This is a genomic window from Streptomyces sp. NPDC005566 (genome assembly GCF_040605575.1).
In the GTDB taxonomy this organism is placed as follows: Bacteria; Actinomycetota; Actinomycetes; order Streptomycetales; family Streptomycetaceae; genus Streptomyces.
Map to the genome: position 1 here is coordinate 113,376 of NZ_JBEXDB010000014.1, position 56,814 is coordinate 170,189.

A 56,814-nucleotide genomic window follows, 5' to 3' on the forward strand; every position below is an offset into this window, starting at 1 on the left:
GCTGCGCGGCCCAGCTGCGGCCCGTGTGCCCCAGCGCGGTGACGGCGTCGAAGGCCGTACGCAGACCCGGTACGTAGGGCACGAGTGCCGGGACCGCCTGCGCGGCGGCCTCCAGCCGCTCGACCATCCCGGCCACCAGGTGCCTGGTCTGCGCGTGGGCGAGAGCGGGCGTCGGCAGAGCGGCGGCGAGCGCCGTGTGCACCTCCGCCGTGGCCCGGCCGAGCGCATGCGCCTCGGGCACGAAGTCGCACCCCGCGCCGAGCGACGCGAGGGCGAGCTGCCAGCCGTCCTGCGCACCGCGCAGGAACGGCTGCAGCACCCCGAGAGTCAGCGGCTCCCCGGTGGCCGTGTCGGCCGTCGACGCCTCGAACCAGGCGACCGGCGCCGGCACCCGCCCGCAGCCCTCACGGCTGAGCGCGAGCGGCAGCTCCAGATCAGGGTTCGCACCGGGGAAGACCCGGCGGAAGATCTTCAGGATGTAGGCGTCTCCGTAGACGAGCGAGGAATTGGACTGCTCGGTGTCCAGGAAACGGGGAGCGAGCCCCGAGGGGATCGGCGCCGCCCGGTCGAAGCGGAGCGGGCCGAGGGTCCCGGGGCGACGGAGCCGCTCCAGGAGAAGATCGGCGACGCGCGGGTCGTGCAGCCCCTCGTACAGGGTGCGGCCGGCCAGCGGGCCGTCCGTGACCTGGCCGATCCGGGCCGCGGCCAGCCGTGTGGGCAGGGCGGTGCGTACGCCGAGCAGGAGCTGGTAGCAGTCGCCGTGCGCCTGGGCGGCCGTGTCCGGCTGATGGGCCCGGACGAGCAGATGCAGCAGTCCGGGGCCCGCACCGGCGGTGTCCAGAGGCAGTATCTCGGTCGCCGCCACGAGGGAGAAGCCGGTGACCGGCCGTCCCTTGCCCGCGAACCACCGCTGCCGGGGGAGCCATTCGTGGAGCAGGGGAGTGAGCGACGGGAGGAGCGCCGTCGTCCGTGTGTTCGTTCTTCTCTTTGCGATTCTCGCTGTGCTCTTGGCCAGGGCGACTCGAGTGGATGCAGCCTCCGACATGGCATCGCGTCCTTTCCCCGGGCACACCACAGGATGCGAAGAGTGTCCCGGATTGCGGCAATGGCTGTCCGGCTGTGCGGGACGTGTCGGGTGAGGAAAGTCCGTACGGACTCGACATAAGGGCCCGAAGGGCTCCAGGAGCCCTGAAGAGCTCGATATGTGGGGAGAGTGCCCCGTGCGGGGCGGCGGAAACCGCCCCGCGGGTGGCGCCGGAAAGTGAGACGCCGTCAACTGTCCGTCAGCGCCGGTCAGCCGACCGGAGCTTCCTTCCGCAGCCGGAACCAGTAGAAACCGTGCCCCGCGAGTGTCAGCAGGTAGGGCCACTGACCGACGGCCGGGAAGCGCACCCCGCCGATCAGCTCCACCGGATGACGCCCGTTGAACGCCCGCAGATCGAGCTCCGTGGGCTGCGCGAACCGCGAGAAGTTGTGGACGCACAGCACGAGATCGTCCTTGTACTCGCGGGTGAACGCGAGCACGGCGGGATTGGACGACGGCAGTTCGCTGTACGAGCCGAGGCCGAAGGCCGGATTCTGCTTGCGGATCTCGATCATCCGCCGCGTCCAGTGCAGCAGCGACGAGGGCGAGGCCATCGCCGCCTCGACGTTGGTGACCTGGTAGCCGTAGACCGGGTCCATGATCGTGGGGAGGTAGAGCCGCCCCGGGTCGCTCGAGGAGAAGCCGGCGTTGCGGTCGGGCGTCCACTGCATCGGGGTGCGTACGGCGTCGCGGTCGCCCAGCCAGATGTTGTCGCCCATGCCGATCTCGTCCCCGTAGTAGAGGATCGGGGAGCCGGGCAGGGACAGGAGCAGCGCCGTGAACAGCTCGATCTGGTTGCGGTCGTTGTCCAGGAGGGGAGCGAGGCGGCGGCGGATGCCGATGTTGGCCCGCATCCGCGGATCCTTGGCGTACTCCGCGTACATGTAGTCGCGCTCTTCGTCCGTGACCATCTCGAGCGTGAGCTCGTCGTGGTTGCGCAGGAAGATGCCCCACTGGCAGCCGGACGGGATCGCCGGGGTCTTCGCCAGGATTTCCGAGACCGGGTAGCGGCTCTCGCGCCGTACGGCCATGAAGATCCGGGGCATGACCGGGAAGTGGAACGCCATGTGGCACTCGTCGCCGCCGGCCGGGAAGTCGCCGAAGTAGTCGACGACGTCCTCGGGCCACTGGTTTGCCTCGGCCAGCAGCACCGTGTCCGGGTAGTTGGCGTCGATCTCCTTGCGGACCCGCTTGAGGAAGCCGTGGGTCTCGGGGAGGTTCTCGCAGTTGGTGCCCTCGCGCTGGTAGAGGTACGGCACCGCGTCGACGCGGAAGCCGTCGATGCCGAGGTCCAGCCAGAAGCGGAGAGCCGAGATGATCTCTTCCTGCACGGCCGGGTTCTCGTAGTTGAGATCGGGCTGGTGCGAGAAGAACCGGTGCCAGTAGTACTGCTTGCGCACGGGGTCGAAGGTCCAGTTGGACGTCTCGGTGTCGACGAAGATGATCCGGGCGTCGGGGAACTGCTTGTCGTCGTCGGCCCAGACGTAGTAGTCGCCGTACGGTCCGTCCGGGTCCGTGCGGGACTGCTGGAACCAGTCGTGCTGGTCGCTCGTGTGGTTCATGACGAAGTCGATGATCACGCGCATGCCTCGCTGGTGCGAGGCGTCGACGAATTCCACGAAGTCGGCGAGGTCGCCGAACTCCGGCAGCACGGCGGTGTAGTCGGAGACGTCGTAACCGCCGTCGCGCAGCGGTGACTTGAAGAACGGCGGCAGCCAGAGGCAGTCGACACCGAGCCACTGCAGGTAGTCCAGCTTGGCGGTGAGACCTTTCAGGTCGCCGACGCCGTCGCCGTTGGAGTCCTGGAAGGACCGGACGAGTACCTCGTAGAAGACGGCGCGTTTGAACCAGTCGGGATCGCGGTCCTTGGCGGGAGTGTCCTCGAACAGGTCGTGGACAGGCTCATTGACGATCATGGCGTGGGTGACCCTCCGGTCGGCGGGGACGGTCGCAGAACGACGACGTGCGCGGGTGTCACACCCGGTTCCAGACGCACATAGAAAGTCCTGCCCCAGTGATAGGTGGCGCCGGTGAGCTCGTCGCGCACCGGCACGCTCTCGTGCCGGTCGAGGCCGAGACGCTGCATGTCCAACGAGACCGTGGCCTCCTGGGTGTGGTGAGGGTCGAGGTTGACGACCGTGAGAACGATGTTCGAACCGCAGCGCTTGCTGTAGGCGATCAGCGCCTCGTTGTCGACGGAGTGGAAGTGCACGTCGCGCAGTTGCTGGAGCGCCGGGTGGCGACGCCGGATCCGGTTGAGGGAAGTGATCAGGGGTGCCAGCGAGCGGCCCTCACGTTCCGCCGACTCCCAGTCCCTGACCTTGAGTTGGTACTTCTCCGAATCCTGGTACTCCTCGCTCCCGGGATGCACCGGAGTGTTCTCGCACAGCTCGAAGCCCGCGTACACGCCCCAGGAGGGGGACAGCGTCGCGGCGAGCACGGCCCTCGCCTCGAAGGCCGGACGGCCGCCGTCCTGGAGGTAACCGGGAAGAATGTCGGGGGTGTTCACGAAGAAGTTGGGCCGCATGTACGAGGAACTTTCGCCCGAAAGCTCCTGGACGTACTCGGTGAGTTCCTGCTTGCTGTTACGCCAGGTGAAGTACGTGTACGACTGCTGGAAGCCCACCGCGGCCAGCGTGCGCATCATCGCGGGGCGGGTGAAGGCCTCGGCCAGGAAGATCACGTCGGGGTCGGTGCGGTTGATGTCGGCGATCACCTTCTCCCAGAAGATCACCGGCTTGGTGTGCGGGTTGTCCACGCGGAAGATCCGGACGCCGTGGTCCATCCAGAAGCGCAGGATGCGCACGGTCTCCGCGACGATGCCGCGCAGGTCCGTGTCGAAGGCGATCGGATAGATGTCCTGGTACTTCTTCGGCGGGTTCTCGGCGTAGGCGATGGACCCGTCGGGCCGGTGGTGGAACCACTCGGGGTGTTCCGTCACCCAGGGGTGGTCGGGGGAGCACTGGAGCGCGAAGTCCAGCGCGATCTCCATCCGCAGGGTGCGGGCCGTCTCGACGAAGTGGTCGAAGTCGTCGAGTGTGCCGAGTTCGGGGTGCACGGCGTCGTGGCCGCCCTCGGCCGAACCGATGGCCCAGGGCACGCCCGGGTCGTCGGCTCCGGGGGAGAGGCTGTTGTTGGGGCCCTTGCGGTGAGAGGTGCCGATGGGGTGGATCGGGGGGAGGTAGACGACGTCGAACCCCATGGCGGCGACGGCCGGAAGCCGCTCTGCGGCGGTACGGAAGGTGCCGCTGACGATCCGGAGAGGCTGCGGGGGCAACTCCGCCGTCACTGCCGCGCGCTTCTTCGCAGCCGCAGAGGTCGCGGAGGCGGGAGAGCCTGCGGCGGCCTTGGAGGCCTTCGTGGCACGTGGTTTGCGTGCGGGCTTCGCGGGGGCGGCCGGCTCCGGCCTCGCGCCCTCGGACCGTGGGAACAGCTCGTACCAGGAGCCGTACAGGGCGCGCCTGCGCTCCACGGTCAGGGGCATCGGACGGGAGGCGGTGACCAGCTCACGCAGGGGATGACGGCCGAGCGCCTCGTTCACCTCGGGGGCCAGCGCGGCGGCGAGCCGGGATGCCGACGGCCGCTTCGTGTCGCGCAGGGCATCGACGGCGGCCAGCACCGCTTCGCGCCCGTCCCGCTTCGGTACGCCGGAGGCGGCCCGTTCGTACAGCTCGGCCCCCTCCGCGAGGACCAGCTCGGTGTCGATGCCGGCGGGAATCTTGATCTGCGCGTTCCCACGCCAGGTGGTGACCGGATCGCTCCACGCCTCGACGGTGTAGGTCCAGTGGCCCTCGGCGGGCGGGGTGACATCGGCACCCCATCGGTCCGTGCCCGGAGCGAGCTCGCGCATCGGCGTCCAGGGGCCGGGCCGTCCGCTCGGATCGGCGAGGACGACGTTGGCGGCCACCGCGTCATGGCCTTCTCGGAAGACGGTGGCGCTGACCTGGAAGGTCTCACCTGCGACGGCTTTGGCCGGCCGTCTGCCGCAGTCGACGAGAGGACGGACGTCCAGGACGGGAATGCGACCGATCATGAAATCACCTGGGGGCTGGAGCTCGGCATGCGCGGACCGCGGCGTGGGCGTGGAGGGCTGACCGCGCGCGCCGCGATGGTGGGGTTGCGTCCTTTGTAGCTGCTCAGTTGTCGGCTGGCGGGCTGTGTGCATGGCCGCTCCTGTCCGCGTTCACTCGAATGGCACTCGAATGGCAGGTGCGCGGGGGGTTCGTGCTCGGATCGGGGCACCTGGGATGTGCAGCGCGAGCCGTGGTCGGGCTGAGTACGGGGGAAGCCTTCCCACCGTTTTCGGGCGGCCAACCCGACGGCGTGTTAACTCCTGGGTGCACTCGGTGCACGCGCTGTGCGCCGCGCGCCGGTCCCCGGCCGGCGCGTGGACGCACCACCGCAGCCTTCCTTGTGGTGCGAAGCGCCACAAGGTCGCGCGACGAGGGGAAATCAGCCATATCGCCCGTGACGGATGTGTGCGCATCTGGCCCATGCGCCCACCGGGGCCGATGAGATGCCCGGGGCCCGCGGGACAGGTGTGGCTCCCGAGGGCTCGGAGGAGGGCGCACACGGTGCAACAGCCGGGCCGGGGGCGGTCGTGCCGATCGGCGCCGGACCCACTGAGCCGGTCGCGCGCCGTGGTTGCGTACGGCGGCGCGCCGCTACCGTCGAGGGTGACGGAGAGGACGCACACCGTGGTGCGTCCCCTCGGATCCGTACGTCCCCTGTAAAGGTGGGATACGTGAAGGCCATTCGTCGATTCACCGTGCGTCCCGTCCTCCCCGAACCCCTGCAACCGCTCAGCGACCTCGCCCGCAACCTGCGCTGGTCCTGGCACACCGAGACTCAGAACCTGTTCCAGGCCGCCGACCCGGAGGGCTGGCGGCCCGCGGACGCCGACCCCGTGCGCCTGCTGGGTGCCGTGTCCGCCGGACGCCTCGCCGAGCTGGCCGGGGACCAGCAGTTCCTGCGGCGGCTCACCGAGGTGTCCGAGGACCTCCGGGAGTACCTCGCCGGTCCGAGGTGGTATCAGAACCAGCTCTCCCAGGGCGCGGAGCTCCCCGCCGCCATCGCCTACTTCTCACCCGAGTTCGGGGTCACCGCGGCTCTGCCCCAGTACTCGGGCGGTCTCGGCATCCTGGCCGGGGACCATCTCAAGGCCGCCAGCGACCTGGGCGTCCCGCTCATCGGAGTCGGGCTGCTCTACCGGCACGGCTACTTCCGCCAGAGCCTGTCCCGTGACGGCTGGCAGCAGGAGCACTATCCCGTCCTCGACCCCAACGAACTGCCGCTCACCCTCGTACGGGAGGCGGACGGCGCCCCCAGCCGGGTGGTGCTCGCCCTTCCCGGTGGGCGCTCCCTGTACGCCTCGATCTGGCAGGCCCAGGTCGGCCGCGTCCCCCTGCTGCTGCTCGACTCCGACGTGGAGGAGAACGCGCCGGGCGAGCGCGATGTCACCGACCGGCTGTACGGCGGCGGCAGCGACCACCGCCTCCTCCAGGAGATGCTGCTCGGCATCGGCGGGGTGCGCGCCGTGCGGACCTACTGCCGGCTGACCGGGCACGCCGCCCCCGAGGTGTTCCACACCAACGAGGGGCACGCCGGATTCCTCGGCCTCGAACGGATCCGTGAGCTCTCCGAGACGGGCCTCGACTTCGACCCCGCCCTGGAAGTGGTGCGGGCCGGCACGGTCTTCACCACGCACACCCCGGTGCCCGCCGGGATAGACCGCTTCGAACACCAGCTGGTCGCCCGGCACTTCGGTGACGACGGTGAACTGCCGGGCGTCGGCGTGGACCGGATTCTCCGGCTCGGCATGGAGACCTACACCGGCGGCGAGCCGGGCCTGTTCAACATGGCGGTGATGGGGCTGCGGCTCGCCCAGCGGGCCAACGGCGTCTCCACCCTCCACGGGGCTGTCAGCCGGGAGATGTTCTCCGGGCTCTGGCCGGGATTCGACCCGGCCGAGGTGCCGATCACCTCGGTGACCAACGGAGTTCACGCGCCGACGTGGGTCGCGCCCGAGGTTCTCCGCCTCGGCGCGAAGAAGTTCGGCACCGAACGCGCGGAGAACGCGCTGGCGGGCGCCGAGGTCGGCGAGACGGCAGGCGTCGGCAGCGCCGAGGGCGGCCGGGCCGGGACTCCCAGACGCTGGGACGCCGTGACCAACGTCCCGGACCGGGAGATCTGGGACCTGCGCCGCGGGCTGCGTGAGCAGCTCGTGACCGAGGTGCGCAAACGCCTCTACGCCTCCTGGCGCAGGCGCGGTGCGGGCACGGCCGAGCTGGGCTGGATCGACGACGTGCTCGATCCGGACGTGCTGACCATCGGCTTCGCCCGCCGGGTGCCTTCGTACAAGCGCCTCACGCTCATGCTGCACGACCGCGACCGGCTGCGGGAGCTGCTGCTCCACCCGACGCACCCGATCCAGATCGTCGTCGCGGGCAAGGCGCACCCCGCGGACGACGGCGGGAAGCGGCTGGTCCAGGAGCTGGTGCGGTTCTCGGACGACCCGCGGGTGCGCCACCGCATCGTCTTCCTGCCGGACTACGGCATGGGCATGGCGCAGAAGCTCTACCCGGGCTGTGACGTCTGGCTCAACAACCCGCTGCGCCCGCTGGAGGCGTGCGGCACCAGCGGGATGAAGGCGGCGCTCAACGGCTGCCTCAACCTCTCCGTGCGCGACGGCTGGTGGGACGAGTGGTTCGAACCGGACTTCGGGTGGGCGATCCCCACCGCCGACGGTTCCGCCACGAACGAGGAGCGGCGCGACGAGCTGGAGGCCAACGCCCTCTACTCGCTGATCGAGGAGCGGGTCGCCCCGCGCTTCTACGACCGCAACGATGAGGACCTGCCCGAGCGGTGGATCGAGATGGTCCGGCGCACCCTGGTCACTCTGGGGCCCAAGGTTCTCGCGGGACGCATGGTTCGTGAGTACGTGGAGCGGCTGTACGCCCCGGCCGCCCAGGCACGCAGGGCACTGGATCCCGCGGCGGCCCGGCAGCTCGCCGACTGGAAGTCCAGGATCCACGCGGCCTGGCCGCAGGTGGCCGTCGACCATGTGGAGGCCTCGGCCGACACCGTCGTCGGCGGCTCCGCGGAGCTGGGGTCGACCCTGGCGCTCCGGGTCCGGATCGCACTGGGTGGCCTCGAGCCGGACGACGTGGAGGTGCAGGTGGTCGCCGGGCGGGTCGACTCGGGCGACGCGATCGCGGAGGCCCAGACGTTCCCGCTGAAGCCTGCGGGCGGTCACGACCTGGAGGACCGCTGGCTGTACGAGGGCCCGCTCGCGCTCGACCGTACGGGTCCGTACGGCTACACCGTGCGCGTACTGCCCTCGCACCCCCTGCTCGCCTCGGGTGCGGAGCTCGGACTGGTCGCGGTACCGAACGCGGCGACGGGTGAGGACGGGGGCGGCGTCCTGCTCCGTTGACGGCACGTCATATTCGTGGCCCGGCACCCGTGCGGTGCCGGGCCCTGCCGTTCCCGCGGCCCGCGGCCCGGGCTCCGGTTCCGGCTGCGGCGGTCCTCGGCCCCTGGTCCGCCGGGTAGATGGCCGTGGCACCGGCAGGGGTGCAATCACCGTGATCTGGCTAACATGACAGCGTCGGCAGATGCTGGACTGGCTCCGGAGTCACCGTCGAGACATCAAGGCGTCCCAGGACGCGACTGGAGGTCAGCACGGTGAACGGCGGCGAAAGCCGAGCGAGACGCCTCAGCCGTCGACTGGCCGCGCAGGGCATCGCCTCCCGGAGGCTGCACGTCCGCCCCGCGAGCACGGTCGGCGCCCTGCGGGGCGACCGTTTCACCACAGCTGCACGGCTGCGCTGGCTCCATGCGGCGAGCACCCGCATCGGCACCTCACTCGACCTGGAACGGACGGCGCAGGAGCTGGCCGAATTCAGCGTCCCCCGGCTGGCCGACGGGGCGGCCGTCGACCTCCTGGAGTCCGTGCTCCTGGGCGAGGAGGGCGAACGCGTCACCGGCGCGGGGGTGCCGGTCACCCGGGCCATGGCGGTCAGGGCCGTCGAGACGCTGTCAGGTCTTGAACCCTCCCCGGTCGGCGAGGTGGTCGACCGCCGGCAGTACCGCGAGACGCTGCTGACCCTCCACTGCCTGCGCAACCGCCAGTCGGTTCTGGTCAGCCGGATGACCGACGAGGACTACCAGCGCGTCGCGCCGACGGCCAGTGCCGCGGTGGCGATGCGGCGCCAGGGAGTCCACAGCTACATGGCGGTGCCGCTGATCGCCCGCGGTGTACTGCTCGGATCCGCCGACTTCGTACGTGCCGGTGACAGCCCGCCCTTCAACCGGGCCGACGTGGAACTGGCGGGACAGCTCGCCGCCATGGCCGCGGTCTTCATGGACAACGCCCGGCTCTACGGCCGCGAGCGCGAGCACGTCCTCTCGCTCCAGCGCAGCCTGCTCCCGCGCGCCACGCCGCACACCCCCGGGCTGAAGGTGCACGCGCAGTACGCGCCCGCCTTCGACGCACACGGTGTGGGCGGCGACTGGTACGACGTGGTGGCGCTGCCCAGCGGGCGCACCGCGCTGGTCGTCGGCGACGTGACCGGGCACGGTCTGCCCGCGGCGGTCACGATGGGTCGGCTGCGCACCGTCGCCCGTACGCTCATGACGCTGGACATCGAGCCCGACCGGGTACTCGCCCGGCTGGATCTGGCCACGCGCGACCTCGAGGACGACCAGGTCGCCACTTGTCTGTGCGCGGTCTACGACCCCGCGGACTCCAGCTACACCATCGCGAGCGCGGGCCATCCGCCACCGCTCCTGGTCGGCCCGGACGGTGTGCCCCGCTTCCTTGACGTGCCGGTCGGCGCGCCGCTGGGCGCCGGGGTCATCCCGTACGACCCGCTGCGGCTGCGCGGGCCGGCGGGCGGCCGGCTGGTGCTCTACACCGACGGCTTGATCAAGACGCGCGTGGACGACGTGGACACCCAGCTGGAGGGGTTGCGTGCCACGGTCGCCGCGATGGCGCCCGAACAGCTCGACGACGGCAGCCTGCTCACCTCGTTGCGGGCGGCCGACGGCCGCTTCGACGAGGCGGTGCTGCTGGTCGCCGGGGGGCACGAGCTGTCCGATGACGTCAGGCTGCAGGTGTGGGACCTCCCCACCGACGGCAACCCCGCCTCCACCGCCCGGAAGCTCGTCACCGAGCAGCTTGCGCTGTGGAGCCTCGACGAGCTCGCGGACGTCACCGAACTGGTCGTCAGCGAGCTGGTCGGCAATGCCCTGCGGTACGGCGGCGGCCCCGGCAAGCTGCGGCTGCTGTGCGACGACCGGCTCCGGGTGGAGGTCTCGGACACGGGTCCCGACCTGCCGCAGATCCAGCACGCCGATGTGAGCGACGAGGGCGGCCGCGGGCTGCAGCTCATCAACCTGCTGTGCCGCAGGTGGGGTTCGTGCCGGACGGCGACCGGCAAGGTCGTCTGGGCGGAGCAGAACCTTCCCCGTTAGGCAGTCCGCTCTCCCGGCGCTCCTCTCCTCCGGCCTGCGGCCCTGCGCTGTTCAGCCCTGTGCCGGTGCCGCACCACGTCGTCCTGCGACGTCCCGCGTCGTTCGTTTCCTGAACGCGATGTCTTGACGTGTCCATGTGATGGCTTTACGTTCCTCACTCATCGCAGATTCACAACTCGGCTCATCGTTCACCTACATGAACCGAATCGTGGATCACCTCCCACCGGAAGGCACCCCCACATGCGTACCGGCACCATCGCTCGCGTCATCGGCACCGCCGCCGCCCTGGCCGCACTGATCACCACGGCCTTCACGGCCCCCGCCATGGCCGGCCGGCCCGCCGGGGCAGCCCCCGACCGGGCCGTGCAAGCGGCCGCGCCGGCCGCCTTCACCCACCCCGGCGTCCTGGTGAGCCGCCCCCAGCTCGACTTCGTCCGCGCGAAGGTCCAGGCGGGCGCCCAGCCCTGGAAGGGGGCGTACGACCAGATGCTGGCCGGCACGTACGCCTCGCTCACCCGGACCGCCAAGCCCCGTTCCGTCGTGGAGTGCGGCTCGTACTCCAACCCCAACTACGGCTGCACGGACGAGCGTGAGGACGCGATCGCCGCGTACACCCTCTCGCTGGCCTGGTACATCGGCCAGGACAGCCGCTACGCCCAGAAGGCGATCCAGATCATGGACGCCTGGTCGAACGTGATCACGGACCACACCAACAGCAACGCACCGTTGCAGACCGGCTGGGCCGGCTCCACCTGGCCGCGGGCCGCCGAGATCATCAAGTACACCTACAGCAGCTGGCCGAACTCCGGACGCTTCGGCACGATGCTGCGCACCGTGTACCTGCCCGAGGTCACCAACGGCTCGCACAGCAACGGCAACTGGGAACTGTCGATGACCGAGGCCGCCATCGGCATCGCGGTCTTCCTCGAGGACCGCGCCGCGTACGACAAGGCCGTGACGAAATTCCGCGGTCGCGTCCCCGCGTACATCTACGTGACCTCCGACGGCTCCCTGCCGAAGGCCGCGCCCGGCAGCGGTCTCGACACGCGGGACGAGATCATCAGGTACTGGCAGGGACAGTCGACCTTCATGGACGGCCTCTCCCAGGAGACCTGCCGCGACCTCACCCACACCGGCTACGGGCTCTCCGCCATCTCCCACATCGCCGAGACCAGCCGCATCCAGGGCCAGGACCTCTACCCCGAGATCGCCGACCGGCTGCGTCACGCGCTCGGCCTGCACGCCAAGTACCAGCTGGGCACGGCGGTTCCGTCCTCGCTGTGCGGCGGCTCGCTCAAGGACAGCCTGGGCCCCGTCACGGAGGTCGGGTTCAACGCCCTGCATAACCGCATGGGTTATGCGATGTCGAACACCCAGACCCTCACCGAGCGGCAGCGGCCCGCCGCGTCGAACAACCTGTTCGTGGCCTGGGAGACCCTGACCCACGCCGGCAACCCCAACTGAGACAGCGGGCGCGACCGGCACGCACGACGGCCCGGGAGGAGCGATGCTCTCCCGGGCCGTCCCGCGTACGTCAGTTGCTCAGGTGCTGCTGTTCTGCGGCAGCGGATGCCTGCTCACCGGGTCAGAAGGTCAGCTTGACGCTGTTGAAGGTCCCGGTGTCACCCGAGTAGGCGTCCGTGATCTTCAGGTTCCACGTGCCGTTCGCCACCTCGGAAGAGGCGTTGACCGTGTAGGTCGCCACCACGTTGTCCGCGGAGTCGCTCGACGAGGAGTTCTTCAGCCGGTACGCCGTACCGTCCGGGGCGACCAGGTCGAGGACCAGGTCACCGCGGTAGGTGTGGGTGATGTTGACCGCGACCGAGAGGCCGCTCGGCGCATTGCCCGTGACGCCCGTGACGGCGACGGGGATGTTGGTGGTGCTCCGGTCGGCGAGGGCCTTGACGGTCGTGTTCTGGAAGACCTTGCCGCCCGGGTCGGGGTCGCCGCCGCCGGGGCGCGATCCCACGGCGATGCCGGCCCACGCGTTGGCGACCGCGGTGTACTCGGCGCTCGTCGCGCCGTAGAGCTCACCGGCCACGGCGAGGGTTCCGGTGCGGGCGGCCGCGTAGTTCGTCGTCGAGGTGAACTTGGTGGTGAGCGCCTTGAACCAGATCTGCGCGGCCTTGTCGCGGCCGATGCCCGTCACCGGAAGGCCGTCGGAGGTCGGGGAGTTGTACGAGACCCCGTTGACGGTCTTGGCACCGCTGCCCTCGGAGAGCAGGTAGAACCAGTGGTTCGCCGGGCCCGAGGAGTAGTGGACGTCGACCGAGCCGATGCCCGAGTACCAATAGTCCTTGGACGCGCCGTCCTTGCTCGGCTTGTCCATGTAGCGCAGCGGGGTGCCGTCGCCGTTGATGTTGATCTCCTCGCCGACGAAGTAGTCGCCGGGGTCCGCCGCGGTGTTGGAGTAGAACTCGACCGCGGCGGCGAAGATGTCACTGGTCGCCTCGTTGAGGCCGCCGGACTCGCCGCTGTAGTTGAGGCCCGCGGTGTTCGAGGTGACGCCGTGCGTCATCTCGTGGGCGGCCACGTCGAGGGAGGTCAGGGGCGCGGAGTTGCCGCTGCCGTCCCCGTACGTCATGCAGAAGCAGCTGTCGGACCAGAACGCGTTGACGTAGTTGTTGCCGTAGTGGACGCGGGAGTACGCACCGACGCCGTCACCCCGGATGCCGCTGCGGCCGTGGATGTTCTTGTAGTAGTCCCACGTCTCGGCCGCGCCGTAGTGGGCGTCGGCGCCGGCGGTCTCGAGGTTCGACGGGAGGCCGTTGCCCCAGATGTCGTCGGTGCCGGAGAAGAGCGTCCCGGTGCCCGACGTGCCGCGGTTCAGGTTGTACGTCTTGTGGTTGCCGCGCGTCGAGTCGGTGAGGTTGTACGAGCCCGAGGTGCCGAGCGTCACCTGACCGCTGTACTGGGTGTTGCCGGTGCCCGTCTCGATGGCCTGCCACTCGTAGAGCTTGGCGCCGGAGGAGGCGTCGGTGATGACGTGCAGCTCGTTCGGGGTGCCGTCGTGCTGGAGGCCGCCGACGACGGTCTCGTACGCGAGCCGGGGTGTGCCGCTCGCCGTCCAGACCACCTTGCGCGGGGCCTTGCTGGCCTCGGTCTTCTTGGAGCCCTCGGCCTTCGCCGCGGTCAGGGCCTGCTTCTCGGCGGTGGCGGGCGCGACGTCCGCCGCGGTGCCCACCGCCTTCAGCTGGGCGCCCGTGGCCTTGGACGCCTTGGTGACGCCCTCGGTCCTCCCGGCCTTCGTCTCGGCCACGACCAGGTCGCCGCCGAGGACGGGAAGGCCGTCGAGGGTGCGCTCGTAGCGGGTGTGCGTGGTGCCGTCGACGTCCTGGACGACGTCGCGGACCACGAGCTTCTCCGTGGCGCCGAGGCCGAGCTCCTTGGCGGTCGCCGCCTTGGTGGAGTTGGCCTCGCGGAGGAGTTCGGCACGCTGGGCGGGGGAGAGCTTCGCGGGCAGCGAACCCGGGTCGGCGCCCTTGGCGGCGGCGGCCGAGGAGGCGGCGGCGTCGGGAGCGGCGGTGGCCGCCCCGGTCTGTACTCCGACGGTGAGGAGGGCTGCTGCGGCTATGAGAGCGCCGGTCGCGGTGGCACGACGGCTGGATCTGGATCTCACGCGGACTCCTTCTGCGAGGGGGGTGACGGCCGGCTGGGTGAGCCGGACGGGCAGAGCAGGCGGTGCGCAGAACGGGGGAAGAGTCCCAGCAGAAAGGGGTGTATGTCAGGACCGCGTCAACACATTGGCCGGAACTCGTCCGTTGCCGGAATGGTCATGTTCGTTAAGCGGACGTTTCGCCGTATGTCATCCAGGTGCCGTAAAGAGGGTGCCGGGACCGTCGGGGGCCAGAATTCGCAGGGTGAGTTGAGATTTCGTTCGAATTCACGGTGTTCGAACGGCGAAGCGGCAAACGGACGATGACCACGTGCTGAGACGGCGCAGAACTGTGGCCAGTTCTGCGCCGTCCCTGGATGGCAGCGGACCTACCCGTCGGTACTCCGTCAGGCCAGACTCTCCCGCCAGGCGCGGTGAAGCCCGGCGAACCTGCCGTCGGTGCCGATGAGTTCGGCCGGACTTCCGTCCTCCACGATGCGGCCGTGCTCCATCACGAGAACCCGGTCCGCGATCTCCACGGTCGACAGGCGGTGGGCGATCACCACCGCCGTACGGCCGTGCAGCACGGTGTCCATGGCACGCTGCACCGCCCGCTCGCCGGGAATGTCGAGCGAGCTCGTCGCCTCGTCGAGAATCAGCACGGCGGGATCCGCGAGCAAGGCGCGGGCGAACGCCACCAGCTGACGCTGACCGGCCGAGATCCGGCCACCCCGCTTGCGTACGTCCGTGGCGTAGCCGTCAGGCAGGCCGCTGATGAAGTCGTGCGCGCCGATGGCCTTCGCCGCGTGCTCGATCTCCTCGGGCGTCGCGTCCGGACGGCCGATCGCGATGTTCTCCGCGATCGTCCCCGAGAACAGGAACGCCTCCTGGGTCACCATCACCACACCCCGCCGCAGCTCCGGTGTCGCAAGATCGCGCAGATCGGTCCCGTCCAGCAGGACCCGGCCCTCGGTCGGATCGTAGAAACGCGCCAGCAGCTTGGCGAGCGTCGACTTGCCCGCGCCCGTCGAACCGACCACGGCCACCGTCTGGCCCGCCGGGATCGTCAGACCGAAGCGGGGCAGGACCTCGCCGCCCGTCCGGTAGGCGAACCGCACCCCGTCGAACCTCACCTCACGGCCCGGGTACCCGCCGGCGGGGGAGGGCAGTTCCTTCGGCGAGGCCGGCTCGGGAACGGCGGGCGTCTGCGCCAGCAGACCGGCGATCTTCTCCAGCGAGGCAGCCGCCGACTGGTAGGAGTTGAGGAACATCGCGAGCCGGTCGATCGGGTCGTACAGCCGCCGCAGATACAGCACCGCCGCGGCCAGCACCCCGAGTGCCAGCGTCCCCGACGCGACGCGGTGGGCACCCCACAGCACCATCGCGGCCACCGCCGTGTTGGCGACCAACCGGGAACCGACGACATAGCGGGCCATCTCCAGCAGCGCGTCCCCGTTCCGCCGCTCGTGGCGGTGGTTGAGCACCGAGAAGTCCGCGTCGTTGACCCGCTCCCTGCGGAAGGCCTGCACGGGGCGGATCCCGTTCATCGTCTCCGCGAACTTCACGATGACCCCGGCGATGGCCGAGGAGCGCGCCGAATAGGCCTCGGCCGCCCGGAGCCGGTACATCCGCACCAGCAGGTACAGGGGCACGAAGGAGGCCACCGCGATCGCGCCGATGCCGAGATCCAGCCACAGCAGCATCAGCGAGATCGACACGAACGACAGGACCACACCGATGAGTTCCTGGAGCCCCTCGCTCAGCAGCTCGCGCAGGGACTCCACATCCGTGGTCGAGCGCGAGATCAGCCGGCCGGAGGTGTAGCGCTCGTGGAAGTCGACGCTGAGCGCCTGTGCGTGGCGGAAGATCCGGCCGCGCAGATCGAGCAGCACGTCCTGGTTGATCCGCGCGGCGGCCCGGATGAACGCGTACTGCAGCGCCCCCGCGCCGACCGAGCACACGCCGTACCCCACGCCCACGGCGATCAGCGGCCCGTAGTCGTGGTCCCGGAACGCGGGCACGCCGCTGTCGATGGCGTACGCGACCAGCAACGGCCCCGCCTGCACCGCGACCTGCTGGACCAGGAGCAGGAGGGACGCCACGACCACCCGGGCGCGCAGGGGGCCGAGCAGCGAGGTCAGCAGAGCCCAGGTCGAACCGGGCGGCGCGGGAAGGGCGTCCTGATCGAAGGCGTCCCCGGGGCCCGGCCGGTCGGGCTTCGCCCCGGGAAGGTCCTCGTCGGCGAGGACGGATCCGTCGGTGGCGGCCGGTCCGTCGGCAGTGGCACTGGTCATCGGGAGCTGCCCTCCTCGGCAGTGAGCACACGGGCGTCGTCCTCGGCACCCGACATCAGCCAGGCGTATTCGGCACTGGTGCGCAGAAGTTCCTGATGGGTCCCGACGGCGCTGATCCGGCCCTCGGACAGCAGAGCCACCCGGTCGGCCAGCATCACCGTGGACGGCCGGTGCGCGACCACCACGGCCGTCGTCTCGTCGAGCACGCGCCGCAGCGCCGCCTCCACCAGCGCCTCCGTGTGCACATCCAGAGCGGAGAGCGGGTCGTCGAGCACCAGGAACCGCGGCTCGCCGACCACCGCACGGGCCAGCGCGAGACGCTGGCGCTGGCCGCCGGAAAGACTCAGGCCCTGCTCCCCGACCTGGGTGTCGACACCCTGCGGCAGGTCGTACACGAAGTCGGCCTGCGCCACCGCGAGCGCCCGGCGCAGCTCCTTCTCACCCGCACCGTCCGCGCCCATCAGAACGTTCTCCCCGACGGTCGCCGAGAAGAGCGTCGGCTCCTCGAACGCCACCGAGACGAGCTCGCGCAGCCTGGGCCGTCCCATGGTGGCGATGTCCTCGCCGTCCAGCAGGATCCGCCCGCCGGAGACCTCGTGCAGCCGCGGGACGAGTGCCGTGAGCGTTGTCTTCCCCGACCCGGTCGCCCCCACCAGGGCCATCGTCTCGCCGGGCCGGACCCGCAGGTCGATCCGGGCCAGTACGGGTACGGAACCGGGCTCGGCATCCGGGTAGCGGAACTCGACCCCGTCGAAGACGATGCCCGCCCCGGCCCGCCCGGCCGCCGCGTCCGGGGCGTCCTCGTCCAGTTCCTCGGCCACGTCCATGACCTCGAAGTAGCGGTCGGCGGCCGTCGCCGACTCCTGGCTCATCGCCAGCAGGAAGCCGATCGACTCGACCGGCCAGCGCAGTGCGAGCGCCGTCGACAGGAACGCGACCAGCGTCCCGGCGGACAGGCCGCCGTCCGCCACCTGGATCGTGCCGAGCACCAGCGCGGCACCGATCGCCAGCTCGGGGATGGCGGTGATGAGCGCCCAGATCCCCGCGAGCAGCCGGGCCTTGCCCAGCTCCGTACCGCGCAGCCGCTGCGCCAGCGCGCGGAAGGCCTGCGCCTGGCTGCGGTTCCGGCCGAAACCCTTCACGATGCGGATGCCCAGCACGCTCTCCTCGACGACCGTCGTCAGATCACCGACCTGGTCCTGCGCCGAGCGCGCCACCAGCGCGTACTTCGACTCGAAGAGCGAGCACAGGACCATCAGCGGCAGCGCGGGCGCCAGGAGCACCAGCCCGAGCGACCAGTCCTGGGCGAACAGGATGACGAAACCGACCAGGATCGTCGTGGTGTTGACCAGCAGGAACGTCAGCGGGAAAGCCAGGAACATCCGCATCAGCATCAGATCCGTCGTCCCGCGCGAGAGCAGCTGCCCCGAGGGCCAGCGGTCGTGGAAGGCCACCGGAAGCCGTTGCAGATGCCGGTAGAGATCGGCGCGCATCGACGCCTCGACCCCCGCCAGCGGCCGCGCCACGAGCCACCGCCGGAGCCCGAACAGCCCTGCCTCGGCGATCCCCAGCAACAGCAGGTAGAGCGCGCCCAGCCAGACTCCGCCCGGGTCCCGGTCCGCGACGGGACCGTCCACCATCCACTTCAGGACGAGGGGGATCACCAGGCCGAGACACGAGGCCAGGACCGCCACGAGAGCGGCACTGAGCCAGCGCATCCGCACAGGTCGGACATAGGGCCACAGACGCATGAGGGAGCGCACGGCGGACCGGTCCGTGTGCTCTGCAGGTTTTTCGGGCATCAGGAGCGAGCCTATGGTTCACCACTGACATCGCTCATCTGGTTTTCCGGACACTCCGCACCGGTCGGAGGTCTCCGTCAACCGATCGGCGGATGCCGGTTCGAGCGTGACGGCGGATACCGCGCCACCGGACCCGGCGCAATCCTCGACGTATGCCAGTCATCGAAGTGAACGCGGTACGCAAGGCGTACGCGGGGCGCGTTGCGGTCGACGGAGTGAGCTTCTCCGTGGACGAGGGGGAGATCTTCGGGATCCTCGGACCCAACGGAGCGGGCAAGACGACCACCGTCGAATGCGTCGAGGGACTGAGGGTCCCCGACGCGGGCACGGTCCGGGTCGCCGGACTCGATCCCGTCGCCGACCGCGACCGGGTGACGCTCCTGCTCGGCGCCCAGCTCCAGGAGAGCGAGCTGCAGCCCAAGCTGACCGTGCGCGAGGCGCTCGAGCTGTACAGCGCCTTCTATCCGCAGCCCGCCGACTGGCGGTCGCTCGCCGAACGGCTCGGGCTGGACAACCACCTGGACCGCCGCTTCGCCGAGCTGTCCGGCGGTCAGAAGCAGCGGCTGTTCATCGCCCTCGCACTCATCGGCGATCCACGGGTGGTCGTGCTCGACGAACTGACCACCGGCCTCGACCCGAGGGCCCGCAGGGACACCTGGCGGCTCATCGAGGAGATCCGGGCCGGCGGGGTGACGGTCCTGCTGGTCACCCACTTCATGGAGGAGGCCGAGCGACTCTGCGACCGGGTCGCGGTGATCGACAAGGGCCGCCTCGTCGCGCTCGACACCCCTGCCGGGCTGATCGGCCGGGCCGCGGGCTCCACCGTCATCTCCTTCACCCCGTCGGAGCCGCTCCCGCCGGCCGAGCTCGCCGGACTGCCCGGTGCCGTCTCCGTCTCCGTCGCGGAGTCCGACGGCGGTGTCGTCGTCCACGGTGACGACGACACCGCCAACGCGGTCATCTCGCTGCTGGCCCGGCACCGTGTCACCGCACGCCACCTGCGCGTCCTGGAAGCCAGCCTGGACGACGCCTTCCTCGACCTCACGGAACGGGCCACCCGGACATGACCACAGCCATGGGTACAGCGCGCACCACGGGAACGAACGGCTCGCTCGTCGCGGTCCTCCGGGCGGAGACCCGCCTCTTCCTGCGGGAGCCGGGCAGCCTGTTCTGGATCCTCGTCTTCCCGACCGCCCTGCTGACGGTCCTCGGGCTCATCCCGTCCTTCCGCCAGGACGACGCCGCCCTCGGCGGGAGAAGCGTCATCGACCTGTACGTACCGGTGGCCGTCCTGCTCGGCATGATCATGGCCGGTCTGCAGGCCATGCCGCCGATCCTCACCGGCTACCGCGAACGCGGCATCCTGCGCCGGATGTCCGCCACCCCGGTACGCCCGTCCGCTCTGCTGACCGCCCAGATCGCGCTGCACGGGGCGGCCTCCGCCGCCTCCGCCCTGCTCGCCGTCGCCGTCGGGCGGATCGCGTTCGGGGTGCGGCTGCCGGAACAGGCCCTCGGCTACCTGCTGGCCCTGCTCCTGGCGACCGCCTGCGTCCTCGCCCTCGGCGCAACGATCTGCGCGCTGTCCCGGACGACCAAGGCCTCGGCGGCCATCGGATCGGTGGCGTACCTGGTGATGATGTTCACCGCAGGCGTCTGGGTGCCCGTCCAGACCATGCCCGACCTGCTCCGCCGGATCGTCGGGGCGACCCCGTTCGGCGCCGCCTCACAGGCGCTGGACCAGGCGGCCTCCGGCAGCTGGCCCCACTGGGTGCACCTGGGGGTGATGGCGCTGTGGACCGCGGCACTGGGGGCGGCAGCCACCCGGCTCTTCCGCTGGGAGTGACCAGGCAGACGGCGGCGGGGAGACTGGGGCCCATGGGTGACGGGGGAGACGCGGTGAGCGGCGGCACGACGGTCGAGCAACGCTACGAGCAGTTCCACCGGTACGGGCCGTACACGTTCCTGGGCATCGCCGTCCTGATGGCCGCACTGTCCTCCGGCCTCGTCGGGATGTCCCGCGCGGACGTGTACGCCGCCGGGATCCTGGTCCCCGCGGCCTGCGCCCTGCAGCTGTGGTGGGACCGCACCCGGGCCGGGGCCCCTCCGCACGCGCGTGCCGGACGGGTCTACTACGTCCTGCGGACCGTGCTCGCCTTCGCACTCTGCTGGTGCAACCCGTTCTTCTCCGTCTACGCCATCGTCGGCTACTTCGACGCGGGCAACCTGCTCCCCGGACGCTTCGCCCGCGCCGGACTGCTCTGCACCGCCGTCACGATGGCCGGCGCGCAGTCCGGCAGCGGAATGCCACCGGCCTCCCTCACCAACTGGGCGGCCTTCGGCGCGCTCTTCGTCCTGCACGCCTCCCTCGCCCTCCTCTTCGGCAGCCTCGGCGCCCGGGAGGCCGAGAAGGCCCGGCGCCAGACCGAGACCATCGGCGAACTGGAGCGCACCAACACCCGGCTGGAACAGGCCCTCGCGGAGAACGCGGCCCTGCACGCCCAACTCCTCGTCCAGGCCCGGGAGGCCGGTGTCGCCGACGAGCGTCGGCGGCTGGCCGCCGAGATCCACGACACCCTCGCGCAGGGACTGACCGGAATCATCGCCCAGCTCCAGGCCGCCACGTCCACGGCGGACTCCGATCCGTCCCTGGCCCGCGAGCACCTGGACCGTGCCGCCGGGCTCGCCCGGGACAGCCTCGGTGAGGCACGGCGTTCCGTGCACAACCTGGTGCCCGCCGCGCTCGAGGACGACGACCTTCCGGGAGCGCTCACGAAGACGGTCACCCGGTGGGCCGAACACACCAGCGTGCGCGTCGGCTTCACCGTCACGGGCGCCGTCGAGCCGCTCCACGACGAGGTCGGCGCCACCCTGCTCCGTATCGCCGAGGAGTCCCTCGCCAACGCCGCCAGGCACGCCGGAGCGTCACGGGTCGGCGTCACGCTCTCCTACATGGGCGACGAGATCACCCTGGACGTACGCGACGACGGCCACGGCTTCGACCCGGAAGCGCTCCCGCCGTACAGAGGCTCGGGCGGATTCGGCCTCGGCGGGATGCGGTCCCGCGCCGAACGGATCGCGGGCACGGTCACGGTGGAGTCCGAACCCGGACTGGGCACGGCCGTCTGCGCCAGAGTGCCCCTGGTCCACCGTGGCTGACGGACAGTACGGTGGCCCGACATGACTGAGGCCACGGGCACCGCACGCGTCATCACCCTTCTCGTCGTCGACGACCACCCCGTGGTACGCGACGGCCTGCGCGGCATGTTCGCATCCGCCCCCGGCTTCGACGTGCTGGGTGAGGCGGCCGACGGAGTGGCAGCCGTCGAGCTCGCCACCCGGCTGGATCCCGATGTCGTCCTGATGGACCTCCGGATGCCGGGCGGCGGGGGAGTGGCCGCCATCGCCGAGCTGACCCGGCTCGGCGCCCGGTCCAAGGTGCTCGTCCTGACCACGTACGACACCGACTCCGACACCCTCCCGGCGATCGAGGCGGGCGCGACCGGTTACCTGCTCAAGGACGCGCCCCGCGACGAACTCTTCACCGCCGTCCGTGCCGCCGCCGACGGCCGCACCGTGCTCTCCCCGGCCGTCGCGTCCCGGCTCATCGCGCGGGTGCGCACTCCGGCCGCTCCCGGCCACGAGTCGCTGTCCGCGCGCGAGCGCGAGGTGCTGAGCCTCGTGGCCAGGGGGACGTCGAACCGCGAGATCGCGGCCGAGCTGTTCATCAGCGAGGCGACCGTGAAGACCCACCTCACCCATGTCTTCGCCAAACTGGGTGCCAAGGACCGCGCCGCTGCCGTCGCCGTCGCCTACGAGCGGCGCATCCTCGGCTGAGCCGCGCCCCTCACCCCGTCACCCGCAGCAGCAGCACCGACCTCCCCGGCACCGTCAGCGTCGTACCGCCCCGGTGGACCGTGCCGGGGGCCGTGGACTGGTCCTCCCGGGAGGTGTCCAGGAGCAGTTCGTACGACTGCGCCCAGGGCGCTCCCGGCAGATGGAAGTCGCACGGGGTGTGCGCGGCGTGCAGGACGGCCAGGAAGCTGTCGTCGGTGATCTGCTCGCCCCGGGCGTCCCTGCCCGGGATGTCGCGCCCGGAGAGGTAGAGGCCGAGTGTCGCGGCCGGTGCGTACCAGTCCCCCTCCGTCATCTCCGTGCCCTGCTGCGTGAACCACGCCAGGTCCCGCAGCCCGTCCGGGGCCTGGGGGGTCCCGGCGAAGAAGGCGCGGCGGCGCAGTACCGGATGGGCCTGGCGCAGGGCCAGCACCCGGGTGGTCAGCTCGGTCAGCTCCCGCCACTCCGGCCGGTCGAGGAGCGACCAGTCCAGCCAGCCGATCTCGTTGTCCTGGCAGTACGCGTTGTTGTTGCCGCCCTGCGTACGGCCCATCTCGTCGCCCGCCACCAGCATCGGCACACCGGTCGAAAGGAGCAGCGTGGTGAGCAGGTTGCGCAGCTGGCGGCGGCGCAGGGCGTTGATGGCGGGGTCGTCGCTCTCGCCCTCCGCGCCGCAGTTCCAGGCACGGTTGTCGTTCGTGCCGTCACGGTTGCCCTCGCCGTTGGCCTCGTTGTGCTTGTGCTCGTAGGTGACCAGGTCGCGCAGGGTGAATCCGTCGTGGGCGGTGACGAAGTTGACGGAGGCGTACGGGCGTCTGCCGCCCCAGGCGTACAGATCGCTCGACCCCGTGAGCCGGTAGCCGATGTCCCGTACGTCCGGGAGCGCACCGCGCCAGAAGTCCCGTACGGCGTCGCGGTAGCGGTCGTTCCACTCGGTCCACAGGGGAGGGAAGGCGCCGACCTGGTAGCCGCCGTTGCCGACGTCCCACGGTTCGGCGATGAGCTTGACCCGGCGCAGGACCGGGTCCTGCGCGATCACCGCGAGGAAGGGGGAGAGCATGTCGACGTCGTGCATCGAGCGGGCCAGTGCAGCCGCCAGGTCGAAGCGGAAGCCGTCGACGCCCATCTCCGTCACCCAGTAGCGCAGCGAGTCCGTGATCAGGCGGAGCACCTGCGGCTGCACCACGTGCAGGGTGTTGCCGCAGCCGGTGTAGTCCGCGTAGCGGCGGGCGTCCGGCTGGAGGCGGTAGTAGCCGCGGTTGTCGATGCCGCGCAGGGACAGCATCGGGCCGAGCTCGCCCGCCTCCGCGGTGTGGTTGTAGACCACGTCGAGGATCACCTCGATCCCGGCGTCGTGCAGGGCGTGCACCATCTTCTTGAACTCGCCGACCTGTCCGCCCGCCGTGCCGCTCGCCGCGTAGCCGGCGTGCGGTGCGAAGTAGCCGATCGAGTTGTATCCCCAGTAGTTGTGCAGTCCGCGCCGCAGCAGATGGTCCTCGTGGGCGAACTGATGGACGGGGAGCAGTTCCACGGCCGTCACGCCGAGCCGCTGGAGGTGGCCGACGGCGGCGGGGTGGGCGAGTCCGGCGTAGGTGCCCCGCAGCTCCGGCGGGATGTCCGGGTGGAGCTTGGTGAAGCCGCGCACGTGCAGTTCGTAGATGACCGAGTCCGCCCACGGGGTCTTGGGCCTTCGGTCCTCCACCCAGTCGTCGTCGTCGTGCACGACGACGCCCTTGGGCACGTACGGCGCCGAGTCCCGGTCGTCGCGCACGGTGTCGGCGACCTGCTGCTGCGGCCAGTCCCTCACATGGCCGTACACCTCGGGCGGCAGGGTGAACGAACCGTCCACCGCACGGGCGTACGGGTCGAGGAGCAGTTTCGCCGCGTTCCAGCGGGCGCCGGTCCAGGGGTCCCAGCGGCCGTGCACCCGGTAGCCGTAACGCTGTCCGGCCCGTACGCCGGGGACGAAACCGTGCCAGATCTCATGGGTGAGTTCGGTCAGGGGCAGCCGTGTCTCGCGGCCCTGCGCATCGAAGAGACAGAGCTCGACGGCCTCCGCCCCGCCGGCCCAGAGTGCGAAGTTGGTGCCCGCGACGCCGTCCGGACCGACCCGGAACCGGGCTCCGAGCGGCATCGGGGCACCCGGCCATACGGGTGGTCCGGCCGGTTCCTTCCGTACGGCCGGTCCGCGCTCCACCACCCTCCCGATCGTCGGTGACGCTTCCTCCTGCTCGGCTGTGCTCGACACCTCTCGGCCTCCCGCGGCTCGTCGGGGCGGCACCGCAGACAGGGCGCACGGCGTCCCGGCCGCGGCCCTCCCGGTGTGGTCCTCCCCCTCTGTTCTGCCCACGGCGGGGCCCGCACTCACGTTTCCCCCGCCCTCCCCTTGTCGTTGGGGGGACGTGAACCACGTAGCGAAGAGAGCACGGGCGGGTTCGGCCGCCGTGCTGACATGGGCAGGGCTGTTCGCCGTGCTGGCCGTACTGACCGGCTGCACCGGGGGCATGCCGATCTTCGGGGACGACCGATCCCCCGATGACGTCATCCGGATCGTCCCCAAGGACGGCGCCGAGAACGTCGGAGCCAGGAGCCGGATCATGGTCACCGTCCCCGACGGACGGCTCGAACGGGTCAAGGTGACACGGATGGAGGACGCGGAACGGAAGGAGGTGCGGGGCGAGATCGCGAAGGACGGCCGGTCCTGGGCGCCCCAGGACGCCGCGTACCGGCTCGGACTGGCGGGGAAGTACAGCGTCGAAGCGGTCGCCGTCGACGAGGTCGGCCACCGCTCGGCCCGCAACACCACCTTCACGACCCTCGTGCCCAAGGACCGCTTCATCGGCTACTTCAAGCCGGAGAACCGGTCCACGGTGGGCACCGGAATGATCGTCTCCTTCGACTTCAACCGGCCGGTCAAGCACCGTGCCGCGGTGGAGAAGGCCATCAGGATCACCGCGGAGCCCGAGACCGAGGTGGTCGGCCACTGGTTCGGGAAGGACCGCCTCGACTTCCGCCCGGCCACGTACTGGAAACCCGGCACCGAGGTCACCGTCGATGTGGGGCTGCGCGACGTCAAGGGTGCGCCCGGGGTGTACGGCAGCCAGAAGAAGAAGGTCACCTTCCGGGTCGGCAGGTCGCAGACGTCCGTGGTCGACGCCCTGAACCACACCATGGAGGTACGCAGCGACGGCGAGCTCGTCAGTACGGTGCCCATCACCGCGGGCGCGAAGAAGACGACCACGTACAACGGGAAGATGGTGGTCTCCGAACTGCACGAGATGACCCGGATGGACAGCCGCACCGTCGGCTTCGGCGGCGAGTACGACATCAAGGACGTACCGCACGCCATCCGGCTGACCAAGTCGGGGACCTTCCTGCACGGCAACTACTGGGAGTCCCCCGACATCTTCGGCTCCGACAACACCAGCCACGGCTGTATCGGCCTGCGCGACGTGAAGGGCGGCAGCTCGGACACCCCGGCCGGATGGTTCTTCGAGCGGACGCTCGTGGGCGATGTCGTCGAGGTGATCAACTCCGCCGACACGACGGTCGCCCCGGACAACGGGCTCGGCGGGTGGAACCTCGGATGGGACCGGTGGAAGGCCGGTTCGGCACTGCGCTGATCCCCGGTCCGACCTGCGCAGGTCCCGGAGACGCGGTCTCCGGGACCACCGGGGGGCGGGGCTGCGTGACTTGGGACGGAACGGTGACATTCCGGGGGAGTTCTCCCAGCGCCCGGTGTGATTATCTTGCGCCGAGCGTGCACGTACAGCGCGCGGGGGTGCGGGCCATGGCGGGGCCAGGCCGTGCGAGGGGAGACGAGCACATTGAACGGGCAGCCGATATCGGGGGCATCGGCCGGGGCGGGCAGAGGACGGCGTGGGCGTAGGACCCCCGGACTTCTCGCACTGGTACTGGGTGCGCTGCTTCTGCTGGTGACGGCATGCGGCGGGGGCGGCGACGCGGGCGGGGCGAAGGACGGCAAGGGAGCGGGCGCGAAGGTCGACGACACCAGCGCCTCGCAGGCGGTGGTGACCATCGCACCCAAGGACGGCGCCGATGACGTGGCGACGAGCGGGGCGCTGAAGGTCTCGGCCGCCCAGGGCAAGCTGAGCACGGTCAAGGTCGCCGACCCCAAGGGCAAGGCGGTCGAGGGCAAGATATCCGCCGACGGCCTCAGCTGGGCGCCCGACCGGCATCTCGCCGCCGCGACCAAGTACACCGTGCACGCGGTCGCCAAGGACACGAAGGGCCGTCAGTCGGCCAAGGACACCACCTTCACCACGCTCGTCCCCCAGAACACCTTCATCGGGCAGTACACGCCCGAGGACGGCGCGACCGTCGGCGTCGGCATGCCGGTGTCGATCCACTTCACCCGGGGCATCACCGACCCGGACGCCGTGGAGAGGGCGATCAAGGTGACGGCGGAACCCGCCGTGCCGGTCGAGCCCCACTGGTTCGGCAACGACCGCCTCGACTTCCGTCCCGAGGAGTACTGGGCCGCGGGTACCGAGGTGACGCTGCGCCTCGACCTCGACGGCGTCGAGGGACGGCCGGGTGTCTACGGCAAGCAGGCCAAGACCGTGAAGTTCACCATCGGCCGCAGCCAGGTCTCCACCGTCGACGCGAGCTCCAAGCGGATGAAGGTCGTCCGCGACGGCGAGCAGATCAAGGACATCCCGATCTCCGCGGGCGCCCCGTCGACGACCACGTACAACGGACAGATGGTCATCAGCGAGAAGCTCAAGGTGACCCGGATGAACGGTGACACCGTCGGCTTCGGCGGTGAGTACGACATCAAGGACGTGCCCCACGCGATGCGGCTGTCCACGTCGGGCACCTTCATCCACGGCAACTACTGGGGCGCGTCGAGCATCTTCGGCTCGACCAACACCAGCCACGGCTGCGTCGGTCTGCGCGACGTACGCGGCGCCTGGGACGGCAAGACCCCGGCTGCCTGGTTCTTCGACAACTCGCTGATCGGTGACGTGGTGGTCGTGAAGAACTCCAAGGACAAGGTGATCCAGCCGGACAACGGCCTCAACGGCTGGAACATGGACTGGTCGGAGTGGACCGAGTAGGTCTGCTCGCTCCCCTGCGCATGCGACGGGCCCGGTGCTGTGACCAACGGCACCGGGCCCGTCGGCGTTAGTGATGGTTAACCTGCCTTCCATGACCGTAACCCTCGAAGTAAGCGACAACGTCGGCACGATCCGGCTGGACCGTCCGCCGATGAACGCCCTGGACGTCGCCACCCAGGACCGGCTGCGCGAGCTCGCCGAGGAGGCGACCCGGCGCGACGACGTGCGTGCCGTGATCCTCTACGGCGGCGAGAAGGTGTTCGCGGCGGGCGCGGACATCAAGGAGATGCAGGCGATGGACCACACGGCGATGATCGTGCGCTCCAAGGCCCTGCAGGACTCGTTCACCGCCGTGGCGCGCATCCCCAAGCCCGTCGTGGCGGCCGTCACCGGCTACGCGCTGGGCGGCGGCTGCGAACTGGCGCTCTGCGCCGACTTCAGGATCGCCGCGGACAACGCCAAGCTCGGCCAGCCCGAGATCATGCTCGGGCTGATCCCGGGCGCCGGCGGCACCCAGCGGCTCGCCCGGCTGGTCGGTCCGTCCAGGGCCAAGGACCTGATCTTCACGGGCCGTCACGTGAAGGCCGAGGAGGCCCTGAGGATCGGCCTGGTGGACCGTGTGGTGCCCGCGGCCGAGGTGTACGAGCAGGCGCACGCCTGGGCCGCCCGGCTGGCCCAGGGGCCGGCGCTGGCGCTGCGCGCCGCGAAGGAGTCCGTGGACGCGGGTCTGGAGACGGACATCGACACCGGGCTCACGATCGAGCGGAACTGGTTCGCCGGTCTGTTCGCCACCGAGGACCGGGAGCGCGGTATGCGCAGCTTTGTGGAGGAGGGGCCCGGCAAGGCCAAGTTCCTCTGACGGGAAGCCAGTTGGGTACAGAGGGACGCGCGTTCATCCGTGTGGGCGCATTAGCTGGACCTTAAGAGAACCTTAAGGTCCGGTGTGCGTCCCCTCTGTGCAATTACCCGGCGAAGGTGCGTCGGCGCAGTTCACCCTGGCTGCCAGGGGTGTTGTTCTGCCCCTGGCATATGTCAATCCGCCCTCTCGGAATGGTGGATTCCGGTGAGGGGATTCCGCAGGAACGGTCACGGAAGGCGTTCCGTGCGGCCATGATGGTGGGCATGGCGGGCCTGGAGGGTGTGGAACAGCCGCGACCGCGCAGCAGTGCGACCGCGGCACGCTGGATGCCGGCCGTCGATGACGAACAGGCGTTCAAAGCGCTGGAGTTGTTCGGAAATCCGACGGAGGACGAAGTCCGGCTGCCCTCGCGCCCCGAGTCCGCGGCCACCGCCCGTCGGCTCACCTCGTGCGTGATGCTGCGTCAGTGGGCGCTGCCCCCGCAGACCTCGGAGCACGCCGTACTGCTCGTCTCCGAGCTCGTGGGCAACGCCGTGCGGCACACCGGGGCGCGGGTCTTCGGACTGCGGATGCTGCGCCGGCGGGGCTGGATCCGGATCGAGGTGCGCGACCCCTCGCGAGGGCTGCCGTGTCTGATGCCCGTCCGGGAGATGGATGTCAGCGGCCGGGGGCTCTTCCTCGTCGACAAGCTCTCCGACCGCTGGGGTGTGGATCTCCTGCCCCGCGGCAAGACCACCTGGTTCGAGATGCGCACCTCCGACCGCTGAGGCCGACCGCTGGGGCCCGCCGATGGGGGTGGGCTGATGACGGCGCCTGCCGCCGCGACGTACAGAAGCCCCCGGTCGGCCGTGGTGCGGCGCGTCGGGGGCTTCTGTGTGGGCCGTGGAATGGGGGGTGTGTCCACGGCCGCGCTGGGGACCTGGCTCGGGTCGGAGGAGGTCGTGTCCCCGACTATGGCAGACGGGCGACCCTGTCGCCAAAACGGTAAACCGGTCAATCTGTGCTGAATAGTCATATTAAGCTTCTGAATCACAGGTGTGATGAGTCACCGGCCTGGCTTTCTTTGCATGGATATGAGTTTCGGCGAGTGATTCATTGATCATCTCCGAAAAGCGTCAATCATCATATTCCGCCCATCTCGCCCTACTGTGTCTCGGGTCTCGGGGAATCAGCACCCGAACCGAAACCCGCGAGGTGGACGGCCATGAACGGTCGCAGGACACCGGTTCCCCGCCGCACCGCCCTGCGCGCGACAGCGGGCACCCTCCTGGCAGGCGCCGCCACCGCAGGCTGCGCACGGGACGACACCACCACCCACGCCCCGCAGACGGGCCACGAGCCCCAGCAGTCCCGCGGCGCCGCCCCCCCGGCTCCCGCCCCGCACCGGTTTCCCGGCCGGCCGGTCCAGATCGAGCACGGCCCCCGCGACCGGAACCGTGTCGCCCTCACCTTCCACGGCCACGGCGACCCCGTCCTCGCGCGCACCGTCCTCGCCGAAGCCGAACGGGCCGGAGCCCGGCTCACCGTCCTGGCCGTCGGAAGCTGGCTCGACGAACACCCCGAGATGGCCCGCCGGATTCTCGACGGCGGCCACGACCTCGGCAACCACACCCAGCGCCACCTCGACATCAACGCGATGGACGAGGCACAGGCGTACGCCGAGATCACCGGCTGCGCCCAGCGGCTGCGCCGCCTCACCGGCTCCATCGGCACCTGGTTCCGCCCGTCGCGCGCCCGGTACGCCACCCCACTCGTCCAGGACCTCGCCCGCCGGGCCGGCTACGCACACGTCCTCGCCTACGACGTGGACTCGCTCGACTTCACCTCACCGGGCGTCGCCGCAGTCACCCGCAAGGTCGCAGGCGAACTCCGCAACGGATCCGTGGTGAGCCTGCACTTCGGCTACCGGGACACCGTCGCCGCACTGCCTCTCCTCCTCACCGAAATCGACCGGCGCCAACTGCGCGCGGTGACCACGACGGAGCTGCTGACCTGATGCTTCCCTCCCTGCGCACCACCACCGCCACGGTCCTCCTCGGGGGCGTGCTCGTCGCAGCGCTCGCCGCCTGCGGGACGCCCGGAGACCGGGCCAGGTCCTCCCGCACCGAGGCCGCCGCACCTCCGGTCAAGCCGGCGCGGGCCGCGACTCCGCCCGGACTGCCGGGGATGCCGCCCGTGCTCGACCCCAAGGACGTCTACGCCGCAGACCGCGCGGGAAAGCTCTCACCGGCCGTCAAGGGCTTCCCGTCCCGGGTGTACGTCCCCAACACCAACTCCGACACGGTGTCGGTGATCGACCCCGCGACGTACAAGGTCATCGAGACCATCCCCGTCGGCCGGCAGCCCCAGCACGTCGTCCCCTCCTGGGACCTGAAGACGCTCTGGGTCAACAACGACGTGGGCGACAGCCTCACCGCCATCGACCCGGCCACCGGGAAGACCGGCCGTACGCTCGAGGTCTCCGACCCGTACAACCTCTACTTCACCCCGAACGGCAAGTACGCCGTCGTCATGGCCTCGCTCGACCGTGAACTGGTCTTCCGTGACCCGAAGACCATGGACCGGGCCAAGACCGTCCCGGTGAGCTGCTCGGGCGTCAACCACGCGGACTTCTCGGCGGACGGGCGGTACTTCATCGTCTCCTGCGAGTTCTCCGGCGAACTCCTCAAGGTCGACACGGAGAAGATGGAGGTCGTCGGACAGCAGAAGCTGCCGATGCAGGGCGCCATGCCGCAGGACGTGAAGATCTCCCCGGACGGATCGACCTTCTACATCGCCGACATGATGGCGCACGGCATGTGGGTGCTCGACGGGAAGAAGTTCACCACCCCGAAGCTGCTGCCCACCGGCAAGGGCTGCCACGGGCTCTACGTCAGCCGGGACTCCAAGGAGATGTACATCTCCAACCGGGGCGAGGGTTCCGTCTCCGTCTTCGACTTCGGGAAGAAGGAGCTCACCAAGAAGTGGCAACTGCCCGACGGCGGCAGCCCGGACATGGGCGGCGTATCGGCGGACGGCAAGGTGCTCTGGCTGTCCGGGCGTTATGACGCCGAGGTCTACGCGATCGACACCACCAGCGGCAAGCAGCTGGCCAGGATCCCGGTCGGCAGCGGGCCGCACGGGCTGGCCGTCTACCCGCAGCCGGGCCGCTACTCGCTCGGCCACACCGGCGTCTTCCGCTGACCGCGCCGTCCGCCCCGGTACTACCCGGGGATCAGCAGCGCCTCCGAGCCCACCGGCCGGAACCCCGCCGCCTGGAACGACCTCACGCTGCGCGCGTTGCCCGGCGACTGCTGCGACCACACGAACGGGTCCGGCACCAGCTGCCGGGCCGCCCGCGCCAGTCGCGCCCCGAGCCCACGGCCGCGTGCCGCCTCGTCCACCTCGATCGCGGTCTCCCAGCGCCCGGCGACCCCTCGGCCCAGCAGCACCACACCGCCGTCCGTAGCCCAGACGCGAACCTCGTCGCGGTACTCCATCGCCCGTGCCACCCGGGGGTGGTCGGGGTCCCGGATCTCCCGCAGGGGCAGGTCCGGGCCGCCCGGCAGTGCGTCGGCGACCGTCAGCAGATCGATGGTGTTCGTCCGGCGTCCGGTGCGGGTCATCAGCGCGCACAGGAAGTGCGGGTTCATGGTGGCGCCCAGTGCGTCGGAAGGGGTGGCGGCGAGCGTGGAACGTATCCACTGCGGGTCCTCGTCGGTGAACACCACCGAGTGCGCGGTCAGCGCGAGCACGCCGGCGTCGCGGACGCTCGGCTGTGCCACGAGGGTGGTGGTGCCGTCCGGCGCGGGAAACGCCCCGTGCGCCGCCGCCGTGAGGATCTGGGCAAGTGTGTCGGCCATGCCTCCATGATCACCGACCGGCCGCCGCACCGTGCCGGAAATCCGCCCGATAATCTGAGCACGTCAGCAACGCTTTACGAAGGGGCGGGACAGTGGCGGACATCGAGTCGGCGCGCAAGGCATTCGAGCAGTTCGACCAGAACGGCGACGGCCTGATCACGGCGGTCGAGTACAAGAGCGCGATGGCGCAGCTCGGCGACCCGTTCGTCACCGAGACGGTGGCGCAGGCGATCATCAACGCGCATGACGCGAACGGTGACGGGCAGCTCACGTTCGAGGAGTTCTGGGCCGTTCAGAACAAGGGCTGAGTGCGGTGGGCCCCCGGCCGGTGGCGCGGGGGCCGGCTCGTCCGCGGAGCCGGACGGATCTGGCCGATTGTCACCGGTGCGAACGGCAGTCCGGTGATCGTCGCCGCTCGACCGCGTCCCGTTCCGGCATGGCGGAACCCGTCCCGATCACGGCCGACAGGGCCCGAGGCACCCGCTGCCGGGATCACTCGGGCCCTGTCGTGGCGCGTGCGCCCTCAGGCGGCGAAGTACTGGGACAGCGTCTCGCGCCGGTCGACCTCGACCAGATCAGGACGCGTATAACGCTCCGCGCGCGCGTGGTAGTCGAAGTCACCGCGGACCAGACCGCGATAGTCCCGCGCACAGCGCTCCAGTGCCGCACGCGTCTGCCCGTCGATACCGGCGGCCTCTATTTCCTCGGCCAGTTCCTTTTCGGCCCGCAGAACTCGTTCGGCGATGCGTGCCAGTTGAATTCCGGCCTCGTCCACAGCCTCCTGGAGAGTGGACCTGCGGTCCCGCTGAATGAGGCGGACGGCATTGTGCTCGTAACCGAGAACTGCTTCCTTCTCGAACGAGCAGATGTCATTGCACAGACCTGAGTGGTCGGTCACCGCGTTCCGCAGGGCGATGTACGCGGGAAGGCTGCGGGCCGACTCCGGGAGATCGATTCGCGCGGTGATCTCATGGAGGTCCAGGAAGGGCTGCATCGCCACGGAGTCGCGGCGGTGCTTCACGAAGTCGGCCCGGCTCGGCACCTGTCCGGCGGCGCGTTCGACGGCCTCCGCGTAGTAGGTCCACAGCCAGGAGACGGTGTCGCGGCGGAACTGCCGGATCCAGACGGGTGACCTGCCCAGGCAGGTCCGCTCGCGCAGGCCGTGCAGTGCGCGCTCCATGGGGCCGTGCGGTTCGGCGCCGTCCAGGACGTCCACCAGGCGGGCGATCGCCTCCTCGCACATGTGCGGGTCGCGTCCGGCCGGACCGTCGTCGAACTCGTCGTCGACCAGGAACGCCCAGAAGAGCCACTGGCAGAAGAGATCGAGATGCTTCTGCGAGGCCTCAGGGAATATCAGGGATATCCAGAGTTCGGGGCGGGTGCGGAGCATCTTCTTGCGGGCGACCGGAGTCAGGGCGAGGCCGTTCGCATCCGCCCATTCCCAGGCGGCCTTCTTGGTTTCCTCCACACCTGGGTTGCACCCTGCGCTCTGGAACGGCATATGAAACACCGGTAAAACAATCTGGCTCATTGGTGCCCCTCGTCGAGAATGCTGCGAATGAAGGATGGGAGCGGGGATTTCATCGGCGCGATGTGCAGGTGCCGGCCCGCCTGAGCGAACACTGCGCACCGACCAGCTCTGGGCAGAGGGTCACCGTACGAGGTGAGGCGCCCATCGCGGTCCTCCTTCCTCTGCCAGGGGCCTGGACATCGGAGCCGGATCCGCGAGCCGGTGGGGCGACCGCGTCACCATGCGTCACGTCAAGTGAACCCCTTGTGGACGACAGAGGGAAGCCACTTGTGACCGAAACTGCATGATCGCGGCGAACGGCTGCTCATCTATGAGCATTTAGGGGTTTCTGGTGTCGGGTGCCGGGTCAGCACTCGATGATGTTCACCGCGAGCCCGCCCCGCGCCGTCTCCTTGTACTTCACGCTCATGTCCGCGCCCGTCTCCTTCATGGTCTTGATGACCTTGTCGAGGGAGACCTTGTGGCTGCCGTCGCCGCGCAGCGCCATCCTGGCCGCCGTGACGGCCTTCACGGCCGCCATGCCGTTGCGCTCGATGCACGGGATCTGCACGAGGCCGCCCACCGGGTCGCAGGTCAGGCCCAGGTTGTGCTCCATACCGATCTCGGCGGCGTTCTCCACCTGCTCGGCGGAGCCGCCGAGGACCTCGGCGAGGGCGCCCGCGGCCATCGAGCAGGCGGATCCGACCTCGCCCTGGCAGCCGACCTCGGCGCCGGAGATGGAGGCGTTCTCCTTGAAGAGCATGCCGATGGCTCCGGCGGCCAGGAGGAAGCGGACGACGCTGTCGTCCTTCTCGGCCTCGGTGCAGCCGCCCGCGGCGAAGTTCATGTAGTAGTGCAGGACTGCGGGGATGATGCCCGCGGCACCGTTGGTCGGGGCGGTGACGACGCGGCCGCCCGCGGCGTTCTCCTCGTTGACGGCCATCGCGTAGAGGGTGATCCACTCCATCGCGTGCGCCTGCGGGTCGCCCTCGGCGCGCAGCTGGCGGGCCGAGTTCGCGGCACGGCGGCGGACCTTCAGGCCGCCCGGCAGGATGCCCTCGGTGGCCATGCCGCGCGAGACGCAGGCCTGCATGACGCGCCAGATCTCCAGGAGGCCGGTGCGGATCTCGTCCTCGGTGCGCCAGGCCTTCTCGTTCTCCAGCATGAGGGAGGAGATGGACAGGCCCGTTTCGCGGGCGAGGCGCAGCAGCTCGTCACCGGTGCGGAAGGGGTGCTTGAGGACGGTGTCGTCCGGGACGATCGGGTTCTCGCCGGCGACCGCGTCCTCGTCGACGACGAAGCCGCCGCCGACCGAGTAGTAGGTCTTCTCCAGGAGGAGGGCGCCCTCGTGGTCGTACGCGAAGATCGTCATCCCGTTGGCGTGGTACGGCAGCGCCTTGCGCCGGTGCAGGACCAGCTGCTCGTCGGTGTCGAAGGGGATCTCGTGCATGCCGAGGAGGTTGATGCGCCCCGTGGTGCGGATCTCCTCGACCCGGCTGTCGGCGCCCTCGACGTCGACGGTACGGGGGGACTCGCCCTCCAGGCCGAGCAGGACGGCCTTGGGGGTGCCGTGGCCGTGGCCGGTCGCGCCGAGCGAGCCGTACAGCTCCGCCCGTATCGATGCGGTGTGGGCCAGCAGGCCCTCGTTCTTGAGGCGGCGGGCGAACATGCGCGCCGCGCGCATCGGGCCGACCGTGTGGGAGCTGGACGGGCCGATGCCGACCGAGAAGAGGTCGAAGACCGAGATGGCCACGGGATGACTCCTAAGGGGGCTGGTAGACGCCGTTGTCTGCCGGGTGGTGCGGGCCGGGCCGGTGGGCCCGAAGAGCGCGGGGACAAGGGTGGGGGCACCGTGCTCACTGTTCAGTGTGCGCGGTGCCCCCACCCGACGTGCAAACTGCGGGTGACCTACTTGAGGCCGGGGTACAGCGGGAACTTCTCGGCCAGCGCGATCACGCGGGCCTTCAGGTCGTCGGCGTCGTAGGCCGGCTTCAGCGCGGAGGCGATGATCTCCGCGACCTCGGTGAAGTCCTCGGCCTGGAAACCGCGGGTCGCCAGCGCGGGCGTACCGATCCGCAGACCCGAGGTGACCATCGGGGGGCGCGGGTCGTTCGGAACGGCGTTCCGGTTGACCGTGATGCCGACCTCGTGGAGGCGGTCCTCGGCCTGCTGGCCGTCCAGCTCGGAGTTGCGCAGGTCCACCAGGACCAGGTGCACGTCCGTGCCGCCGGTGAGGACGGAGACGCCGACCTCGGTGACGTCCGGCTGCACCAGACGCTCGGCGAGGATGCGGGCGCCGTCCAGGGTGCGCTGCTGGCGCTCCTTGAACTCCTCGGTCGCGGCCACCTTGAAGGAGACCGCCTTGGCTGCGATCACGTGCTCCAGCGGGCCGCCCTGCTGACCGGGGAAGACCGCCGAGTTGATCTTCTTGGCGAGCTCCTGCGTCGACAGGATGACGCCACCGCGCGGACCGCCGAGGGTCTTGTGCGTGGTGGTCGTGACGACATGGGCGTGCGGCACCGGGTTGGGGTGCAGGCCCGCGGCCACCAGGCCCGCGAAGTGGGCCATGTCGACCATCAGGTACGCGCCGACCTCGTCCGCGATGCGGCGGAACGCGGCGAAGTCGAGCTGACGGGGGTACGCGGACCAGCCGGCCACGATCAGCTTCGGCTTGGACTCCTTGGCGAGGCGCTCGACCTCGGCCATGTCCACGACGCCGGTCTCGTCGACGTGGTACGGGACCACATTGTAGAGCTTGCCGGAGAAGTTGATCTTCATGCCGTGGGTCAGGTGACCGCCGTGGGCCAGGTTCAGGCCCATGATGGTGTCGCCCGGCTTCAGCAGCGCGAACATCGCGGCGGCGTTCGCCTGCGCACCGGAGTGCGGCTGGACGTTCGCGGCCTCGGCGCCGAAGAGCGCCTTGATCCGGTCGATCGCGATCTGCTCGACCACGTCGACGTGCTCGCAGCCGCCGTAGTAACGACGGCCGGGGTAGCCCTCGGCGTACTTGTTGGTGAGGACAGAGCCCTGCGCCTCCATGACCGCGACCGGAGCGAAGTTCTCCGAAGCGATCATCTCGAGGGTGGACTGCTGGCGGTGGAGCTCGGCGTCGACAGCGGCGGCGACGTCCGGGTCCAGCTCGTGGAGGGAGGAGTTGAGAAGCGACATCAGGGGGTCCCTTGGGTCTCAGTTGCCGGAGAACTCGGAGTACTCGTCGGCGGAGAGCAGGTCCTTCGGCTCCTCCGCGACGCGCACCTTGAACAGCCAGCCGCCCTCGAAGGGGGCGGAGTTCACCAGCGCCGGGTCGTCCACGACGTCCTGGTTGGCCTCGGTGACCTCACCGGTCACCGGCGAGTACAGGTCGCTGACCGACTTGGTCGACTCCAGCTCACCGCAGGTCTCGCCCGCGGTCACCGTGTCACCGACCGCCGGGAGCTGGGCGTAGACGACGTCGCCGAGCGCGTTGGCCGCGAACTCGGTGATACCGACCGTGGCCACACCGTCCTCGAGGGCCGACAGCCACTCGTGCTCCTTGCTGTACCGCAGCTGCTGGGGGTTGCTCATGACCTGAATTCTCCTGTACGCGGGGGAGTGCTGATGAACGGTGGTCTTACGGTGTGAGACGGGACTACGTCACGTGCGGGACGCCCCGTCGTCACTTCTGACGCTTGTAGAAGGGCAGGGCGACGACCTCGTACGCCTCATGGGTGCCCCGGATGTCTACGCCGACGCCCTCGGTGCCGGGCGCGGCGTGCGCCGCGTCCACGTACGCCATGGCGATCGGCTTGCCCAGCGTCGGCGACGGTGCGCCGGACGTGACCTCGCCGACGACCTTGCCGTCGGCGACGACCTGGAAGCCGGCGCGCGGCACCCTGCGGCCCTCGGCCACCAGGCCGACGAGCTTGCGGGGCGGGGCGGTCTCGGCACGCTCGGCGGCGGCCAGCAGCGCCTCGCGGCCGACGAAGTCGCCCTCCTTCTCGAACTTCACGACCCGGCCCAGGCCCGCGTCGAACGGGGTCAGCGCGGTCGTCAGCTCGTGCCCGTACAGCGGCATGCCCGCCTCCAGGCGCAGCGTGTCGCGGCAGGAGAGACCGCACGGGATCAGGCCGTGCGGGGCGCCCGCCTCGGTGAGCGCCTTCCACAGCTGCTCGGCGTGCTCGGGAGCCACGAAGAGCTCGAAGCCGTCCTCGCCGGTGTAGCCGGTACGGGCGATGAGTGCGGGAACACCGGCGACGGTGCCGGGCAGGCCCGCGTAGTACTTCAGCCCGTCCAGGTCGGCGTCCGTGACCGACTTCAGGATGGCGGGCGACTCGGGGCCCTGGACGGCGAGCAGCGCGTAGGCGTCGCGGTCGTCGCGCACCTCGGTGTCGAAGTCCCCGGCGCGCCCCGTGAGCGTGTCGAGTACGAGCTGTGCGTTGCCCGCGTTGGCGACGACCAGATACTCGGGGGCCTCGGTCTCACCCAGGCGGTAGACGATCAGGTCGTCCAGGATCCCGCCGTCCTCGGCGACGATCATCGTGTAGCGGGCCCGGCCCACGCCGATGGTGGCGATGTTGCCCACGAGTGCGAAGTTCAGGAAGGCCGCGGCCTGCGGTCCGGTGACGGTGATCTCGCCCATGTGCGACAGGTCGAAGAGTCCGGCCCGGGTGCGCACGGCGTTGTGCTCGTCGCGCTCACTGGCGTACCGCAGGGGCATGTCCCAGCCGGCGAAATCGGTCATGGTCGCGCCCAGGGAACGGTGCAGCGCATCGAGGGCGGTGAGACGGGAGGCGGGGGCAGTGCTCATGGGCATGGCTCCAGGGCATGGCGACAGAGGACGTTCCCTCCCCATCTGTCATCGGAACCTGAGAGGTTCGCCGAGAGCCCCTGAAAGGGTCAGCCCCTGCGGGGGTCGGCTTGCACCTTGGGTGGAGCCGCGCGAGCGGCCCGCTTTTCAGATCTGCCTCATCCACGCGGTACGGGGCCTGAGAGATTCAAGGGAGGAACTTGCTCCTTCGGCGCCCGGTGCACACAGTGACCGGGACTCTCCCGCGCGGATTCAAACGGCCGGTATGCAGTTGGCGGGGTCATCATCGCACGCATTGCGCCAGAGTGGGGCGACCGGATCCGCGCAGGCAGCCGGGGACGCTCGGGCGCCGACATGTGCGACCGGAACCGGTTGTCCCGTATTACCTTTTCTTTACACTTCTTGGGCAGGCCAGGTGTGGCGACTCGGCAGGGGGAGGGCGATGACGTTGCAGCCGTACGCGACGACCGCAGGGGCAGCGCGCGGAGCGATGCCCGCGCAGCAGGGTGCCCGCGCTCGGGGGCTCCGGGGCACGCACGCTCCGGTGGTGCGTGATCTGCGGGGCAGGAACGGGCTCGGCCCGCGCAGCCTGGACTTCGTGGCGGGCGATGTGGTGGTGGTCTCCGGACTGCCCGGCAGCGGGAAGTCGACGTTGATCCGGCGCGCGGTGCGGGAGCACGCCATCGACTCCCAGGACACCAGGGACCGCTGGGCGGGCTCCCTGCCCGCCTTACTCCCGTACGCCCTCTACCGTCCCCTGGTCCGTGCCGCGCACTACCTCGGGCTGTGGCGGGCGCTGCGCTCGGGAGGGTCCGTCGTCGTGCACGACTGCGGAACCCAGGCCTGGGTGCGGCGCTGGCTGGCCCGCGAGGCCGGGCGCCGGAGCCGCACGCTGCACCTCGTCCTGCTCGACGTCACCCCTCATGTGGCCAGGGCGGGCCAGCGGGAGCGCGGACGGGGTGTCTCCGGATACGCCTTCGCCCGGCACCGCGGTGCGGTCGGACGGCTGCTGCGCGACACGGAGAGCGGACTGCTGCCGCCCGGTTGCGCGTCCGCGGTCCTGCTCGACCGGGAGGCCGCCACCGCGATCGAACGGATTTCGTTCGCAAACGCATAGACCGTCGAGATCCGTCCGGCCGTCCGGAATCTGGACGGTCCGGTCGCCCCGGCCTGCGCTGTTTCCCGTGTCACTGCCGTCCGGGCGCGGCTCGGACTATGGTTTCTGCCGCACAGCACGGCGAGAAAGGGACACAGACACCGTGGACATTCCGGCCCAGGCCCCCGTCCATCCGCAGCACGGATGGCCGGCCAACGAGCTCGAGGAAGTGCTCAGCGCCTCCCTCGGCGTGCCCGGGGCCGGCGGCCGCCTGGTCGAGGTACTCGGCCGCAGCCGCGTGTGGGTGCCCCTGCCGAACGGCGGCGGACCCGACAGCCCCGACCTCGACCTGCCGACGGTCGACATCGACGGCGCCGCGTACGTACCGGTGTTCAGCTCCGAGGCCCAGTTCCTGTACTGCGTCGGCGCCCATCTCTCGTTCACCGTCGCGCCCGCCCGCGAATTCGCCCGCGGACTGCCCCCGCAGCTCGGCATCGCCGTCAATCCCGGCGGGGCGGTCGGTGTGCCGCTGCCGCCGCCGGCCGTCGCCGAACTCTGCCGGGCCGGGCGCACCGCACTGGACGGGCCCTCCGGCGGGCGGGTGCGGCTCTATGAGCCGGACTGGAAGGAGGACCCCGTCGATTTCCTGGCCGCGGTGGCCGGTGAATTCCAGGGCATCGGTGTCGTGAGTACGGCGCGCAGGGCGCTGGCCAGCATCGAGGGCGACGACCCCGTCCTCTTCGTCGGCGTCGAGTTCGCCACCTGGGACGGCGCGGGACAGAGCGCCCCGATGGAGGCGCTGGGCCGTGCGCTGGGCCGGGTCCAGCTGCAGTGGCGGGTCAATCTGGTCCTCCTCGACGTGGCCCAGGACCCCGTGGGTGACTGGATGCTGGAGAAGGTACGGCCGTTCTACCGGCGCGAGGGGTACTGAGTCAGGTTCGCCCGTGGCGTCAAGCCGGTGTCAGGGGCGGCGCATAAGCTGGTTTGATGGCGAGGCCGCACCCGCTGTGCCCGGGAGCGGGACAACAGCACCGCGGCACGACGGGGCAGCGGAACGAAGAGGGGCGGGACCCAGGGTGAGTGCGTCAGGCACCGCGGAGGCCGGGCAGGTCGAGCACATGCTGCGGCAAGTGACCCCCGGGCGCCCCGACGCCTACGAGGCGCTTCTGCGGGCCCTCACCGACGGCCGGGTCTGGATGCTGCTCTGGCACGGCACGGCGGGCTCGCCCGACGCCCAGTACGGCAACATGGAGATCGACGGCCTGGGCTACGCCCCCTGCGTGACCTCCGCCCAGGAGCTCTCGGCCAGTGGCTGGAACAGGTCCCACGAGCTGGTCACCGGCCGCGACATCGCCCGGTCCCTCTTCCCCGACCGCTGGGGCATCTGGCTCAACCCGCATGCCCCCGGCGGCGGCGTCGGCATCCCCTGGCTGGACCTGCGCCGCATCGCGACAGGCCTCGACCGGATGCCCGCAGGGCCGCTGCAGCTCTCCGAACCCGCCATCGAGATCCCGCAGTTCTACGCCCTTTTGTCGCACAATGCCCACCGCACCCCCGCCGTCCGCGCGCTGCGTCGTGCCTGGGTGCAGCCCGCGCTGGGCGCCCCGTACCTCGCGATCGGGCTCGACCTCTACGACACGGGCCGGCCCTCCGTCGACGCGGTCCGCGCGATGATGCAGCAGTCGATCGGCGTGGTCCCCGACGGCCTGCCCGTCTCGACGGTGTCCATGTCCGACGAGTACGACCCCGTCGCCATGTGGCTGCGCGCCAACTCCCGTCCGTTCTACGACCGCGAGGCGCACGCCCCGGCGGGCCCGCCGCCCGCCGCCGCGCCGGGGTATGGCTACCCGCCCTCGCAGCTGCGCTGAACCCGCCCCGATTGCGAACGGGTTAACTAGCGCGGGCAGGATGTCCCGTATCTGGTCGGTTTGTTGAGTGTCCGGGTCTCAGGTAGGTATCACCGCTATGCGGACTGTTCTCCGCGCTGCTTCGCGAATGTAGTGTTCGGGCGAATCAATACCTCTCCACACACTGCTGACCTGGGGTGGACCCACATGCGAATATTCAAGTCCCGAACTGTTCGGGCGATCACGGCGGCTGTAGCCGTCGGCCTGATCGCCACGGGCTGCTCCAGCGAGCGGGACAACGATGCCAAGGACGGAGCGAAGGACACCTTCGTCTTCGCAGGTGCGGGCGACCCCGGGTCCCTGGACCCGGCGCTGGCCAGCGACGGTGAGACCTTCCGGGTCACCCGTCAGGCCTTCGAGGCCCTGCTCGAGCACGAGCCCGGCGGAAGCAAGCTCGTCGGCGGACTCGCCGAGACGTGGGAGAGCGACCCCGCCGGCAAGGTGTGGACGTTCAACCTCCGTAAGAACGTGAAGTTCCACGACGGCGAGGAGTTCAACGCCGCCGCGGTCTGCGCGAACTACGACCACTGGTTCAACTGGGCGGGTACGTACCAGTCCAGCGCGGTCTCGTACTACTGGCAGTCCATCATGGGCGGCTTCGCGAAGAACGAGGACCCCGAGGCGCCGAAGGCGAACTACAAGTCCTGCACCGCGAAGGACGCCAACACGGCGGTCATCGAGGTCAACGAGCCCTCGGCGAACCTGCCCGGCGGCTTCTCCCTGCAGGCCCTGGCGATCCACTCGCCGAAGGCCCTCAAGGAGTACGAGAAGCAGGACGCGACCGCCAAGGGCGACGCGATCACGTACCCCAAGTACAGCCAGGTGGCAGGCACGGTCGCCGGTACCGGCCCGTACAAGATCACCAAGTGGAACAAGAGCAACAAGGAAGTCAGCCTCGCGCGCTTCGATGACTACTGGGGCGCCAAGGCCAAGGTGAAGAACCTGGTCTTCCGCACGATCGACACCGAGGAGGGCCGCCGCCAGGCGCTCCAGGCCGGTGACATCGACGGCTACGACCTGGTCGCACCCGCCGACATCAAGACGCTGGAGGGCGAGGGCTACGAGGTCCCGACCCGTGACGTCTTCAACCTCTTTTACGTGGGCATGACCCAGTCGAAGAACCCGGCGCTGAAGAAGCCCGAGGTCCGGCAGGCCATCGCGCACGCCATCGACCGCGAGAACATCGTCAAGACCCAGCTGCCCGAGGGCGGCAAGGTCGCCACGCAGTTCATGCCCGACACGGTCGCCGGCTTCTCGGACAAGGTGAAGCAGTACCCCTTCGACACGAACAAGTCGAAGCAGCTGCTGAAGGCCGCCGGAGAGAGCAAGCTCACGCTCGAGTTCTGCTACCCGACCGAGGTCACCCGCCCCTACATGCCTGCCCCGCAGGACATGTTCGAGCTGATGAAGGCCGACCTCGAGAAGGCCGGCATCACGGTCGTCCCGAAGGCCATGAAGTGGGCCCCGGACTACCTGGACGCCACCGAGGCCGGTTCCTGTGCCCTGCACATGCTCGGCTGGACCGGTGACTTCAACGACGGCTTCAACTTCATCGGTACCTGGTTCGCCGGCGCCGACAAGCAGTGGGGCTTCAAGGACGCCAAGGTCTTCGACTCGGTGAACGCCGCTTCGAAGGTCGTCGACCCCGCCGGTCGCGTCGAGGCGTACAAGAAGGCCAACGAGACCATCATGGAGTACCTGCCGGGTCTCCCGATCTCGTCCTCGCCGCCCGCGATCGCGTTCGCCAAGAACGTCAACCCGCCGAAGGTCTCCCCGCTGACGCAGGAGAACTTCGCCGAGGTCTCCTTCAAGTAACCGCACATCAGTGGGTCCGCCCGGCCACCCCTTCCCGGTGGCCGGGCGGGCCCACTTTTCGACACGTAAGAAAGGGGCACGCGGGGTGCTGCGACTCGTCGTACGAAGACTGCTACAGCTCATACCCACCCTGCTCGGCCTGTCGGTTCTGCTCTTCCTGTGGCTGAACCGGCTGCCCGGCGGACCCGCCTCAGCGATCCTGGGCGAGCGGGCGACCGAAGCCGAAGTGGCGCGCATCAACCGGGTGCTGGGGCTCGACGAGCCCGTCTACGTCCAGTACTGGCGCTTCCTCAAGCGCATCTTCGAACTGGATCTGGGCACGTCCACCCAGACCGGTCAGCCGGTGTGGGACGAATTCGTCCTGCGCTTCCCGGCCACGGTGGAGCTCAGCGTCGCCGCGATCGTCATCGCGGTCCTGATCGGCATCCCGATGGGCTACCTCGCCGCCCGCCACCGCGGTGGCTGGCTCGACGTCGCCTCGGTGTCCGGATCGCTGATCGGCATCTGCATCCCCGTGTTCTTCCTCGCGCTGATACTCAAGGGCATCCTCGCCGTCCAGCTGCACATCTTCCCGAGTTACGGACGGCTCTCCACTGGTCTCGACGCCACGAACATCACGGGATTCGCCACCCTGGACGGCCTGCTGACCGGTGAGCTCGACGCGACCTGGGACGCGATCATGCACCTGGTGCTGCCCGCGATCGCCCTCGCGACCATTCCGCTCGCCGTGATCGTGCGCATGACCCGGGCCAGCGTCCTGGAGGTCCTCGGCGAGGACTACATCCGCACCGCCGAGTCCAAGGGCCTGGAGAAGCGGGTCGTTCGCGGCCGTCACGTGCTGCGCAACGCGCTGCTTCCCGTGGTCACCGCCGTCGGCCTGCTGACCGGAAGCCTGCTGTCGGGCGCGGTGCTGACCGAGTCGGTCTTCTCCTTCGGAGGCATCGGCTCCTTCATCCGTACCTCGATCGACGCCCGCGACTACCCGGTGCTGGTCGGGTTCATCCTCTTCATCGCGATGGTGTACGTCCTCATCAACCTGCTGGTCGACGTCGCCTACAGCATCATCGACCCGAGAGTGCGGGTGCACTGACGTGACGACATTGACCAAGAGGGCCGACAAGATCGACCGGCTCGCCGAACTGACCCAACAGACCGAGTCGACCACGGGCGCGAGCCTGTGGCGCGAGGCCCTGCGGCGGCTCAAGGGCAGCAAGATGGCCATCATCGGCGCGGTCGTCATCGGCGTGTTCGTGGTGCTGGCGATCGTGGGACCGTGGATCGCCCCCTACAGCCCCACCGCCCAGACCTGGCGCGGCGAAGTCTTCACCAACCAGGGCAAGTTCGTCGGCATGCGCGGCGAGAACTGGTTCGGTCTCGACCACCTCGGCCGCGACCTGTTCTCCCGCATGCTCGTCGGCGCACGCCAAACCCTGCTCGTGGGCGTGGTCTCGATGCTCATCGGCCTGGTCATCGGCGCGGCCGTCGGTGTGCTGTCCGGTGCCGCCGCGACCCTCGGCGGCAAGGTCGGGCAGCGGATCGACACCGTGATCATGCGCATCACCGACCTCATGCTGTCGCTGCCCTCGCTGCTGCTCGCGGTCTCCGTCGCCGCGGTCATGGGCCAGTCCCTGACCACGGTGATGATCGCCGTCGGCGTCGTCCAGATCCCCGTCTTCGCCCGTCTGCTGCGTGGCTCGATGCTCGCCCAGGGCGGTGCGGACTACGTACTGGCGGCCAAGGCGCTCGGCATCCGGAAGAAGCGGATCGTCCTCACGCAGATCCTGCCCAACTCGCTGAGCCCGGTGATCGTCCAGGCGACACTGAGCCTCGCCACCGCGATCATCGAAGCCGCGGCGCTGTCCTACCTCGGCCTCGGCAACCCCGACCCGGCGATCCCGGAATGGGGCGTCATGCTCTCCCAGGCGCAGCGGTTCTTCGACAACGAGCCGATGATGGCCGCCTATCCGGCCGTCGGGATCATCATCACCGCACTGGGCTTCACCCTGCTCGGCGAGGCCATGCGCGAAGCCCTCGACCCGAAGCTGCGAGGCTGATCTCCCATGGCACTGCTCAATGTTGACCAGCTCAGCGTCACCTTCGGCGGACGCGGGCGCAAGGACTCCGTCGCCGTCGACGGTGTCTCCTTCACCGTGGACCAGGGCGAGGTCGTCGGCCTGGTGGGCGAGTCCGGCTGCGGCAAGTCCGTGACCTCGCTCGCCCTGATGGGCCTGCTGCCCGACAAGGGCGTCAAGGTCGAAGGGCGCGTGGAGTTCGACGGCCAGGACCTGCTGACCATCAGCCGGCGCAAGCTCCGCGACATGCGCGGCAGCCAGCTGGCGATGATCTTCCAGGACCCGCTGTCCTCGCTGAACCCGGTGATCCCCATCGGCATCCAGGTGACCGAGATCCTCCAACGGCACCGCGGCCTGAAGGGGGAGGCCGCCCGCAAGGAGGCCGCCCACCTCCTGGACCGGGTCGGTATCCCGGACCCGCGCCGGCGGTTGAAGGAGTACCCGCACCAGTTGTCCGGCGGTATGCGGCAGCGTGCGCTCATCGCCATGGCGGTGGCCTGCGCCCCCCGGCTGCTCATCGCCGACGAGCCGACCACCGCGCTCGATGTGACCATCCAGGCCCAGATCCTGGAACTCCTCAAGGAACTGGTCGACCAGGAGGGCACCGCCCTGCTGATGATCACCCACGACCTCGGGGTCGTCGCCGGCATCTGCGACGAGGTCAATGTCCTGTACGCGGGACGGGCCGTGGAGTCCGCGGACCGGCGTGAACTGTTCGCCGCACCCACGCACCCGTACGCGCACGGACTGCTCGGTTCCATCCCGCGTCTGGACGCACCGCGCGGGGAGCCCCTCCACCCGATCCGCGGATCGATCAACGACAAGATCGCCTGGGCCGACGGCTGCGCCTTCGCGCCCCGCTGCGATTTCTACACGATGGAGTGCCTCACGGGCACTCCCGAACTGACCGAACCACGCACGGCCGGACACCAGGTGCGCTGTGTCAACCCGGTCCTGCCCAAGGCGGAGGTCTCGGCATGAGCCTGCTCGAACTCGACGATGTGAAGGTCCACTTCCCCGTCAAAAAGGGTGTCTTCTTCGACCGTACGGTCGGACACGTGTACGCCGTGGACGGCATCTCGCTGAGCGTCGAGGCCGGACAGACGTACGGGCTCGTGGGCGAGTCGGGCTGCGGCAAGACGACCCTGGGCCGGGCCGTCCTGCGGCTCGTGGACATCACTTCCGGTGAGGTCGTCTTCGACGGCACCGACCTGGCCAAGCTGCCGGACGAGGAGATGCGCCGGTACCGCCGCAGGCTCCAGATGGTCTTCCAGGACCCGCTCGGCAGCCTCAACCCGCGGCAGAACATCGAGTCGATCCTCTCCGAGGGCATGGCGGCCCACGGGATTGGCACCGACCGGGAGGACCGCCGGGAGAAGATCAAGGCGATCCTCGCCAAGGTCGGACTGCCCGCGAACTCGCTGTCCCGCTACCCGCACGAGTTCTCCGGCGGCCAGCGCCAGCGCATCGGCATCGCCCGGGCCCTGGTGCTCGAACCCGACGTGATCATCTGCGACGAGCCGGTCTCGGCGCTCGATGTGTCGATCCAGGCGCAGGTCATCAACCTGCTGGAGGAACTGCAGCAGTCGCTGGGTCTCACCTACCTCGTCATCGCCCACGACCTCGCCGTCGTCCGGCACATCTCCGACGTCATCGGGGTCATGTACCTGGGCTCCCTGGTGGAGGAGGCGCCGAGCGACGCGCTGTACGCCGGCCCGAAGCACCCGTACACCCGGGCGCTCATGTCCGCGGTGCCGGTGCCCGACCCCGAGGTCGAGGACCGGCGGGAGCGGATCCTGCTCCAGGGCGACCTGCCCTCGCCGGCCAACCCGCCGGCCGGCTGCCGGTTCCACACCCGCTGCCCGTGGGTGCAGGACAAGTGCGCGCTCGAGCGTCCGGTCCTGACGGACCTGGGTGACGGGCACAAGGTGGCCTGCCACTTCGCGGCCGAGATCGAGGACGGGACGATCGGGCTGACACGGGCCACGGGTATCGAGGCGGTCGTGGGGACGCCCACCGAGGAGCCGGTCGCCGACGAGGTGCCCGCTGTGAAGGTGCCCGCACAGAAGGCACCGGCCGACTCGGTCGCCGTGGCGCCGGTGGCGGAGCAGCCCGCCGAAGCGGAAGCCGAAGCAGAAGCCGGGGCCGAGGCGGAAGTCGGTGCCGAACCGGAGAAGGCCGCCGGGGAGGCATCCGCGCCCGAGGACAAGGCCGCAGACACGGCTGTTGCCGAGGACAAGGCCGCAGACACGGCCGATGCCCCGGACCAGCCGGATGACGCGGCCGTCCCCGCGGCCGAGGCCGGCGCCGAGGGGAAGGCCGGCACCGCCTGACGGCCTCGCGCGACATCGTGGGCACCGGACGCTGTAGAACTGTCCGGTGCTCAGCGAACTTTTCACTCCCTCCGTCCAGCATGCGCTCGACCTCGTCGGGATCTTCGTCTTCGCGATCTCGGGCGCCCTGCTCGCCGTACGCAAGAACTTCGATGTCTTCGGCATCGCGGTGCTCGCCGAGGTGACAGCGCTGGGCGGAGGGATTTTCCGCGATGTGATGATCGGGGCGATCCCGCCCGCGGCCTTCACGGATCTCGGCTACTTCCTGACCCCGCTGCTCGCGGCCGGCCTCGTATTCTTCCTCCACCCGCACGTCGAGCGGATCCAGGTCGGCGTCAACGTCTTCGACGCGGCCGGCCTCGGCCTCTTCTGCGTCGCCGGCACGGTCAAGGCCTACGACTACGGCCTCGGCCTCACCGCCTCGGCCGCCCTGGGGCTGGCCACCGCCGTCGGAGGCGGTGTGCTGCGCGACGTACTCGCCAACGAGGTGCCGTCCCTGCTGCGCTGGGACCGCGACCTGTACGCGGTGCCCGCGATCGTCGGCGCGGTCATGGTGGTGCTCTGCATCCGCTTCGACGCGCTCAATGCCGTGACCAGCGGCACCGCGGTCATCACCGCGTTCGTCCTCCGGCTGCTGGCGATGCGCTTCCACTGGCGCGCTCCGCGCGCCTACAACCGGCGCTCGGCGACCGCGGAGGAGACCCCGGCGATCATGTGACGTCCGGCCGTCATGTGAACGTCATAGAAAGCTACCGCTCAGTAACGCAATCGGTGTACCGTGCATCGCATGGCACAGGCAGCAGCGCAGGCGCCGCGCACAGCGCAGGCAACCATCGGCGACAGTGAGTTCGACCGCGACACCGCCGTCACACTCCGTGAAGAGGGCGTCTACGACGCCGAGCTCTCCGCGGGATGGACCATCATCCACGCGGTCAACGGCGGCTACCTGCTGGCCATGCTCGGCCGGGCACTCGGAGAAGCTCTCCCGCACTCCGACCCCTTCTCGGTCTCCGCGCACTACCTCACGGCCTCCGTCCCGGGTCCCGCCGTCATCCGTACCCAGGTGGTCCGCACCGGCCGCACGCTCTCCACCGGAGAAGCCTCGCTCTTCCAGTACGCGGAGGACGGCAGCGAGATCGAGCGCATCCGGGTACTGGCCACCTACGGTGACCTGGACGGCCTGACCGGCGACGTCCTCACGTCCGCCGAACTGCCCGCCATCCCGCCGCGGGAGCACTGCCTCGGCCCTGCCGACGGCCCGGCGGCGATCCCCGGCAGTTCCGCCATCACCGAGCGGCTCGACATCAAGCTCGACCCGGCGACGATCGGCTGGGCCGTCGGCGCACCGTCCGGCAAGGGCGAGATGAGGGGCTGGTTCGGACTCGCGGACGGCCGCGACGCGGACCCGCTCTCGCTGCTGCTCACCGTCGACGCGCTGCCGCCGACCTCGTTCGAGCTGGGCCTGAAGGGCTGGACCCCCACGATCGAGCTCACCACCCACATCCGCTGCCGTCCGGCCCCCGGGCCCCTGCGCGTCTCCATCACCACCCGTAACCTCGCGGGCGGTTTCCTGGAGGAGGACGCGGAGGTCTGGGACAGCGCCGACCGTCTGGTGGCGCAGTCCCGCCAGCTGGCCCGCGCTCCGCGCGGCTGAGCGGCGGAGGGCCGGAACGCCGGCCTCCCGCGCGAGGCCGCGGTGGTCACGGGTGTGTACGCAGGAAGCCCGCGAGGGCGGCGGTCAGCTCGGCCGGCGCGTCCTCCTGGACGAGGTGCCCGGCCCCGGCGACCAGCCGGAGTCCGGCGCCCGGGATGAGTGCGGCCAGTTCATGCCCGCGGGCGACCGGGATCCAGGTGTCCTCGGTGCCCCAGCAGATCAGTACGGGCAGCTCCAGCTCGTCGTACCGGTGCTGGATGTCGTCGGTGAACCGCTGGTCGTTCTGCGCGATCTGCCGGTAGAAGGCGGGCTGCCCGGTCTCGGTGCACCACGGGGCGACGAGTCGTTCGAGCACCTGGGGATGCAGTCCCGGATGGCTGGCGGAACGCACGTACTCCGTCACCAGAGCCCGGTGCAGGGCGGCCGGCAGCTCCCCGAAGACCTCGGCGTGGCCGCCCAGCAGCCGGTACGCGGGTGAACCCCACGGGGCCAGCGCCACCGGGTCGACGAGCGCGAGGCGCCGGTAGCGGGCGCCGTGCAGGAGGTGCGCGCGCAGGGCGACACAGCCGCCGAAGTCGTGGGCTGCCACGGCCGGTTCGGGCAGGCCCCAGTGGGCGAGGAGCTCGGTGAAGACCCGGGCCTGGGCGCGCAGGGACACGTCCTGGTCCTCGAACTGGGCGGAAGCGCCGTAGCCAGGCAGGTCCCACACGTACACGCGGTGGTCCTGGGCCAGGGCGCGGGCGATACCGCGCCAGACGTACGAGGAGAAGGGCGTGCCGTGCACCAGGACGACCTGCTCCGGGCCGAGCACGGCCCAGCGCACCTCGCCCGATGAACTGGTGAAGGTCCGGTCGAGAGTCCATTCACTCATGGCGACGACCCTATGGGCCGTCCAGCCAGTGGGTCCGGCCCAGCGTGACCAGGCGCAGTCGGCGTCGCGCCTGCCGGACGACCGCCCGCTCGCCCTCGGGGCCCGCGTCCAGGAGCGCCGAGGCGGTGAGCACCATGTGGTCGACGTACAGCCCGCCCAGCATCAGGAGGTCCTCCCGGTCCCAGCCCGCCGATTCCGGCTCCGTGCCGAGGGCCGCCGCCACCTCCTCGGCGAAGCGGTGCAGCTGGCAGGTTATGGCCTCGCGGACGGGGTCCACGCCGCCGTGCTGTTCGCGGGCGATGAAGCGGAAGTGGGCTGGTTGTTCGGCCACATGACGGGCGATCAGTTCGACGCTGCGGTCCAGCCGCTCCTCGCTGTCGCCGGTCTCGGCGAGGATCGCGCCGATCATGCCGTGCAGGCTGCCCAGGGTCTCCTCGACGAGGGCGACGCCCAGGGCCGCCGTGTCGTCGAAGTGGCGGTAGAAGGCGGTCGGGGCGACTCCCACGGCCCGCGTCACCTCGCGCAGGCCCAGGCTGCTCAGGCTCTGGTGCTCCAGCAGGCGCAGGGCGGCGTCCAGGAGCGCCTGACGTGTCTTCAGCTTCTGGGCCTGGCGGATGCCGACGGTGTGACTCATGCCATTCAGTAAACAACCGTTCTCCGAGTCTTGGAAGGGGTCAGAGGTCTAGACTCAAAGTCAGTGAACAGTCGTACTCTCAGTTGCTCACAGAAAGGGCCACACATGTTCGTCCTCGTCGCCGCCCTCCTCCTGCTGGGGGTCGTCCTCGGAGCGGTCGCGCATCTGCCGGTGCCCCTGGCGCTGACCGCAGGCGCCCTGATCGGCCTCTGGCTGGCGCTCTTCGGAGTCCGCGAGCGCCTCGGCCGCCGGACCCGCTGACCCGGCACCCGACTCCGTATCCATCGGCTCCGAAGGAGCACGCACCATGACCCTCACCACCGCACTCGCCCGCCGAACCCGCACCCGCAACGACGCCGGGGCAGGGGCCGCTCCGCAGGCCGACCGGACGCCCGGCGTCCGCGCGACCTCCCGGGAGACCTCCCGCGAGGCGGACGGGCTGGCCGTCGCCTCGTTCGTGCTCGGGCTGCTCGGCCTCCTGGTGATGAACATCCTGCTCGGGCCCGTCGCCATCGTCATGGCGGTCATCGCCCTTGCCCGCTCCACCGCCCGCCGCGGCCGCGCCCTGCTCGGCCTCGGCCTCGGCATCGCCGACCTGGTCGTCCTCGCCGTCCTGGTCACCGAGAACGGCACCGTCTCCTGGAACTTCGGCGGCTGACCGGGGCGAGCCGGGGAGCTCTCCCGGTACCGGATCGGGCTCCGGGCCGGGGCGGGCCGCACGCCTTCCAGGACCGCTGCGGGAGCCGTGACCCCATGCGCCCGGCATGAGCCCCGCCGCGGACTCGTAGAATCGTCTCCACCATGGCCTACCTCGACCACGCAGCGACCACTCCGATGCTTCCGGAGGCGATCGCGGCGATGACCGCGCACCTCGCCGTCACCGGCAACGCGTCCTCCCTGCACGCCGCCGGGCGCCGGGCCCGCCGCACCGTCGAGGAGTCCAGAGAGACGCTCGCGGACGCCCTCGGTGCGCGCCCCAGCGAGGTGGTCTTCACCTCGGGCGGGACCGAGGCCGACAATCTCGCCGTGAAGGGCCTCTACTGGTCCCGGCGCGACGCGGACCCCCGACGCACCAGGGTCCTCGCCAGCCCCGTGGAACACCACGCCGTGATCGACGCCGTCGACTGGCTCGCCGAGCACGAGGGCGCCACCGTCGAGTACCTGCCCGTCGACCGGTACGGGCGCGTGCACCCCGAGGCCCTGCGTGAGGCGCTCCTCGCCGACCCCGACGACGTCGCCCTGATCACCGTCATGTGGGCGAACAACGAGATCGGCACCGTCATGCCGATACGGGAACTGGCCGATGTGGCGCGCGAGTTCGATGTGCCCATGCACTCCGACGCGGTACAGGCCTTCGGGCAGCTGGAGGTCGACTTCGCCCGGTCGGGGCTGGCCGCGATGACCGTCAGCGCACACAAGATCGGCGGCCCCTTCGGTGTCGGCGCGCTGCTCCTCGGCCGCGACCACACCCCCGTGCCCGTGCTGCACGGCGGCGGACAGGAGCGGCACGTGCGCTCCGGCACCCTCGACGTGCCCGCCGTTGCCGCCTTCGCTGTCGCCGGACGGCTCGCCGCCGAGGGGCGTGAGGACTTCGCCCGCGAGATCGGTGCGCTCCGCGACGACCTGACCGCGGCGGTCCTGCAGGCCGTCCCCGATGCCGTACTCGGCGGTGACCCGGCCCCCGGCGGCCGACTGCCCGCCAACGCCCACTTCACCTTCCCCGGCTGCGAGGGCGACTCCCTCCTGCTGCTGCTCGACGCCCAGGGCATCGAGTGCTCCACCGGCTCCGCGTGCACGGCCGGAATCGCCCAGCCGAGTCACGTGCTGCTGGCCACGGGCACCGACCCGGACCTGGCCCGCGGCACCCTGCGCTTCTCGCTCGGCCACACCTCCGCCAAACAGGATGTCGAGGACGTCGCGCGGGCGATCGGCCCCGCGGTGGAACGGGCCAGGACGGCAGGGCTCAGCTAGGGCCTCGTTCGGCGAAAGGGCCTAGCCCTTCGCCGCCTCCGTCGCCCTCGCCGTCTCGGAAGCGGCCCGGACCAGCTTCATGTAGCGGGGCCAGTCCCAGTGGGGTCCCGGATCCGTGTGGTCCGCGCCCGGCACCTCGACGTGCCCGATGATGTGCTCGCGGTCCACGGGTATCCCGTACCGCGCGCATATCGCTGCCGTCAGCCGCGCCGACGACGCGTACATCCGGGCCGTGAAGTCCTTCGGACGGTCCACGAACCCCTCGTGCTCGATGCCGACACTGCGTTCGTTGAACGAGCGGTTACCTGCGTGGTACGCCACGTCCAGCTCGCGGATCATCTGCGTCACACGGCCGTCCTGGCCGACGATGTAGTGCGTCGCTGCGCGGTGCGCCGGATCCTGGAAGACCTTGACCGCGCTGGCGAAGCTGCCCTGGGTGACATGGATGATCACCCGGTCCACGCCGTAGTCGTCGGGGCGGTCGGCCCGCCGCCAGTTCGCCTCGGAGGCCGCCACCCATCGGGCACCGGCGAAGTCCAGCTCACCGGGCTTGCGGGGCTTCTCCACGCCCGGCACCCGCCACCAGACGCGCCGGATCTCCTCCGCGGCCAGCGCGGCCGTGCCCACCGCGGTCGCGGCGCCGCCGATCAGCAGCGAGCGTCTGCTGATGCCGCGCGACCCGCTCCCCGATTCTCCGGCCCTGCCTCTGGTCCCCATGTGGTCGTCAACGCATATCCGCGCGCATTCGGTTCCCGGAGCCCCGTACTCTGGATGGGCTATGACTCAGACCTCCCAGCGCCCCCTCCGCGTGCTCGCCGCCATGTCGGGCGGAGTCGACTCCGCCGTCGCAGCGGCCCGTGCCGCCGAGGCGGGCCACGACGTGACCGGTGTGCACCTCGCCCTCTCCGCGAACCCGCAGTCCTTCCGTACCGGGGCCCGCGGCTGCTGCACCATCGAGGACTCCCGGGACGCCCGCCGCGCGGCGGACGTCATCGGCATCCCGTTCTACGTCTGGGACCTCGCGGAACGCTTCCGCGAGGACGTCGTGGACGACTTCGTCGCGGAGTACGAGGCGGGGCGCACCCCCAACCCGTGCCTGCGCTGCAACGAGAAGATCAAGTTCGCCGCACTGCTCGACAAGGCCCTGGCCCTCGGCTTCGACGCGGTCTGCACCGGCCACTACGCCACCGTCGTGCTGAACGACGACGGCACCCGGGAGATGCACCGGGCCTCGGACATGGCCAAGGACCAGAGCTACGTCCTCGGAGTCCTGGACGAGAAGCAGCTCGCGCACGCCATGTTCCCCCTCGGCGACACCCTCACCACCAAGGACGAGATCCGCGCCGAGGCCGAGCGCCGCGGCCTGGCCGTCGCCAAGAAGCCCGACAGCCACGACATCTGCTTCATCGCCGACGGCGACACCCAGGGGTTCCTCGCGGACCGTCTCGGGGGCCCTGCGGAGGGTGACATCGTCGACGAGTCCGGTACGAAGGTGGGTACCCACGAGGGCGCCTTCGGCTTCACCATCGGCCAGCGCAAGGGCCTGCGCATCGGCCACCCGGCCCCCGACGGCAAGCCCCGCTACGTCCTGGACATCTCACCGGTGAACAACACGGTGACGGTCGGCCCCGCCGAGGCCCTCGACGTCACGGCCCTCACGGCCATCAAGCCCCGCTGGTGCGGTACGGCCCCGGCCGGCCCCGGCACGTACACCGCGCAGCTGCGCGCCCACGGCGGCGAGACCGAGGTGACCGCGGAGCTGACCGACGGCACCCTGCACGTCTCGTTCACCGAGCCTGTACGGGGCGTGGCCCCCGGCCAGGCCGTCGTCCTGTACGACGGCACCAGGGTGGTCGGCTCCGCCACCATCGCGACGACCGTCCGCCGCGAGAGGGCGGCAGCGGGCTGACGCACAGCCTCGGACCGGGTCGCTCCCCTGCGGCGACCCGGCCGGTTCGGGGCCCGCTACGAGGCCTCGCGCAGGAACACGTCCCGGGCGAAGAAGTCCGCCAGGACCGGTGCGATCGCCTGCGGTGCCAGGTCGCGCGTCTGGCCGGTCAGCGTGCGGTGCCGCGCCTTGGGGACCGCCGCCGCGAGGGCGAGAGTCGTCTCACGGGTCCGATCGGGACTGAAGCCGCCGCAGACCACCAGCGTGCGCGCCGTCACGGACGCGAAGCGCTCGGCCGGGACCGTGCCGTTGCCCAGCAGTGTGTCGTCGTACGTGAGCGTGTGGGCGAGCGCCTCCAGCTCCGCCCACAGCGGGGCCCGGCGCATCCGGGCGACCGTCGCCTCCGGGACACCGGTCCGGGACAGGTACAGCTCGACGGCCCCGCCCCGGTCGCCGACCGCGAGCCGGCTGTGGAGTTCCGCCGTGCAGCGGGACTTGAACAGCAGCCCGGCCGGATCCGGTGTGTACGGCGGCTCGTACACGGCGAGCAGATCCACGGGCAGCCCCGCGGCATGCGCCTCCAGGGCCAGCGCACCGCCCGACAGCATGCCGAACAGCGACACCCGCTCACCCACCCGGGCCGCGACCGCGGCCAGGTCCTCGATCTCGCGCCGCACCGCGTACGGACCGGTGTCGCCGCTGGAGCCGCGCCCACGGCGGTCGTACGTGACGACCGTGAACCGCGGCGCGAGCAGTTCGGCGAGCGGCTCCTCGGCCGCCGCGCTGCTCAGTGCCCCGCCGATCAGGATCACCGGCGGCCCGTCACCCCGGCGCCGGTAGGCGACGGACGTGCCGTCACGGGAGAGAGTCTTGTCCATGTGAGGGTGGACCGGGACGGCTCGCAGAACTCATCGGTGGTGCCGGGAAATCTTTTTGACGGTCAGTCGGCGACCACATCCGTGTCGTAGAAACAGAAGTGGCCCTTGATCGCCGCGACGTGCTCCTTGGGCTCCGGATAGGCCCAGACGAGGTCCGCCGCTCCGGGCAGCGACCAGTAGGACGCGTCACCCTTGAACGGGCAGTGCGTGCGGGTGTCCGAGGGCGTCAGCAACTCCGTACGGACATCCCCGGGCGGCAGGTAGTACCTGACGGGACAACCCGTCTCGCGCAGGGCGAGCGGGCGATGGCTCTCGGCGAGCAGCTGCCCTTCGCGTACCACGCGCACGTGCACGGCTTCGGGCTCGACGGTGATGCGGTGTCCTGATGCGGAAGTCATGACTGGTTCAGCCGTGCAGCGGGCCTGTTTCTTCCCGCTCCGGGGTGTGCCGGGGCGGCCCGTACGGTGGGCGCATGAACATTTGTGTCTTTCTCTCCGCCGCCGACCTCGACGACCGCTACACCGTGCCCGCCCGCGAATTCGCCGAACTGCTGGGCCGGGGCGGCCACACCCTGGTCTGGGGAGGTTCGGAGAGCGGACTCATGAAGGTCGTCGCCGACGGGGTGCAGGCGGCCGGCGGGCGGCTCGTGGGCGTGTCGGTGGAGTTCCTGGCAGCGAAGGCCAGGGCCGACGCCGACGAGATGGTGGTCGCCAAGGACCTGGCCGAGCGCAAGGCGCTGCTCCTGGAGAAGGCCGATGCCGTCGTGATCATGGTCGGGGGTACGGGCACGCTCGACGAGGCCACGGAGATCCTGGAGCTGAAGAAGCACGGCAAGAACACCATGCCCGTCGTCCTGTTGAACACGGCCGGGTTCTACGACGGTCTGCGCCAGCAGTTCCAGCGCATGGAGGACGAGGGCTTCCTGCCGGTGCCCCTCACCGACCTGGTCTTCTTCGCCAAGGACGGAGTGGGGGCGCTCGCCTACCTGGAGGAGTCGGCCGGCCTGCGCTGAGGCCCGGGCGGGGTGACAGCATGAGGGCATGCCTACTCACCTCATCACCGGGGCCGGCTCCGGTATCGGAGCGGCCGTCGCCCGCCGCCTCCTGGAGCGCGGCGACGAGCTCGTGCTGCTGGCCCGGGACGCAGGGCGGGCCAAGGAACTGGCCGCCCTCCACCCCGGGGCCCGCACACTCGTCGGCGACCTCGCCAATCCGGACCGGCTCTCCTGGGCCTTCGGGCAGCAGCCGATGCCCGAACGGCTCGACTCGCTGCTGCACATCGCGGGGGTCGTCGAGCTCGGCAGGATCGGCGACCTCACCCCCAAGGCCTGGCACTTCCAGCTCAACGCCAATCTGATCGCCCCCGCCGAACTGACCCGGCTGCTGCTGCCCCAGCTGCGCGTCTCCCAGGGCGACGTCGTCTTCGTGAACTCCGGCGCCGGGCTCGAGGCCCACGCCGAGTGGGGCGCGTACGCAGCCAGCAAGCACGGCCTGAAGGCCCTTGCCGACTCGCTGCGCCACGAGGAGCACGGCAA

The 56,814-nt window shown here is 70.2% G+C and carries 48 protein-coding genes and 1 riboswitch (2 of these 49 running past the window's edge); of the genes, 30 read left to right on the forward strand and 18 right to left on the reverse strand.

The genetic code is table 11. The features are described 5' to 3' along the window. The 3 genes from ABZS61_RS22620 to ABZS61_RS22630 form a co-directional block, all read right to left on the reverse strand. Positions 1 to 1,045, reverse strand: partial view of a maltokinase gene (locus tag ABZS61_RS22620; protein WP_356424001.1) — the 5' portion only. Its footprint begins 395 nt before the window's first position; only the first 1,045 of its 1,440 coding nucleotides appear in the window; its start codon is at positions 1,043 to 1,045; the stop codon falls past the left edge of the window. 248 nt (positions 1,046 to 1,293) lie between these two features. After that, positions 1,294 to 3,000: a maltose alpha-D-glucosyltransferase gene (gene treS / locus ABZS61_RS22625; protein ID WP_329207214.1), complete on the reverse strand. Its 1,707-nt coding sequence runs from the start codon at positions 2,998 to 3,000 to the stop codon at positions 1,294 to 1,296. Further along, the gene (locus ABZS61_RS22630; protein ID WP_356424005.1) at positions 2,997 to 5,117 is read right to left on the reverse strand and encodes an alpha-1,4-glucan--maltose-1-phosphate maltosyltransferase; all 2,121 of its coding nucleotides are present in this window, start codon (positions 5,115 to 5,117) and stop codon (positions 2,997 to 2,999) included. Before ABZS61_RS22630 ends, treS begins: the two co-directional genes overlap by 4 nt. 711 nt (positions 5,118 to 5,828) lie before the next feature. On the opposite strand from ABZS61_RS22630, the gene glgP reads away from it, so the two are divergent. From glgP to ABZS61_RS22645, 3 genes are all read left to right on the forward strand, one after another. Further along, a complete protein-coding gene (gene glgP / locus ABZS61_RS22635; protein WP_356424008.1) occupies positions 5,829 to 8,519 on the forward strand; it encodes an alpha-glucan family phosphorylase in 2,691 nt (896 codons plus the stop codon). A 251-nt stretch (positions 8,520 to 8,770) separates the two neighbouring features. Next, a complete protein-coding gene (locus tag ABZS61_RS22640) occupies positions 8,771 to 10,561 on the forward strand; it encodes a SpoIIE family protein phosphatase (protein ID WP_356424010.1) in 1,791 nt (596 codons plus the stop codon). Positions 10,562 to 10,801: 240 nt separating this feature from the next. Beyond that, on the forward strand, positions 10,802 to 12,025 hold the full coding sequence (locus ABZS61_RS22645) for an alginate lyase family protein (RefSeq protein WP_356424013.1): 1,224 nt from the start codon (positions 10,802 to 10,804) through the stop codon (positions 12,023 to 12,025). 121 nt (positions 12,026 to 12,146) lie between these two features. Here the strand turns inward: ABZS61_RS22645 and ABZS61_RS22650 are convergent, their stop codons facing one another. The 3 genes from ABZS61_RS22650 to ABZS61_RS22660 form a co-directional block, all read right to left on the reverse strand. Continuing rightward, positions 12,147 to 14,180 (reverse strand): M4 family metallopeptidase, encoded by a 2,034-nt coding sequence (locus tag ABZS61_RS22650; RefSeq protein ID WP_356424017.1) that lies wholly within the window; start codon positions 14,178 to 14,180, stop codon positions 12,147 to 12,149. 383 nt (positions 14,181 to 14,563) lie between these two features. Next, entirely contained in the window at positions 14,564 to 16,450 is a 1,887-nt protein-coding gene (locus ABZS61_RS22655) for an ABC transporter ATP-binding protein (protein ID WP_356424020.1), read from the reverse strand. Continuing rightward, positions 16,447 to 18,252 carry an ABC transporter ATP-binding protein gene (locus ABZS61_RS22660; RefSeq protein ID WP_356424023.1) on the reverse strand — a complete coding sequence of 602 codons (1,806 nt, stop codon included), beginning with the start codon at positions 18,250 to 18,252 and terminating at the stop codon, positions 16,447 to 16,449. Before ABZS61_RS22660 ends, ABZS61_RS22655 begins: the two co-directional genes overlap by 4 nt. A 152-nt stretch (positions 18,253 to 18,404) precedes the next feature. Here ABZS61_RS22660 and ABZS61_RS22665 point away from each other — a divergent pair, with 152 nt between their 5' ends. From ABZS61_RS22665 to ABZS61_RS22680, 4 genes are read left to right on the forward strand one after another with little or no spacing between them, the layout of a single operon-like run. Further along, on the forward strand, positions 18,405 to 19,319 hold the full coding sequence (locus ABZS61_RS22665) for an ABC transporter ATP-binding protein (protein ID WP_356424026.1): 915 nt from the start codon (positions 18,405 to 18,407) through the stop codon (positions 19,317 to 19,319). A gap of 8 nt (positions 19,320 to 19,327) precedes the next feature. Further along, entirely contained in the window at positions 19,328 to 20,095 is a 768-nt protein-coding gene (locus tag ABZS61_RS22670) for an ABC transporter permease (protein WP_356424029.1), read from the forward strand. A gap of 32 nt (positions 20,096 to 20,127) precedes the next feature. After that, positions 20,128 to 21,408: a sensor histidine kinase gene (locus tag ABZS61_RS22675; protein ID WP_356424032.1), complete on the forward strand. Its 1,281-nt coding sequence runs from the start codon at positions 20,128 to 20,130 to the stop codon at positions 21,406 to 21,408. 21 nt (positions 21,409 to 21,429) lie between these two features. Then, entirely contained in the window at positions 21,430 to 22,086 is a 657-nt protein-coding gene (locus ABZS61_RS22680) for a response regulator transcription factor (protein WP_356424036.1), read from the forward strand. A gap of 10 nt (positions 22,087 to 22,096) precedes the next feature. Here the strand turns inward: ABZS61_RS22680 and glgX are convergent, their stop codons facing one another. Next, complete coding sequence (gene glgX / locus ABZS61_RS22685; protein WP_356424330.1) at positions 22,097 to 24,217, reverse strand: glycogen debranching protein GlgX; 2,121 nt, start codon at positions 24,215 to 24,217, stop codon at positions 22,097 to 22,099. Positions 24,218 to 24,485: 268 nt separating this feature from the next. Between glgX and ABZS61_RS22690 the strand changes: the two genes are divergently transcribed. The 6 genes from ABZS61_RS22690 to ABZS61_RS22715 all read left to right on the forward strand — a co-directional run bounded on the left by ABZS61_RS22690 (position 24,486) and on the right by ABZS61_RS22715 (position 31,206). Continuing rightward, complete coding sequence (locus ABZS61_RS22690) at positions 24,486 to 25,706, forward strand: Ig-like domain-containing protein (protein ID WP_356424039.1); 1,221 nt, start codon at positions 24,486 to 24,488, stop codon at positions 25,704 to 25,706. A gap of 204 nt (positions 25,707 to 25,910) precedes the next feature. Continuing rightward, positions 25,911 to 27,164, forward strand: a complete 1,254-nt coding sequence (locus ABZS61_RS22695; protein WP_356424043.1) for an Ig-like domain-containing protein — start codon at positions 25,911 to 25,913, stop codon at positions 27,162 to 27,164. 91 nt (positions 27,165 to 27,255) lie between these two features. Further along, complete coding sequence (locus ABZS61_RS22700) at positions 27,256 to 28,023, forward strand: enoyl-CoA hydratase-related protein (RefSeq protein WP_356424046.1); 768 nt, start codon at positions 27,256 to 27,258, stop codon at positions 28,021 to 28,023. A 251-nt stretch (positions 28,024 to 28,274) separates the two neighbouring features. Then, the gene (locus tag ABZS61_RS22705; RefSeq protein ID WP_329215042.1) at positions 28,275 to 28,790 is read left to right on the forward strand and encodes an ATP-binding protein; all 516 of its coding nucleotides are present in this window, start codon (positions 28,275 to 28,277) and stop codon (positions 28,788 to 28,790) included. A 437-nt stretch (positions 28,791 to 29,227) separates the two neighbouring features. Then, entirely contained in the window at positions 29,228 to 30,019 is a 792-nt protein-coding gene (locus ABZS61_RS22710) for a polysaccharide deacetylase family protein (RefSeq protein WP_356424048.1), read from the forward strand. Continuing rightward, entirely contained in the window at positions 30,019 to 31,206 is a 1,188-nt protein-coding gene (locus tag ABZS61_RS22715) for a YncE family protein (RefSeq protein ID WP_356424051.1), read from the forward strand. Before ABZS61_RS22710 ends, ABZS61_RS22715 begins: the two co-directional genes overlap by 1 nt. A 20-nt stretch (positions 31,207 to 31,226) precedes the next feature. Here ABZS61_RS22715 and ABZS61_RS22720 read toward each other — a convergent pair whose 3' ends face one another. Further along, positions 31,227 to 31,865, reverse strand: coding sequence for a GNAT family N-acetyltransferase (locus ABZS61_RS22720; protein WP_356424054.1), 639 nt, complete (start codon positions 31,863 to 31,865; stop codon positions 31,227 to 31,229). A 92-nt stretch (positions 31,866 to 31,957) separates the two neighbouring features. On the opposite strand from ABZS61_RS22720, the gene ABZS61_RS22725 reads away from it, so the two are divergent. Then, positions 31,958 to 32,173, forward strand: a complete 216-nt coding sequence (locus tag ABZS61_RS22725; RefSeq protein ID WP_356424057.1) for an EF-hand domain-containing protein — start codon at positions 31,958 to 31,960, stop codon at positions 32,171 to 32,173. Positions 32,174 to 32,388: 215 nt separating this feature from the next. Here ABZS61_RS22725 and ABZS61_RS22730 read toward each other — a convergent pair whose 3' ends face one another. The 5 genes from ABZS61_RS22730 to gcvT form a co-directional block, all read right to left on the reverse strand. After that, positions 32,389 to 33,366: a terpene synthase family protein gene (locus tag ABZS61_RS22730; RefSeq protein ID WP_356424060.1), complete on the reverse strand. Its 978-nt coding sequence runs from the start codon at positions 33,364 to 33,366 to the stop codon at positions 32,389 to 32,391. A 376-nt stretch (positions 33,367 to 33,742) separates the two neighbouring features. Continuing rightward, positions 33,743 to 35,128 (reverse strand): L-serine ammonia-lyase, encoded by a 1,386-nt coding sequence (locus tag ABZS61_RS22735; RefSeq protein ID WP_356424063.1) that lies wholly within the window; start codon positions 35,126 to 35,128, stop codon positions 33,743 to 33,745. 155 nt (positions 35,129 to 35,283) lie between these two features. Beyond that, positions 35,284 to 36,543 carry a serine hydroxymethyltransferase gene (gene glyA / locus ABZS61_RS22740; RefSeq protein WP_356424066.1) on the reverse strand — a complete coding sequence of 420 codons (1,260 nt, stop codon included), beginning with the start codon at positions 36,541 to 36,543 and terminating at the stop codon, positions 35,284 to 35,286. A gap of 18 nt (positions 36,544 to 36,561) precedes the next feature. Continuing rightward, on the reverse strand, positions 36,562 to 36,939 hold the full coding sequence (gene gcvH / locus ABZS61_RS22745; RefSeq protein ID WP_356424070.1) for a glycine cleavage system protein GcvH: 378 nt from the start codon (positions 36,937 to 36,939) through the stop codon (positions 36,562 to 36,564). Between the two features lie 91 nt (positions 36,940 to 37,030). Further along, positions 37,031 to 38,161 (reverse strand): glycine cleavage system aminomethyltransferase GcvT, encoded by a 1,131-nt coding sequence (gcvT, locus tag ABZS61_RS22750; RefSeq protein ID WP_356424073.1) that lies wholly within the window; start codon positions 38,159 to 38,161, stop codon positions 37,031 to 37,033. Between the two features lie 157 nt (positions 38,162 to 38,318). Then, positions 38,319 to 38,416: riboswitch (glycine riboswitch) on the reverse strand. A 187-nt stretch (positions 38,417 to 38,603) separates the two neighbouring features. Here gcvT and ABZS61_RS22755 point away from each other — a divergent pair. The 10 genes from ABZS61_RS22755 to ABZS61_RS22800 all read left to right on the forward strand — a co-directional run bounded on the left by ABZS61_RS22755 (position 38,604) and on the right by ABZS61_RS22800 (position 49,038). Beyond that, a complete protein-coding gene (locus ABZS61_RS22755) occupies positions 38,604 to 39,278 on the forward strand; it encodes an AAA family ATPase (RefSeq protein WP_356424076.1) in 675 nt (224 codons plus the stop codon). Positions 39,279 to 39,420: 142 nt separating this feature from the next. Continuing rightward, a complete protein-coding gene (locus tag ABZS61_RS22760; RefSeq protein WP_356424079.1) occupies positions 39,421 to 40,188 on the forward strand; it encodes an enhanced serine sensitivity protein SseB in 768 nt (255 codons plus the stop codon). A 145-nt stretch (positions 40,189 to 40,333) separates the two neighbouring features. After that, positions 40,334 to 41,125, forward strand: coding sequence for an enhanced serine sensitivity protein SseB C-terminal domain-containing protein (locus ABZS61_RS22765; protein ID WP_356424082.1), 792 nt, complete (start codon positions 40,334 to 40,336; stop codon positions 41,123 to 41,125). A 186-nt stretch (positions 41,126 to 41,311) separates the two neighbouring features. After that, entirely contained in the window at positions 41,312 to 42,979 is a 1,668-nt protein-coding gene (locus ABZS61_RS22770; RefSeq protein WP_356424085.1) for an ABC transporter substrate-binding protein, read from the forward strand. A gap of 85 nt (positions 42,980 to 43,064) precedes the next feature. Next, complete coding sequence (locus ABZS61_RS22775; RefSeq protein ID WP_356424088.1) at positions 43,065 to 44,069, forward strand: ABC transporter permease; 1,005 nt, start codon at positions 43,065 to 43,067, stop codon at positions 44,067 to 44,069. Between the two features lies 1 nt (position 44,070). Beyond that, the gene (locus ABZS61_RS22780) at positions 44,071 to 45,033 is read left to right on the forward strand and encodes an ABC transporter permease (protein ID WP_356424091.1); all 963 of its coding nucleotides are present in this window, start codon (positions 44,071 to 44,073) and stop codon (positions 45,031 to 45,033) included. Positions 45,034 to 45,039: 6 nt separating this feature from the next. Continuing rightward, the gene (locus ABZS61_RS22785; RefSeq protein ID WP_351176703.1) at positions 45,040 to 46,032 is read left to right on the forward strand and encodes an ABC transporter ATP-binding protein; all 993 of its coding nucleotides are present in this window, start codon (positions 45,040 to 45,042) and stop codon (positions 46,030 to 46,032) included. Then, positions 46,029 to 47,384 (forward strand): oligopeptide/dipeptide ABC transporter ATP-binding protein, encoded by a 1,356-nt coding sequence (locus ABZS61_RS22790; RefSeq protein WP_356424096.1) that lies wholly within the window; start codon positions 46,029 to 46,031, stop codon positions 47,382 to 47,384. Before ABZS61_RS22785 ends, ABZS61_RS22790 begins: the two co-directional genes overlap by 4 nt. 46 nt (positions 47,385 to 47,430) lie before the next feature. Further along, positions 47,431 to 48,102, forward strand: coding sequence for a trimeric intracellular cation channel family protein (locus ABZS61_RS22795; RefSeq protein WP_356424099.1), 672 nt, complete (start codon positions 47,431 to 47,433; stop codon positions 48,100 to 48,102). Between the two features lie 69 nt (positions 48,103 to 48,171). Further along, positions 48,172 to 49,038 (forward strand): thioesterase family protein, encoded by an 867-nt coding sequence (locus ABZS61_RS22800; protein ID WP_356424102.1) that lies wholly within the window; start codon positions 48,172 to 48,174, stop codon positions 49,036 to 49,038. A gap of 46 nt (positions 49,039 to 49,084) precedes the next feature. On the opposite strand, the gene ABZS61_RS22805 is transcribed toward ABZS61_RS22800, so the two are convergent. Further along, a complete protein-coding gene (locus ABZS61_RS22805; protein WP_356424105.1) occupies positions 49,085 to 49,909 on the reverse strand; it encodes an alpha/beta fold hydrolase in 825 nt (274 codons plus the stop codon). Positions 49,910 to 49,919: 10 nt separating this feature from the next. Further along, positions 49,920 to 50,543 carry a TetR family transcriptional regulator gene (locus ABZS61_RS22810; protein WP_356424108.1) on the reverse strand — a complete coding sequence of 208 codons (624 nt, stop codon included), beginning with the start codon at positions 50,541 to 50,543 and terminating at the stop codon, positions 49,920 to 49,922. A 105-nt stretch (positions 50,544 to 50,648) separates the two neighbouring features. On the opposite strand from ABZS61_RS22810, the gene ABZS61_RS22815 reads away from it, so the two are divergent. The 3 genes from ABZS61_RS22815 to ABZS61_RS22825 all read left to right on the forward strand — a co-directional run bounded on the left by ABZS61_RS22815 (position 50,649) and on the right by ABZS61_RS22825 (position 52,514). Further along, positions 50,649 to 50,804 carry a hypothetical protein gene (locus ABZS61_RS22815; RefSeq protein ID WP_356424111.1) on the forward strand — a complete coding sequence of 52 codons (156 nt, stop codon included), beginning with the start codon at positions 50,649 to 50,651 and terminating at the stop codon, positions 50,802 to 50,804. Between the two features lie 46 nt (positions 50,805 to 50,850). Beyond that, the gene (locus ABZS61_RS22820; RefSeq protein WP_356424114.1) at positions 50,851 to 51,201 is read left to right on the forward strand and encodes a DUF4190 domain-containing protein; all 351 of its coding nucleotides are present in this window, start codon (positions 50,851 to 50,853) and stop codon (positions 51,199 to 51,201) included. 143 nt (positions 51,202 to 51,344) lie between these two features. Beyond that, positions 51,345 to 52,514, forward strand: coding sequence for a cysteine desulfurase family protein (locus tag ABZS61_RS22825; protein ID WP_356424117.1), 1,170 nt, complete (start codon positions 51,345 to 51,347; stop codon positions 52,512 to 52,514). A gap of 21 nt (positions 52,515 to 52,535) precedes the next feature. Here the strand turns inward: ABZS61_RS22825 and ABZS61_RS22830 are convergent, their stop codons facing one another. Continuing rightward, entirely contained in the window at positions 52,536 to 53,231 is a 696-nt protein-coding gene (locus tag ABZS61_RS22830) for a peptidoglycan recognition family protein (protein WP_356424120.1), read from the reverse strand. 61 nt (positions 53,232 to 53,292) lie between these two features. Between ABZS61_RS22830 and mnmA the strand changes: the two genes are divergently transcribed. Then, the gene (gene mnmA, locus ABZS61_RS22835) at positions 53,293 to 54,423 is read left to right on the forward strand and encodes a tRNA 2-thiouridine(34) synthase MnmA (RefSeq protein WP_356424123.1); all 1,131 of its coding nucleotides are present in this window, start codon (positions 53,293 to 53,295) and stop codon (positions 54,421 to 54,423) included. A gap of 56 nt (positions 54,424 to 54,479) precedes the next feature. Here the strand turns inward: mnmA and ABZS61_RS22840 are convergent, their stop codons facing one another. Both ABZS61_RS22840 and ABZS61_RS22845 read right to left on the reverse strand, forming a co-directional pair. Then, positions 54,480 to 55,280: an alpha/beta hydrolase gene (locus ABZS61_RS22840; protein WP_356424126.1), complete on the reverse strand. Its 801-nt coding sequence runs from the start codon at positions 55,278 to 55,280 to the stop codon at positions 54,480 to 54,482. A gap of 62 nt (positions 55,281 to 55,342) precedes the next feature. After that, entirely contained in the window at positions 55,343 to 55,678 is a 336-nt protein-coding gene (locus ABZS61_RS22845; protein WP_356424129.1) for a DUF427 domain-containing protein, read from the reverse strand. A gap of 74 nt (positions 55,679 to 55,752) precedes the next feature. Here ABZS61_RS22845 and ABZS61_RS22850 point away from each other — a divergent pair, with 74 nt between their 5' ends. Further along, complete coding sequence (locus tag ABZS61_RS22850) at positions 55,753 to 56,292, forward strand: TIGR00730 family Rossman fold protein (RefSeq protein ID WP_356424131.1); 540 nt, start codon at positions 55,753 to 55,755, stop codon at positions 56,290 to 56,292. A gap of 28 nt (positions 56,293 to 56,320) precedes the next feature. Then, positions 56,321 to 56,814, forward strand: partial view of an SDR family oxidoreductase gene (locus tag ABZS61_RS22855; protein ID WP_356424134.1) — the 5' portion only. It continues 196 nt past the right edge of the window; 494 of the gene's 690 nt are visible here — the first part of the coding sequence; it begins with the start codon at positions 56,321 to 56,323; the stop codon falls past the right edge of the window.

Excerpts from the sequence above, each read along its gene's own strand:
- ABZS61_RS22785 (WP_351176703.1), top strand. The coding sequence starts at position 45,040 with ATGGCACTGCTCAATGTTGACCAGCTCAGCGTCACCTTCGGCGGACGC.
- ABZS61_RS22670 (WP_356424029.1), top strand. The coding sequence starts at position 19,328 with ATGGGTACAGCGCGCACCACGGGAACGAACGGCTCGCTCGTCGCGGTC.
- ABZS61_RS22815 (WP_356424111.1), top strand. The coding sequence starts at position 50,649 with ATGTTCGTCCTCGTCGCCGCCCTCCTCCTGCTGGGGGTCGTCCTCGGA.
- ABZS61_RS22715 (WP_356424051.1), top strand. The coding sequence starts at position 30,019 with ATGCTTCCCTCCCTGCGCACCACCACCGCCACGGTCCTCCTCGGGGGC.
- ABZS61_RS22825 (WP_356424117.1), top strand. The coding sequence starts at position 51,345 with ATGGCCTACCTCGACCACGCAGCGACCACTCCGATGCTTCCGGAGGCG.
- ABZS61_RS22845 (WP_356424129.1), bottom strand. The coding sequence starts at position 55,678 with ATGACTTCCGCATCAGGACACCGCATCACCGTCGAGCCCGAAGCCGTG.
- ABZS61_RS22755 (WP_356424076.1), top strand. The coding sequence starts at position 38,604 with ATGACGTTGCAGCCGTACGCGACGACCGCAGGGGCAGCGCGCGGAGCG.
- ABZS61_RS22830 (WP_356424120.1), bottom strand. The coding sequence starts at position 53,231 with ATGGGGACCAGAGGCAGGGCCGGAGAATCGGGGAGCGGGTCGCGCGGC.
- gcvT (WP_356424073.1), bottom strand. The coding sequence starts at position 38,161 with ATGAGCACTGCCCCCGCCTCCCGTCTCACCGCCCTCGATGCGCTGCAC.
- ABZS61_RS22850 (WP_356424131.1), top strand. The coding sequence starts at position 55,753 with ATGAACATTTGTGTCTTTCTCTCCGCCGCCGACCTCGACGACCGCTAC.
- ABZS61_RS22820 (WP_356424114.1), top strand. The coding sequence starts at position 50,851 with ATGACCCTCACCACCGCACTCGCCCGCCGAACCCGCACCCGCAACGAC.
- treS (WP_329207214.1), bottom strand. The coding sequence starts at position 3,000 with ATGATCGTCAATGAGCCTGTCCACGACCTGTTCGAGGACACTCCCGCC.
- ABZS61_RS22705 (WP_329215042.1), top strand. The coding sequence starts at position 28,275 with ATGATGGTGGGCATGGCGGGCCTGGAGGGTGTGGAACAGCCGCGACCG.
- ABZS61_RS22730 (WP_356424060.1), bottom strand. The coding sequence starts at position 33,366 with ATGCCGTTCCAGAGCGCAGGGTGCAACCCAGGTGTGGAGGAAACCAAG.
- ABZS61_RS22840 (WP_356424126.1), bottom strand. The coding sequence starts at position 55,280 with ATGGACAAGACTCTCTCCCGTGACGGCACGTCCGTCGCCTACCGGCGC.
- ABZS61_RS22665 (WP_356424026.1), top strand. The coding sequence starts at position 18,405 with ATGCCAGTCATCGAAGTGAACGCGGTACGCAAGGCGTACGCGGGGCGC.
- ABZS61_RS22700 (WP_356424046.1), top strand. The coding sequence starts at position 27,256 with ATGACCGTAACCCTCGAAGTAAGCGACAACGTCGGCACGATCCGGCTG.
- ABZS61_RS22675 (WP_356424032.1), top strand. The coding sequence starts at position 20,128 with ATGGGTGACGGGGGAGACGCGGTGAGCGGCGGCACGACGGTCGAGCAA.
- ABZS61_RS22805 (WP_356424105.1), bottom strand. The coding sequence starts at position 49,909 with ATGAGTGAATGGACTCTCGACCGGACCTTCACCAGTTCATCGGGCGAG.
- ABZS61_RS22680 (WP_356424036.1), top strand. The coding sequence starts at position 21,430 with ATGACTGAGGCCACGGGCACCGCACGCGTCATCACCCTTCTCGTCGTC.
- ABZS61_RS22720 (WP_356424054.1), bottom strand. The coding sequence starts at position 31,865 with ATGGCCGACACACTTGCCCAGATCCTCACGGCGGCGGCGCACGGGGCG.
- ABZS61_RS22710 (WP_356424048.1), top strand. The coding sequence starts at position 29,228 with ATGAACGGTCGCAGGACACCGGTTCCCCGCCGCACCGCCCTGCGCGCG.
- ABZS61_RS22655 (WP_356424020.1), bottom strand. The coding sequence starts at position 16,450 with ATGACCAGTGCCACTGCCGACGGACCGGCCGCCACCGACGGATCCGTC.
- ABZS61_RS22800 (WP_356424102.1), top strand. The coding sequence starts at position 48,172 with ATGGCACAGGCAGCAGCGCAGGCGCCGCGCACAGCGCAGGCAACCATC.
- gcvH (WP_356424070.1), bottom strand. The coding sequence starts at position 36,939 with ATGAGCAACCCCCAGCAGCTGCGGTACAGCAAGGAGCACGAGTGGCTG.
- ABZS61_RS22810 (WP_356424108.1), bottom strand. The coding sequence starts at position 50,543 with ATGAGTCACACCGTCGGCATCCGCCAGGCCCAGAAGCTGAAGACACGT.
- ABZS61_RS22770 (WP_356424085.1), top strand. The coding sequence starts at position 41,312 with ATGCGAATATTCAAGTCCCGAACTGTTCGGGCGATCACGGCGGCTGTA.
- ABZS61_RS22660 (WP_356424023.1), bottom strand. The coding sequence starts at position 18,252 with ATGCCCGAAAAACCTGCAGAGCACACGGACCGGTCCGCCGTGCGCTCC.
- ABZS61_RS22630 (WP_356424005.1), bottom strand. The coding sequence starts at position 5,117 with ATGATCGGTCGCATTCCCGTCCTGGACGTCCGTCCTCTCGTCGACTGC.
- ABZS61_RS22645 (WP_356424013.1), top strand. The coding sequence starts at position 10,802 with ATGCGTACCGGCACCATCGCTCGCGTCATCGGCACCGCCGCCGCCCTG.
- glyA (WP_356424066.1), bottom strand. The coding sequence starts at position 36,543 with ATGTCGCTTCTCAACTCCTCCCTCCACGAGCTGGACCCGGACGTCGCC.
- glgX (WP_356424330.1), bottom strand. The coding sequence starts at position 24,217 with ATGCCGCTCGGAGCCCGGTTCCGGGTCGGTCCGGACGGCGTCGCGGGC.
- mnmA (WP_356424123.1), top strand. The coding sequence starts at position 53,293 with ATGACTCAGACCTCCCAGCGCCCCCTCCGCGTGCTCGCCGCCATGTCG.
- ABZS61_RS22790 (WP_356424096.1), top strand. The coding sequence starts at position 46,029 with ATGAGCCTGCTCGAACTCGACGATGTGAAGGTCCACTTCCCCGTCAAA.